We start from the raw sequence: 42072 nt of genomic DNA, 5'->3' as shown, positions 1-42072 counted from the left end.
CGCTTGGCCACCACAGCCGAACTGGTTGCGCTTACGCGCAACGCGCCATGCCTGGCGCACCACCAAAAAAGCCGATCGAATGACCGGCTTCGTTTATTCAAAAATAGGCTGATCAGTTGACGCCCAGTTTGGTTCGATTTTTTTCCAAAGTGGCCGCACCGATTCCTTTAACTTCGAGGAGCTCGTCTACGGAGGTAAATGGGCCATGTGCTTCGCGATAAGCGACGATCGCCTCGGCCTTTGTAGCACCAATACCCATGAGTTCGCGGGTCAGGGTTTCGGCGTCAGCCGAATTGATGTTGATCGGCGCTGCTTGCTGGGCCGCTGCACCCGTTACGGGATCAGCAGACGTGGTCGGGCCAGCGAAACTGCTGAGAGAAACGCTAGCGAGCAGAGCGAATATTGAAGCGGATAGCAAAGACTTGAGCATTGTTCATGTCCTTATGACTGTCGGGATTAGCGACGCGGTACACCATGCGCCGCAATGACACTTTAAGCCGCATCAATAGCAAGTCAACTCGGGCTGCTTATTCTGTGAACCGTGCACGCCGGGCGGCTCAACGCATCACGTTGAACAGACTCAATCCTGCGATCTTCACGTAGCTCTGTTGCGCAGCCTCGAGCACTACTGTTTGCATGGACAACCGGGACAATGCCTCGGCGTAATCCAGTTCGCGCAACTCGGCCTGGACGCCTTTGTTGACCAGCGCGACATCTTCGTTATCAGTCAGAGTGGTTTCGATCGTATTCAGCCGAGCCCCGATATTGCCGCGCGCCTGGTCAACGCTGACCATGCCGTGGTCGAGATTGGTCAGGGCTACTGCTACGGCGTCGCGTACGCCTCCGTTATCGGTCGAGGGATCTTCCAAGGCTGAACGAAGACTGGCGATGGTGTCTAGAATGCCCTGTTTTTGCTGTATTTCACCGGAACCAGAGAGCTTCGGCGTGACATTTACTTCCTCCCCTCCCGCCGCTGCCCCATCGAGCTGTAACGTCACACCGCGAAACACCAGCGAATCGCTCTTGCTTGGATCATCGTCCATTTTCAAGCCAGAGCCGTCCGTTAGCGGCACCGTGGCGGGCACTCCATTGCTATCCAGCTCGTAAATATCGTAGCTGCCGTCCGCGTTGAACTGGAGCTGTACGCCATTGGCAGGAAAACCATTCGCCCCGGAAAATGCCACCTCGTCACTAACGAGTGGCCCGGAAACCGCGAGTGTCGAACCTGCCGGAAACGCTGCGACGGGCTGACTCTCCAGCCGCCCAGCATTGGTCACGTTCTCGAAAATCGATTTACCGTTATCGCTGATCGGGATATTCAGCGAGCTGGCAATCTGTAGCTTTCGCTGTCCCTCATCACCTTGGTAGCTGTAACTACCATCCGCACTCCGGACAAATGGCTGCGTTTTACCCTGAAACCCTGAAAACAGATACTCACCACGCGCATTTCGGGTATTCATCAGCGACAGCAACTCATCCTCACGCTCGCCCAATTCAGCGGCGATGGATTTGCGGTCTTCAGCACTCAATGCTCCGTTACCCGCTTGCACGGCCAGTTCGCGAACACGCTGAAGCACGGTATTGACCGAGTTCAGCGTCACCTCTTCCTGAGTCAGGCTATTCTTCGCGGCCGTCAGGTTGGAGTTGTACTGACTCAGCACGTTCTGCTGTTGCTCAAGCTGCAGCAGGCGTACCGAGGCGACCGGATCGTCCGCCGGCGTCAGGATGCGATTGCCCGTGCTGATCTGCTCCTGAGTGCGGATTGCATTGGAGTAGTTGCGCTGAATACCGGCTATGCCGTTATTGAATGCTTGCGGAGTCGAGATGCGCATGGGCGGGCCTGTTACCTAAGGATATTGATCAATGTATCGAACAAGGAGCGGGCAACTTGAATGATTTGTGCCGAAGCGTTGTAGTACTGCTCGAACTTGATCAGGTTGGCGGCTTCTTCGTCGAGGTTGACGGCTGACAGCGAATCACGGTTGTCAGTTGCCTGTTTGAGGATTGCGCCTGTCGCTTCGCTGTCCATTCGCGCCTGGGCTGTCAGCGTGCCGACGCGCTCGACCAGTTCGCCATAACCATCGGTGAAGCTGAAACCCGAACCGTTCACCGCAGCATCCACGCCAACGGTCTGCTTGGTTTGCAAGTCCACCAGTTTCAACGCATTGCGATTGTCAGAGACACCGGTCTGGTTGAAATTGAAGGAGAACGTGTCGTTCGCTGCAGGCTTCCCGCTCACCGTGAACTCGAAACTGTACTGCTGTTCGTTCGGCGCTGTACCGGTGGTGAGTGTCAGGTTCAGTGTATTGGTCTGCCCTGGCGTGATGCTTGCCGGCGACAGCGTCAGGCCAGCCGGTGCGGGGGTCGGCAGTGTCAGACCGGTGCCATCGTAAGTCAGCGTCAAGCCTTCGAACGCTGCCGATAGTGCAGCGGTATCAATCGGAGACGGCGCGGACATCAGGTTTGGCTGCCCAATGGCACCACTTCCGCTATTCTGCAGCGCACTCTGCGCGCGCACCGGCGCAGCAAAAGCCAGCTGATCGGCCTGATCCAGCGTCGTCTTGATATCGGATGCGCCGCGCCGTGTAGGCTGCAGCGTAAACTTGTCCCCTGCAGCCGGCGCAGGCCTTCCGAGCACGAGCTGGAACCCTTGATCACGGCCGTTCTTGTCAGCAATGGAGAGCGTACCGGCCGGATTTTCCGTCACGGTCATCAGCTGGTTGTCGCTCAGGCGGCGGACTTTATAGCCACTACCGTCGTACTCCATCAGGTAGTCGCTGGTGGTGAGCACGCTGGTATTGGTGATGTTCAATACCGGTTGCGCATTGCTGTTTCCGGCGAACGCATTGACGCGCAGCTTGGCCAGCGCCGGATCGTTGTAGTCACCAAACAGCGCCTCTCCGACCTGCCCTTTCAGATCCAACCCCTGCCCCAGCTGGGTATTGACCTGATCACTGACGGCAAGCGCCAGTCGACCCAGCGAGTTCATGGTGGAATCCAGCACTTCCTCGCGATAACGGATCAATCCACCCAACTCACCCCCGGTTATCTGCGAGGTAATGCCCTGCCGAGAGCCACCACTGATGAACTGGACCTCGTGACGGTTTGGATCGCCCTGCCCTGGGACTACTGCGAGTTGTGCCACCGTGCTGCCCACTACCAGCGGTTGCCCGCTGCCAATGAAAATGTTGAAGCTGCTGTCGTCCTGCGGAACCACGGTGACGCCGATATAGCCGGACAATTGGCGTACGGCTTCATCGCGGGCATCGAGCAGATCATTCGGCTGCTTGCCGTTAGCCGCTGCGATGGCGATCGCATTGTTCAGGCTACCGATGCTGCCAGCCAGGCGGTTGACCTGATCGGTGACCGCGGACATCTGCTTGTTGGTGAAGTTGTTCTGTTCGGTCAGGCGGTCAGACACGGTATTGAATCGGCGCGCCAAGCCTTCGGCTTCCGCCAATACCAACTGGCGTGCCGGGATATTGGCTGGGTCTTCGGCCGCCGTTTGCAGCGCTGAAAAGAACTTCTGCAACGATGGGGTGATACCGGTCGTGCTGCCGGCCAGCAACGAATCAAGCTGGTCAATCTGGCTTTTGTAGGCTTCAACGTCACTGCTGAGCGACGTGCTGCTGCGCAGCTGGCTGGTCAGAAACTCGCTGTATGTCCGGCGAATTTCCACCAGCGTCGTACCTGAACCGACGTACCCGGCACCACTGAACTGCGGTGTGCGGGCTGCCTGGGACGCATCCTGGCGGCTGTAGCCGGGCGTGTTGACGTTGCTGATGTTGTGGCCGGTGATGGAGAGCTGGCTCTTGCTCGCGCTCAGGCCCGACAAGCCAATATTCAGTAGGTCAGCCATGGTTAGCCTCTAGTCCGTACCGCAGGGGCCGAACTCGCGTCGGCGATGGTTTGATAGGTCTGCACTTTGCGGGCGATCTGGTTGATTTTGCGCGCGTATTGCGGGTCGGTTGCGTACCCGGCCCGTTGCAGTTCATTTACGAAGCGCTCGGAGTTGCCGGTTGCGCTGGCCACCTGAACGGCTGGTTTGTAGCGATCGTTGTTTTCCAGCAGCCGGACGTAATCGTTGAAGCTGTGCTCGAAAGAGTCATAGGCACGAAACCCGGCGACCTCCTTGGTCGCCTGGCCATTGACGTACTCGGTCGTGGTGGCTGTCGCGGACGCACCTCCCCAACCCGTGGCCTTGATGCCGAACAGGTTGTGGCTGTTTGTGCCGTCCTTCTGCTTGATTATCGATCTGCCCCAACCGGTCTCGAGTGCCGCTTGTGCTACGAGGAAACGCGGCTCGACACCAAGACGCTTCGCTGCCTTTTCCGCCATCGGCAGCATGGTTGCGATGAACTCCGCGGGTGAGCTGAAACGCGTCTTGCTGGGCGCGCTCGGGGCTGTCGCCTCGACGCCGTTTATCGTCAACGGCGCGTCCTGGGGCGCTGCAAAAGCGGTAGCAGGCTTCCAGTCAAGATCGACCAGCGGCTGGGCTGTCCCCGTCTGACCAGACTGATCCGCCTGCATATTTACAGCTGCAACCTCCGCCTGGGCGCGCTCGGCCAGTCGGCCCGGCAGCGCCAGACGACGCTGGTTGAGCAGTTGAGAATCGTTGCGTGCAGGGTCAACGGGAGCGATCTTCGAATTAGGGTTGCTCGACCATTTCGCCCCTTCGGTCTGTGCCACCTGAGCAAAAGGATTCGGCTTCTCGCTGGGCTCCTGCTGCTTGCCGAGCTGACGAATCAGCACGTCGGCAAGCCCGATGCCACCGCCTTCCTTGGACAGCGTGACTGAGAGCTGCTGGTCATGCATATCCTGGTACTGCTTGCTGGCCTGGCTGTTGAACGGATTGTCCTCCGCCATGACCTCGGTGGCCGCACGCATCGACTTGAGCATCTCGTTCATGAACAGGGACTCGAACTCCTGCGCGACCTTGCGCACGTTCTCGGCGCCGTCGCGGTCCTTGCCCACCTTGAGCTGGTTCAGCCGGTTGAGGTCGGAGTAACTACCGCTATCAGGGGTACGGCGACCCAGTCCCAGACGATTTTCCATGTCCCGTTCCTCAGATAACGATCAGGTCGGCTTGCAGCGCACCGGCTTGTTTGAGCGCTTCGAGAATGGCCATCAGGTCGCTGGGCGCTGCGCCCACCTGATTCACCGCTCGAACGATTTCATCCAGTGTGGTGCCGGGGCCGAACTTGAACATCGGCTTGGCTTCCTGCTCGGCCGTCACCCGCGAATTGGGCACGACCACCGTCTGCCCGTCCGAGAAGGGCGCCGGCTGGCTGACCTGCGGATCTTCGCTGATGGTCACGGTGAGGCTGCCGTGAGTGACGGCGGCCGGCTGCACGCGCACGTTCTGGCCGATGACGATGGTGCCGGTACGCGAGTTGATGATCACCTTGGCGACCGCCTGGCCGACATCCACTTCGAGGTTTTCCAGGATCGACAGGTAGTCGACGCGCTGGCTTGGGTCCAACGGTGCGCTGATGCTCACCGAACCACCGTCGAGCGCCTGGGCTACGCCCGGGCCGAGCAGTTCGTTGATATGGTCCACGATGTTCTTCGCCGTGGTGAAATCCGGACGATTGAGGTTCATGGTCAGAGTGGTTCCCTGATTGAACGCACTCGGCACCGGACGCTCGACAATCGCCCCGCCCGGAATACGACCGGCGGAAGGAATATTGACGGTGATGCGCGAGCCGTCCGCACCGCCCGCATCGAAACCACCTACGACCAAGTTGCCCTGGGCGATCGCATAGACATTGCCGTCGATGCCTTTGAGCGGCGCCATCAACAGGCTGCCACCACGCAGGCTTTTGGCGTTACCGATCGACGAGACGGTGATGTCGATGGTCTGGCCCGGCTTGGCGAACGGTGGCAAATCCGCATGAATGGACACAGCCGCGACGTTCTTCAGCTGAACGTTGCCACCCGCCGGCACCTTGATACCAAACTGCGCCATCATATTGTTGAAGGTCTGCACCGTGAACGGAGTCTGCGTGGTCTGGTCGCCGCTGCCGTTAAGGCCAACCACCAGACCGTAACCGATCAACTGGTTGCTACGTACGCCCTGGATGGTCGCGATGTCCTTGAGCCGCTCGGCGTGGGCCGGGACGGTAGCCAGGCACAGCAGGACAACGATGATCGAGCTGAACAGTTTCATTGCCGGCACCTGTTAGAACGGCCACAACGGGCTGATGAAGAAACGGTCCAGCCAACCGGGCTGGCTGGCATCGGCGAAGGCGCCGGTGCCGGAATAGGTGATGCGGGCGTCGGCAATGCGGGTCGACGGGACGGTGTTGTCGGTAGCGATGTCGTCCGAGCGTACCAATCCAGCGATGCGCACCAGCTCGTCACCGGTATTGAGCGTCATCCATTTCTCGCCACGGATCGCCAGAATGCCGTTGGGCAGCACATCGGACACCGTGACAGTGATCGAACCGGACAGGCTATTGCTCTGCCCCGCCTGCCCGGAACCGGAAGTATCGCGCGCCGCGTCGTACTCGGCGCCCAGGCTCATGCTATTGCCAGTCAGTGGATTGGCCATCGAAACGGCGCCGCCGAACAGCGAGCCGAGACCGATGTTGGCGCTGCTGTCCTTGGATATCTTCGAATTGGAGTTCTTGCTTGCCTGGGTTCTTTCGTTGAGTGTGATGGTGATGATGTCACCGACCCGATAGGCCTTGCGGTCGTCGTAGAGATTGGTTTCGAAACCCGCCTGATAGATAGCACCGTTATTCTGCGCAGCCGGCAGCGGCGTGCGCGGCAGCACCGGCGCATAGTAAGGATCGTTGGCCTTTGGCGCAGGCGCCACGCAGCCGGTCAGGACCATGACGGGTATCAATGGAAGAACTCTCAACAAGCGACGCATATTCACCTCAATCCAGCGGCTGATAGCTGTTACAGCTGCTGGGTAACAAAGGACAGCATCTGATCGGCCGTGGAGATGACTTTGGAATTCATCTCGTAGGCGCGCTGGGTGGTGATCATGTTCACCAGTTCCTCGACGACGCTGACGTTGGAGTTTTCCAGGGTGTTCTGCAGCACGGTGCCCAGCCCGTTCAGGCCAGGAGTGCTAACTTGCGGCGCACCGCTCGCGGCCGTTTCCAGGAACAGGTTGCTGCCCATCGCCTGGAGGCCGGCCGGGTTGACGAAGTCGGCGGTCTGCAAGTTACCGATGATCTGCGGCGCCGGATTACCCAGCGTGGTCACCGATACGGTACCGTCTTCACCCACGGTGAAGGTCTGGGTCTCGGGCGGCACAATGATGGCCGGCTCCAATGCATAACCATTGGAGGTCACGATCTGGCCTTCGGCATCCAGATGAAAACTACCATCGCGCGAGTAGGACACGGTGCCGTCAGGCAGCAGGACCTGAAAGAAGCCACGCCCGTTGATGGCCATGTCGAGCGGCTGCTCGGTGGTCTGCAGGCTGCCCGCGGTGAATTGCTTCTGCGTACCGACGATGCGCACACCGGTACCCAGCTGCAAACCGGAAGGTAGTTCACTGTCTTGCGTGGATTGGCCGCCCGGCTGCCGGCGGATCTGATACAGCAGATCCTGAAACTCGGCACGGTCCTTCTTGAAGCCAGTGGTAGACACGTTGGCCAGGTTGTTGGAAATAGTGGTCAGGTTCATGTCCTGAGCGGACAAACCGGTCTTACTCACCCACAGTGCTGGAAGCATATTCTTCTCCTCGTACGCCGGTATTCGGGCGCGACGCGTTGTTTATTAGCTGATCTGCAAGACTCGGGCCGCAGCGGCTCCGTCTTCTTCGGCGGTGCGCATCATCTTCACGTGAAGCTCGAACTGCCGGGACAGCGCCAGCATCGATGTCATCTCAGCAACAGCGTTGACGTTACTTGCCTCAAGAAAGCCCGAGGTCACACGAATCCCAGCGTCAGCCTCGACAGGCTGTCCATCCCTCAATCGAATAAGCCCGTCGGCACCCTTCTCAAGCTGCTTTGGATCGGGATTGACCAATTTCAGACGGTCAACCGTCACCACCACATTTGGATCTTCACCGAGCGCGCGAATACTGATCGAGCCGTCAGCGCCGATCTCCACTTTCTCCTCTGGCGGCACGGCAATCGGCCCGGCATTGCCGAGCACTGGCAAACCATCGCCGGTCCTGAGCATGCCGAGCGTGTCGATATTAAGGCTGCCGGTACGGGCATAGGCTTCGCTGCCATCCGGCGCTTGCACGGCTATCCAGCCCTCGCCCTCGACGGCCACGTCCAGATCCCGCCCCGTCTCCTGCAAAGTGCCGGCGCTGAAGTCAGTGCCTGGACGTTCGGTCATGGCATAGACACGTGCCGGAAAGCTGTCTCCGAAGACCTGCATGGAGCGTGCCTGCTCGAAGTCACGCCGGAAGCCCGTGGTCGAGATGTTCGCCAGGTTGTTGGCATGCGCCTGTTGGGCTCGAGCGTTTTGGCTCGCCCCCGTCATTGCTACATAGAGCATCTTGTCCATGGAACCTCCGTAACACGCAAATTGACGCTAACTAAATCTCTATGCAAAGACCAAGCAAGCCACGTGCCATCGACCGGACTATTACATAAGCCATTGAACAAAAAAGCGTTTCTGGTATAAAAAAAGGCCCCGAAGGACCTTGAAAAAGCGAAGCGGCAGTTTCCTGCCGCCTCGAGCAGTGCCCAGTCAACCGTTACCGCAAGTTAATGATCGTCTGGGTGATGGCGCTCTCGGTTTCGATCGTCTTGGCGTTCGCCTGATAGTTTCGCTGCGCCACGATCAGGTTGACCAGCTGGTCGGACAGCTCGACGTTGGAGTCTTCCAGGGCGCCAGCCTGCAACGATCCCAATGTGCCACTACCCGGGGGGTTGCGCACGGGCTCGCCGGACTCGAAGGACTGGACCCATTGTGTCTTGCCAACCGGAGTCAAACCCTGAACGTTGGCGAAGTTCACCAGGATGATCTGACCCTGAACCTTCGATTGACCGTTGGTATAGCGAGCGAAAATCTCACCGGTCTCGCTGATTTCAAGCCCCGCCAACTCACCTGTGGTGTAACCGTCCTGGCTTACGCTGTTTACGGCAAATACACTGGCGTACTGAGTTGAGCCACGCATGTCGACCGTCATGTCCAAGCCCGCGGCCGGTGCCGCGTTATTCAAGGACCAAGTACCGTCGGCGTTCTGAACAGCCGGCTGCCACCCAGTTATTGAAGTGCTGCCACCGGCCGGAACTACGAGACTACCGGACCGGCTGAATTCCAAAGTCGTCGTGTCGGGAGCCGTACTGTTGACTGGATTGGCCGGGTTACGCCCGTCCACGAGCACATGCATTTGCCAGGTATTGGCAGTATCGGTCTTGACGAAATACTGCGTCATCACATGGGCGTTGCCCTGCTCGTCATAAACGTTGGTTGACGTCGACGAGTTGTAGCTCAACGGATCGGCGGGGTCGAACGGTGTGTTGGCCGGCTCCGTGTTGGTGGAGTTGAGGTTGAATCCTTGGGTGACCTTCGCCGTCGCCTTAGGCTCTTGACTTGCAGTCTGGACCTTCAGGTCACTCACTTGCCCGGTCTGAACATTGCCATTGCCATCAACCGAATAACCCTGCAGGTTGTAGCCGAAGTTATCGACCAGATTGCCCTCTTTATCCGTCCCGAAATAACCGGCACGGGTATAGCTCAGGGCGCCGTTGTTGCTGACCTGGAAAAAGCCGTCGCCATTGATCGCCAGATCCAGTGCGTTCTGGGTATAGTTGATATTGCCCTGATTGAACTGCTGGGAAACGTTGGCTAGCTGTACCCCACTGCCAACCGGGTTTTTCCCCACCCCCATATTGGCCGCATACACATCCGAAAACTCCGCCCGCGACTGTTTAAACCCAACAGTCCCCGCGTTCGCGATGTTGTTACCCGTGACGTTGAGGTCTTTACTGGCGGCACGCATACCGCTGAGGCCGATATTGAACGACATGAATTGCTCCTGTTACCGGGCGCGCCGGTAGTTACTGACCGATGACCTGGACTTGCGACAGCCCGATGCTGCCGACGCCGGCCAGATTGAGCATCAGCTCCCCGCCGTTCTGTCCAAGCGTGACGCTGTCTACGTTGGCGGGAAGCAGGGTGTACAACCCCTTGGTCTCGCCTTGGTAGGCAGCTTGTGCTTCGAATTTATAGGTACCCGGCGGCAAGGTGTTGCCGTTCGAGTCCTTGCCGTCCCACATGAACGAAACGTTGCCGGCCTCTTGCTGCCCCATGTTGATCCGGTTCACCACGGTACCGGCGCTGTCATAGACGTTGACCGCAACGTTGCTGCTCGATGTGGGAAGCACGATGCTGGCCTTGAAGGTTTCGCTGGTATCCACAACCGCTTTATCGGTCGGCACGATCACTTTGCGACCAACCAGCGAAGATGCCTGAAGCGCCTGGGAGGACTGATAGCCCGACAGGATGGTTTCCATGCTGGAGTTCAGCTTCTCCACACCTTCAACGGTGCTGAACTGCGCCAGCTGGGCGATGAACTCGCCGTTCTCCTGAGGCTCCAGCGGGTTCTGGTTGTTCAGTTGGGCGACCAGCAGTTCGAGAAACTCGTTCTTGCCGAGGTCGTTGCTTTTAACTTCGCGATCTTTGATCTGGTATTGGTCAAGTACCGAGCCGGTACCGCTGACGCCGCCTGTCGTGCTCATGGCTATATCTCGTAGTGGTTACTGGCCCAGGGTCAATACTTTCTGCAACATGGTCTTGGCCGTGTTCATCAGCTCGGCATTGGTTTGAAACGACCGGCTGGCAGAAATCATGTCGGCCATTTCCTCCACCACGTTGACGTTCGGGTAATACACATACCCCTCCTCATTCGCAGCCGGGTGGTTGGGCTCGTACCGGGCTTGCAGCTCGCTCTGGTCCTCAACGACGCCTAGCACCTGAACACCTGCGCCCGCCTGGTCCTGCTCAGCGAAGAGTGATTGATTGGGCTCTCCGTTGGCCTGTTGAAGCAGGGTGGCGAACACCGGATGGCGCGCACGGTAGGTCTGGTCGACGCTGGAAGAAACCGTTTCGGCGTTAGCAATGTTGCTCGATATGGTGTTCAGGCGAGTGCTCTGGGCGCTCATGCCGCTGCCGGCAATGTTGAATACGCTACTAAGAGACATGGTTTTTGCTCCTGTTATTCGCCGCGCAGGGCGCTCATGAGCCCACGCAATTTACTGTTGAGCAAGGTGAAACTTGCCTGAAAGTCGATGGCGTTCTCGGCATAGGCGGCTTGCTCAACCTGGGCATCAACAGTATTTTGATCGAGCGAAGCGTGCGCCGGCGTGCGGAAACGCAAGCCGGGATCGGCAATCTCCATGCCTTCGGCGGCAATATGCTTGCTGCTGGTCACGGCGACGCCGAACCCACCCTGATTCTTGCTGTGCTGCGCAGCAAGCACCGAGCTGAAATCCAGATCACGCGCCTTGTAGTTGGGGGTGTCAGCGTTGGCAATGTTGTTGGCAAGCACCTCGGCACGCTGAGCGCGAAAGCCGAGCGCCTTCTCATGGATGCCGAGTGCCTGGTCGAAACTGATGCTCATGATCTAGCCCTTTGCCGGATACAAGTCTGCTTGGCAAACTCATAGCAAAGGCCATGCCATTTCTGCAACCAACTGATTTATAAACTTTTTATAAAGAGGAGATTGGACCAGGTGTCAAAAGCGGCAAAGCGTGACCCCTATATTTGCCGCTCATTCCGCCCATAGCGACAGTTTCTTGCCGCCTTTTGCCACGGATGAACCATTACTTCGCCTTGTAGATGATGCCCGGGCTGCATTGCACCATCTGGTACAGCTCAGGAAGGCCGTTCAGCGCTTCGGATGCTCCCAGAAAGAGATACCCGCCTGGCTTCAACGTCGCGTGAATTCGCTTGAGGATGTCTTTTTTTACATCAGCGGAAAAATAAATCAGCACGTTGCGGCAGAACACCACATCGAACTTGCCAAGCACTGCATAGCTGTCGAGAAGGTTCTGCACCCGAAACTCGACACGACTACGAATTGCCGGCTTAACCACCCAACGACCCGGACTTTTCACCTCGAAATAACGTTGCAGACGCTCGCTGGACAAGCCTCGCGCGATGGCTAGGCTGTCATATTCGGCTGCCTTGGATGCCGCGAGCATGGTCCCTGACAATTCGGTAGCCACGATCTGCACGGCCGGTTTCGGCTGGCTTGGGCTCGCTCGCTCGAATTCATCGATGGCCATCGACAATGAGTACGGTTCCTGCCCCGATGAACAGGCCGCCGACCAGATGCGCAAGCGCTGTCCCGGCGCATTTTTCAGCAATTCAGGCAGAACGCGGCTTTTCATCACCTCAAAGGGATAGGCGTCACGAAACCAGAGCGTCTCGTTGGTTGTCATGGCGTCCACGACCTGCTCGCGCAGACCGCTACGCGGCTGGGACTGAATCTTGCTGACCAAATCGCCAAGCGTTTTGAGCCCTTGCTGCCCCATAAGCTTGTTCAATCTGCTGGACACCAGGTACTGCTTGTTGCTGCCCAGCAGAATACCGCACGTCTTCTCAAGGAATATTCGGAACTGATCGAAATCCGGATCACCTGACACTAATAATGCCCACCAGTCGTATGGAGAGGACGAAGCCTCACTTCTTATCCGTAGCCCGGATTCGCTCTATCACTCGATTGACCAGCTCATCTGCCTGAAACTTGGCGAGAAAATCATCCGCTCCGACCCGCCTGACCATGCTCTGGTTGAACACACCGGAAAGCGAAGTATGCAGTAGAATGTGCATATCACGCATAGCCGGATCCTGACGAACCTCCGTCGTCAGGGAGTAGCCATCCATTTCTGGCATTTCGATATCGGAAATCATCATCACGAATTCATCGGATGGTTTTTTTCCCTCTGCTACCAGTTCTCGAAGGTAGTCCAGCGCCTCACGGCCATCGTTGCGCGCAACCACCTCGATTCCCAAATTTTGTAGACAACGAATAATCTGTTTTCGCGCGACAGCCGAGTCATCAACAATCAGGACCCGGCTAGCTGATGCCTTGCTACTGGTTGCCTCGTCGGCAATGCTGACCGACAGCTGCTCTGAAACAGGTGCGACCTCGGCCAGAACTTTTTCCACGTCGATAATCTCGACCATTTGCCCATCGAGGTGGGTCACGGCGGTCAAGTAATGATCATGCCCAACACCTTTAGGGGGCGGAAGGATATCTTCCCAGTTCATGTTGACTATCCGCTCCACCGAGCGGACCAGAAAACCAAGCACCTTAGTGTTGTATTCGACAATGATGGCAAAACTATTGGGCAAATCCTGTAGCGTTGGCTTTCCGGTAGCAGCGGACAGATCGAGGATAGAAAGCGTGCTTCCCCGAATGTTCGCCACCCCTCTCACCACCGGGCTCGACCGAGGCATGACCGTGAGCCGAGGGCACTGCAGCACCTCTTTGACCTTGAACACGTTGATGCCATAAAGCTGCTTGCCGTCCAGTCTGAACAGCAGCAGCTCCAAACGGTTCTGTCCCGCCAGCTGGGTACGCTGGTTAACCGAATCCAATACACCGGCCATGCCAGTTTCCTCTTGCGTGTAAGATGGACGGGCAGACATCTGTAGCTCAGGCTATCTGGCGCTGAAGTGGCATGCATCGCCACCACCAATTTTGCACAATACCTGTCGCGCCTGTCCCAGCCAGTTTCTGAGCGGCCAGCAAACGGCACGTCCCTTGCTTTAACCCAGACATGAGCAAACAGACGACTTTTTTCCGGCATCCGTGCAAGACGCTTTTCCAAACGTTTCTGTTGGCGACTTCGTGCGGGCTGAGCCAGCTGGCTGACTCAGCAAGCTTTACGCGACCTGAACAGCTTATCGACGCGACTCGCGCTTTCCTTGAGCAGGAAGTCACTGACTATTTACAGCGTAGTCAAATCCAGGCTCGCCATGAAATCGAGCTGAACAGGCTGGACCCGCGCCTACGCCTGGCGGCCTGCGATCAAGCATTGACGACCAGACTCGAAAGTCCGGCACAACCCGTTGGTCGCATTACCGTGCGAGTTAGCTGTGAAGCTACTTCGCCCTGGTCCGTTTTCGTTCCTGCACAGGTCCATTTGTTCCGTGAAGTAATCGTAGCCAGACGGCCCCTGGCTCGAGCGAGTGTCGTAGCGCTAGCCGATGTCGCCCTTGCCGAGCGCGACGTCAGCTTGCTCAATCAGGGCTATCTGACCTCGTTCGATCAAGTGCTGGGCAATAAGATTACCCGCAGCGCCCTACCCGACCAGGTGCTAGCCCCCACCTACTTATCTGCAGCTGAAATAGTCCGAAAAGGCGACCAGGTGGTAATCAGCGCGAAAAATTCGACGATAAATGTGAGAATGCCGGGCGAAGCGCTGTCCGATGGCGCACTCGGCGTTCAGATCCGGGTCAAAAATCAGCGATCCGGACGAACGATCAAAGCCCGCGTCGTTGGTCCCGGGCAGGTAGAAGTCGTAATGTGAAGCCGGGCGCCGCTACGCCAGCCGCTTGTATGAAAAAAGACTAAAGTTTTATTTGGATTTGCCGAAAAGCAGGCAAGCGCCCTGACTTATTCGAGGTTTCGATCATGGTTATCGATTTCAATCGGCCTAACAGCGCCGTCAATTCAACCAGCAATGGGCGTAGCAGCAGCGTCCAGAACACTGAGCGACCAACGGCTCAGCAGCCCTCTACTGACGAAGTAAAGACCACCGGCAACAGCCCGGTATCGGGGGAGAGCGTTCAGCTGAGCCCCGAAGCCCGGCGCCTTCAGCAGACCACCGAGAAGTTGAACCAGCAGCCCGCCGTTGATCAAGAGCGTGTTGCTCAGATCAAGCAGGCAATCGCCGATGGCAGCTATCAGGTGGACAGCCAGCGAGTAGCATCGAAGCTACTGTCGTTCGAAAGCCAGCGCTGAGCCTGACACCAATGCGAACAGGCGTGAGTGCAACAGAGGCCACTATGCTAGATTCCGAATTGCTTCAGCAACTGACCAACGATATCGACACCGCCCGAACGCTACGCGAGCTCACCGATGCGGAATATCTGGCGCTCGCTGAGCATAATCTCGGTGGGCTGGAGCAATTGCTCACGCAAAAGCAGGCACTGCTGGCACTTTTGGGCCAACACGGCACATTACGCAGCCAGGCATTAGCGAGGGCACAGTTGAGCGCCGACCGGAACGGTTTGGCACAGTTTGCCGCAGGTTCGGAGATTGGCGACGAAATCCTTTCCCAGGCAGAACAGCTGGAGGTCATTCTTGAGGGCTGCCGCAAAGCCAATGAGCGCAATGGCAAGCTTATCCGGGCCAACCAGAGCGCCGTAGGCACCATGCTGCAAATACTGCAAGGCACCTCCCATACCCCGGACTTGTACGATCGCCGGGGAACGGCCGCCAAAAGCACTCGTCATCGCCCCCTCAGCCAGGCCTGAACCATCCGCAGCGGTACAGCATCAAAGTGCTATCATGCGGCTGTCGTCGTTACCTGCCGGAGAGCAACGCCAAGTGTCTAGCCCTTTCGCCGAGGGAGAGGGCCCTCAGCCCCCTCGGATACTCAAGACTCCAGTCGAAATCCAGGCGAATCTGCGCTCCCTGCTGGATAACCATATTCCACTACAGGTCCGTTTTGCCGAGCGCACTCAGCGATACCAGACTTACCTGGTAGAGATAAACCGCGAAAAGGGCTGGCTTGCGTTAGACGAGCTGATTCCTAGCGATGGTGAGCGACTGATGGCATCAGGAGAAGCTTTCCAAATTGAAGGCTTTTATGAGGGCGTGCGAATTGCCTGGAACAATCCGCACCCAGTACATCTTGGCGAACTGGACGATGCGCGCTGCTATTGGGCTCATCTGCCAGGCGAAATTCTCTATCACCAGCGGCGAAATGCCTATCGCGCCACACTGAGCGGCCAGCCAATCGCAGCGCAACTGAACGGAAAGACGATCAGCAAACCTCTGGTGGGCAAGGTACTGGATTTGTCGGCAACAGGCTGCAAGCTGAGCTTCCCAGGCAATCTACAAGCCGGCCTACAGCCTGGCCAAGTCTATGAGCAACTCTCAGTAGACTTGCCTTCCGGCACCATCACAACCGCAGCTGAGCTGCGGCACGCTATCCACGATGAAAAACTTGGTCTGACGTTCTGCGGGATACGCTTCCATCGAATCAGCGGTTTAACGCAGAGACAGGTTGAACGGTTCGTCTATCAGCTACAACGCGAAGCCCGACGTGATCAGGTGACCGACCGGTTTAGCTGACATAGCAATGCGCACGCGACCCGTCGGCGTTCATCGGTAGCAGCCCTCTCTACCGCCGCCCACTCGTCATCTCGCAACCAAAGCTAACGGCGACTCAGCCATTTTCATATACCCCAGCGCTGCGGAACAGAGCACGGTGGCAGCGCGCCGTGTCTGCCCCCGCAGGCGCGCCCGCATACGACCAGAAACCTGGGAAGGCCTGAACCATCCGGCATTCCGTACGTGTTGATGGCACCTGAGCAGTCGGCTGAGACAGAAATCGAGCCAATCGGTGGCAGCAACGACGACGGCAATGGCACGCCTTGTCCAACACGTGGCAGCAGCGTGAAAAAGACGCGCTGGTCCGCCGTCCGCTATGGAACCGCTGAGCGTCCGTGCAGCTGTGACAGTGATACTAGGGGACTAAGCGCCAGTTGCCGGAATAGCCGGCATCGGAGGGGCCGAAGCCGGCTTCAACCAGCACGAAGATAGGCCGTCGAAGCAGACCTAACGCAATGGCTTGCAGGAAATATCCATCTGGGCCAGTGGACAAATGCACTCATGTGGCGTCCCAGGCGAGGTTTGAACTCACAACCTTCCCCTTAGGAGGGGGATGCTCTATCCAATTGAGCTACTGGGACACGCGGGCGGCAGCATGTTAGCGGGCATTGGCTCGTTTGTCATGCCCGCCCCACTTATAAAGCAGCCACATCCAACAGCGGACCGCGACAGCACACAGCGCCCTGCATTTTGCATGACCGACAAAGCAATAATCTTGCAAAGCGCACTGGAGGCATCTGAATATAACGCATAAGCCATTGATATATATTGACTATTTCTCAATGAACTATTGGCACGAGAGGTGCTTAATTACAGGACCATAACGCGAAGGAGACGCCGATGCCACGTCCAGCCTACCTGCTCAGTACCGCCCTTTTGGCCGCTGTCGCGATTCCGCTGCTTCAGAACATGCCAACAGCGGACCCTCTGAAGACAGCACCGAACCCCTCCCAGGTGACCTCACCTGGGCTTTCTGTGCCGGCGAGCACCATCAGCAGCAACGCGCCAAGCAAGCCCGCTCAGGCACAGCGCTGGATTTTCTAAAGCAGGGTGGCTGCATGCCAGGCTTTATCGGAGATGAAAAATGTCTATTTACGGATATCTATTCCTTGCGCTCGGCATGCTGTGCGGCGCCCTGAGCATCGGCTCAACCCTTCCTGAGTTCTGGGATACGCTTGTGACAGGCGGCACAGTGGTATTCGCAGTGCTGTTTACGATTACGCTGTTGCTAGGTCGGCGAATCAAATTCGACCCAATGCTGCGCTAGCGACGAACCACTCAGACGAGATAAGCGCTGGATCACAATAAAAGGCTATTGGCCACCACAGGACCTTTACTCCTACTGCTTTCGCCGTATAATTGGCGTCATTAAGTTGTCCAGCATCTTTTTCGCGGGTCGTGGAACAGCATGCGCTGTTTGGTGTCAGACCGGTGACTAAAACAGCAATAAGCCACCATCGCCCACCTGACTAACCGGTTTACTATGCGCCCAATGAAGCAGGCAGTTTACTCCAGCCGTACGGCTGACAAATTCGTGGTTCGGCTCCCAGACGGAATGCGAGAGCGCATTGCAGAGGTTGCGCGGAACCACCATCGAAGCATGAACTCCGAAATCATTGCCCGCCTAGAGCAAAGCCTTCTTCAAGAAGGCGCGCTTGATGACGATTCTGCAATGCGCCTGGATAGCCCGGAGCTGTCGTTGCATGAGCGCGAACTGCTGCAACGCTTCCGCCAGTTGGCCCACCGCCAGCAAAACGCACTGATCGCCCTTATCGCGCAGGATGCCGAAGCTACGAAAGAAGACGGTTGAATCTGCTCAGTACGGATGACCAGGTCAAACCGTCCTGACAGCACGACAGGTGGTTTGCATTTGGCGCTACCCACCTGGCGATAGGGTGGATTTGCCAGCAACATGAATCGAGTAGGAGGCGGGGTTATCCCGCCGTCCTCTTACGCCACCGTACCTACGGTTCCGTATACGGCGGCTGCGGCTCCTGCCTGCTGACAAACAGCGTCAGCGAGCTTGGTTCCGTTGATGTGTCGCCTGCGGTACCTAAGCGCCCAGACCGGCCAGCGGAGCTTCCGGCTCCTACCTCCTGATGGTCTCGACCCCGCTGCGCGGAGTTCCTGCTCTACGATCCGGCAGAGATCACACCCGACTGTCCACTCATGGCAGGTTCAGCCCTTCGTTGCTCCAGTTTCGAGCAACTACTACAGCCTCGGCTGACTTCTGCTCGCCCATCCCGTCACCCCACTGTGCCGGTAGCACATGGCAGGCAAACAGATCTCCCAGGGTAATTCGCGCGACCTTCTGCTTATGCCTGTCGGATTTACGTCGTAGCGCTCCACGCAAGTATTGGGCTTTGGTAATCGTTGCCACCTTACCCCGCTACGCCGCCGCCATGCCTGGCGCACAACGAAAATGCCTACGCCGTATCAGCTGCGTAGGCATTTCTCGTGCCTCTTTCCCCCCCGCACATCAGCAGACGCGCTAGCCTACAAAACTTAGTAGGATCCCCGCAGCAACAGCCGAACCAATCACCCCCGCTACGTTCGGGCCCATGGCATGCATGAGCAGGAAATTCTGTGGGTTCGCCTCAAGCCCGACCCGGTTCGACACTCTCGCCGCCATTGGCACTGCCGAAACGCCGGCCGACCCGATCAGCGGGTTGATCTTGTTCGCGCTGAACATGTTCATGACCTTGGCCATCAGCACGCCCGCCGCCGTACCGCCACAGAAGGCAACCATTCCAAGCAGCAAGATCCCAAGGGTCTTCATCTGCAGAAAGGCTTCGGCGGACAGCTTGGAACCGACAGTCAGCCCCAGCGCGATGGTCACGATGTTGATCAGCGCGTTACGTGAGGTGTCGGCCAGACGATCCACGACCCCGCACTCGCGCAACAGGTTACCAAAGGCGAACATGCCTACTAGCGGCGCGGCATCCGGCAGCAGCAAACCCACCATCAACGCAAGCATGAGCGGGAAGACGATCTTTTCGGCCTGGCCAACATGACGCAGCTGCGTCATCACGATGGCGCGTTCTTCCTTGGTCGTCAGCGCTCGCATGATGGGTGGCTGAATCAACGGAACCAGCGCCATGTAAGAATAAGCCGCGACAGCAATCGGCCCCAGCAGATGCGGCGCGAGCTTTGCCGTCACGAAGATTGAAGTGGGACCGTCTGCACCGCCAATGATCGCAATCGAAGCAGCCTCACGCAGTGTGAATTCCATCCCCGGAACCCCCATTGCAGCCAGCGACAAGGCACCAAGCAAGGTGGCGAAGATACCGAATTGCGCTGCCGCACCGAGCAGCAGGGTCTTGGGGTTAGCCAGCATTGGCCCGAAGTCTGTCATGGCGCCGACGCCCATGAAGATCAGCAACGGGAACACACTGGTCGGCAGCCCGACCTCGTAGAACAGATGGAGGATGCCTGCACCTTCGGCCATGTTGGCGACGGGGATATTGGCAAGCACGCCGCCGAATCCGATCGGGATCAACAGCAAGGGTTCGAACCCCTTGCGAATTGCCAGATAGATCAGCCCCAGGCACACCACGATCATCAGCAGCTGACCGGGCTCTATATGATAGAGACCTGTGCTGTGCCACAGCTTGAGCAACTTGTCCATTCAGCGCTCCTTAAGCGATGGTCAGCAGGCTATCGCCCACCGACACCGCGTCGCCGACCTTGACGTTCACACCTGAGACGGTGCCAGCTTTGAACGCACGGATTTCAGTTTCCATCTTCATGGCTTCGAGGATGATCACCAGCTCTCCTTCCTGAACCAGTTGACCGGGCTGCACGAGGACCTTGAAGATATTGCCAGCCAACGGAGCCGGTTGAGGTTCGCCTGTACCAGACGCTGGCGCGTTAGCGACTGTCGACGGGACGGCCGAGCCACTGCCAACAGCCTTGATACCCTCGATATCGCCGCCTTCATTGACCTGAACGACGAAAGACTTGCCGTTGACTTCGACGGTGTAGACCTCGGGCATGCCCGCCTCCCGTGGCGCTTGCTGCTTGCCGGTCGGCACCGGTTCGAAAGCAGAGGCATTGCCTCGGTTTTCAAGGAATTTAAGGCCGATCTGAGGAAACAACGCATAGGTGAGAACGTCGTCAATCTCGTTCTGGGCCAGCTTGATGCCTTTTTCCTGCGCCAATCCCTTCAGCTCGGCCGTTAGCTTCTCCATTTCCGGCTGCAGCAGGTCGGCAGGGCGGCAGGTGATGACGTCTGCACCGTCGAGGACGCGCTGCTGCAGTTCGATATTGAACGGGGCAGGTGCCGCTCCGTACTCGCCCTTGAGGATGCCTGCGGTTTCCTTGGTAATGGATTTGAAGCGCTCGCCGGTGAGCACGTTGATGACGGCCTGTGTGCCGACGATTTGCGAAGTCGGCGTTACTAACGGAATGAACCCGAGATCTTCACGAACGCGAGGAATCTCGGCGAGCACTTCATCGAACTTGTCGAGTGCGCCCTGTTCCTTCAATTGACCTTCCATATTGGTCAGCATGCCGCCCGGCACCTGAGCCACAAGGATGCGCGAGTCGACGCCCTTGAGCGTGCCTTCGAACTTTGCGTACTTCTTGCGCACTTCGCGAAAGTACGCAGCGATCTCCTCCAGCAGCAGCAGATCGAGCCCGGTATCATGCTCGGTGCCCTGGAAGATCGCCACCACCGACTCGGTTGGCGAATGGCCATAGGTCATCGAGAGGGAGGAAATGGCTGTATCGACATTATCGATGCCCGCCTCGACAGCTTTGAGAATGGCAGCTGTGGACAGGCCAGCCGTGGCGTGACACTGCATATGGATCGGGATGGACAGGCTTGCCTTCAAGCGCGATACCAGCTCATAGGCCGTATACGGCGTGAGAATGCCGGCCATGTCCTTGATCGCCACAGAGTCGGCACCCATGTCCTCGATCTGCTTGGCCAGATCGACCCACATCGCCAGGGTATGCACCGGGCTGGTGGTGTAGGAAATGGTACCTTGAGCATGCTTGCCCTGCAGCTTGACCGCGCGCAAAGCGGTTTCCAGGTTGCGTGGATCGTTCATCGCATCGAACACACGGAACACGTCGACGCCGTTAGCCGCGGCTCGCTCGACGAACTTTTCAACCACATCATCGGCGTAATGGCGATAGCCCAGCAGGTTCTGGCCACGTAGCAGCATTTGCTGCCGAGTGTTGGGCATCGCTTTCTTCAGTTCGCGGATGCGCTCCCAGGGATCTTCGCCAAGATAACGAATGCACGCATCGAAGGTCGCGCCGCCCCAGGATTCAACCGACCAGAACCCCACCTGGTCGAGCTTGCCGGCAATCGGCAGCATGTCTTCAAGGCGAACGCGGGTGGCCAGAATAGACTGGTGCGCATCACGTAGCACCACGTCGGTTATGCCGAGCGGCTGTTTAACAGAATTCATGGAAGGAACTCCCTATCCAGGGTCAACCGCGACGAGCGCGGTGCTGATGAACGGCGGCCTGAATGGCTGCAAGAAGGTCGGTGTCAATTTCGGTCGCCACAGACGCAGGCCTGACGGAGACAGCCTGAGCTGTCGGCGCACTGTCGAAGCGGCCGATCACAAAGGACATCAGGCGAATGCAAACAATCAACAAAACAAGGAAGATGAAGACAGAACCTAAGCCAAATAGCATAAGTTCGACGCCTTCAAGCAGGAGTTCGCTGGGGGTCATCGGGATTCCCTTTCAGTCAGCAGCTCGGGCCGCCTGTTATTTGCACGAGTTAAAAGGCTTCGCCAAAGCGAAACCTCCGAACAGTAGCCCGAAAAACAGGTGCAAGGCAAACGCCAAGCCGCCGCAAATGAAAGCGATCAGAGCAGAAAAACGGTCGCAAGACCGAGAAAAATAAAGAAACCGCCACTATCGGTCACAGCTGTAATCATGACACTGGCACCCAGCGCCGGGTCTCGCCCCATGCGCGCCAGCGTCACCGGTATCAGCACGCCCATCAAGGCCGCGAGCAATAGGTTCAGGGTCATCGCCGCAGTCATCACCACGCCCAGCGACCAGCTGCCGTATAGCCAATAGACCACGATGCCGACAACTCCGCCCCATATCAAGCCATTCAGCATCCCGACACCGGCCTCCTTGCGCAGCAAGCGAGCGCTGTTGCCGGTACCCATCTGATCCAGGGCCATTGCCCGAACAATCATGGTGATGGTCTGATTGCCGGAATTACCGCCAATGCCAGCGACTATCGGCATCAGCGCAGCCAATGCAACCAGCTTCTCGATCGAGCCATCGAATAGGCCGATCACACGCGAGGCAACAAAGGCTGTAATGAGATTGACTGCAAGCCAGGCCCAACGGTTACGCAGCGATTTCCAGACCGAGGCGAAGATATCTTCTTCTTCGCGCAGACCCGCCATGTTGAGCACTTCGCTTTCGCTCTCCTCACGAATCAGGTCAACCATCTCGTCAATGGTCAGGCGCCCGATAAGCTTGCCGCTTTTGTCTACTACCGGTGTCGAAACCAAGTCATAGCGCTCGAATGCCTGGGCCGCCTCATACGCATCCTCATCCGGATGGAACGTCACCGGATCACTGGCCATCACCTCAGCCACATGCCGCTCCGGATCATTAACCAGCAATCGCTTGATCGGTAGAACGCCCTTGAGCACGCCGTCGTAATCGACCACGAACAACTTGTCAGTATGGCCGGGTAGCTCCTTCAGCCGCCGCAGGTATCGCAGCACGACTTCAAGGCTTACGTCCTCGCGGATCGTGACCATCTCGAAGTCCATCAGCGCGCCAACCTGATCCTCCTCATAAGACAGGGCCGAGCGGACACGCTCACGCTGTTGCGCATCGAGCGTTTCCATTAGCTCGTGAACGACGTCTCTGGGCAACTCGGCCGCCAGGTCCGCCAGTTCGTCTGCGTCCATTTCCTTGGCCGCAGCGAGGAGCTCGTGATCGTCCATGTCAGCGATCAGCGTCTCGCGGACCGCGTCGGAAACCTCGAGCAAGATGTCGCCATCGCGATCGGACTTGACCAGCTGCCAGACCGTCAGGCGATCGTCGAGCGGCAAAGCTTCGAGGATATGCGCGATGTCAGCGGGGTGCAGCGCCTCCAGCTTGCGCTGCAGTTCAACGAGATTCTGGCGATGCACCAGGTTCTCGACAAGATCCTGATGCTGCCCTTCCTGACTCTGACGATGCGCCAGATCCTCGACGATCCGGTGCCGGTGGAGCAGCTCGACGACTTGCGCCAGACGATCCTGGAGACTTTCCTGCGGCTTTTTTACTTCTACTTCAGTCATGGCGCACTCCACCCCCAGCGGTTGGAGCGCGCCAAGGGATCAATCATTCAAAACGTGATTGGCAAGCGAGGGTTTACGACTACTGGGCAAATCCATGAGGCGGATCCAGAAGCCCGAATGGGCGGACCGCGCAATAATACCACCGCAACCCTGAGGCACGACCGCGAAATACAGGTAATACAATCGCTTGCGCGTCGCTGCCGCCGCCGCCGAAGGGTCGCGCTATTATTAATGTGGACGCATTCACGTTATGGAAAGGCACCGCTGCGAGCCAAGCGGTATTTGGCTAGGCTGGCTCGACCCATCGTCAAGGAGGACGACCATGAACAAACTGATCGCAGGAAGCTGCTGTGCCCTGCTCCTCTCTACCATCCCAACGCTTGCTGCAAGCATCTATCGCTGCAGCGACGCCGCAGGCAACCTCACGTTTACTCGGCAGGGGTGCCCGATCGATCAGACCGCTCAGATTCAAGAGGCGGTGAATCCTACACCCAGCTCCGGCAAAGCCGTACCTCTGGCCAAATCTCAGGGACGACGCAAGACGTCAAAGGAAGAGTCGGCGCGAAGCCTTACCGTTATAGGCGCTCAGGATGACGGATGCGGAAATCGCATAACCGGGAGCGAAAGGCGAGAGGCGCTGATCAAAAAACAGATTCATCCCGGCATGACCCGCGCCGATATCGAGAGCACCTTCGGCAGACCTGACACAGTGGCCACTCGCAATGGCCAGATGCAGTACCGCTACCGCAACGACCAAGGCAGGACACGCACCGTCACCTTCGATGAAAACGGCTGCGTCCGGGGGAAACGCTGACTCCACAAACGAAAAAAGGGCCTGCATCGCTGCAGGCCCTTTTCTGATTTTTGGTGCACTCAGGAGGATTCGAACCTCCGACCGCTCGGTTCGTAGCCGAGTACTCTATCCAGCTGAGCTATGAGTGCAAAGGCGATTGATAAACCAGGTCACCGCTGGCTACAACACGAACCTCATTTCTGAGATCCGAAAAAATGGTGCACTCAGGAGGATTCGAACCTCCGACCGCTCGGTTCGTAGCCGAGTACTCTATCCAGCTGAGCTATGAGTGCACTGAGGCTGCGCATTATAAGTTTGTGAATCCGATGGTCAAGCCTTTTGGTTCAACGTTTTTTATCAAACCGCATCGCTAAAACCGACCCACAACCCAATCATGCAAAATGGCGGAGAGGGGGGGATTCGAACCCCCGACACCCTTTTGAGATGTACTCCCTTAGCAGGGGAGCGCCTTCGGCCACTCGGCCACCTCTCCGCAACACGGGGCGCATGATACCCATCTTCGCCCCGCTTGCAAAGCCAGAAATTACATAAATATTAATGGCTTGGTTCTTGATCTTTTTCTTTCTGGATCCGTTGATAAATCTCCTCGCGATGCACCGCTACCTCTTTGGGTGCATTCACTCCTATACGCACTTGATTTCCTTTGACACCCAGCACAGTGACAGTCACATCGTCACCCACCATCAGGGTCTCTCCGACCCGGCGAGTCAGAATCAGCATTCCTTTCTCCTTAAAACGGATTCAATTCAGTAAACAGTCTGCAAAGATAAAGACGGATAATGTTCCGTGAAACATCGAGCTAGAGCCTTTCACCAGCTATTGACCAGTAACAACGACGCTAAAGTTCCCTTACCCCCGGCGAAATCGACGGAAGGCTCGAATCAGTCGCAGCCAGCAGGTCATTCCCCCTTGCCAGCGGGAGCATCCAGCTCGAATGCGGTGTGCAATGCCCGTACCGCCAATTCCAGGTACTTCTCCTCAATCACTACCGAGACCTTGATTTCAGAAGTAGAGATCATCTGTATGTTGATGTTCTCCTTCGCCAGTGCCTCAAACATCCGACTCGCGACGCCCGCATGAGAGCGCATACCCACGCCGACAATCGATACCTTGGCGACGTCGATATCACCAATGACCTCGCGGGCACCCATCTCACGGGCGATACCCTCCAGCACTTGCAGCGCGTTATGGTAATCGTTCCGATGGACAGTGAAGGTGAAATCCGTGGTCTTATCGTGCGCGACGTTCTGCACGATCATGTCCACCTCGACATTGGCCGCACTGACCGGGCCAAGGATCTTGAAGGCCACCCCGGGGGTATCCGGCACGCCACGAATGGTCAGCTTGGCTTCATCACGATTGAAAGCGATGCCGGAAATGATGGGCTGTTCCATGGATTCCTCTTCATCAAGGGTAATGAGGGTTCCTGGACCCTCTTGAAAACTGTGCAACACGCGCAACGGAACGCTGTATTTACCTGCGAATTCCACGGCGCGAATCTGTAACACTTTCGACCCGAGACTTGCCATTTCAAGCATTTCTTCGAAGGTGATCTTGTCCAGGCGCTGCGCCTTGGTGACGACGCGAGGGTCGGTCGTGTAAACCCCATCGACATCGGTATAGATCTGGCACTCGTCTGCCTTCAACGCTGCAGCGAGAGCCACACCAGTGGTGTCTGAACCGCCACGGCCAAGCGTAGTGATATTGCCGGCTTCATCCACACCTTGGAATCCGGCCACGACAACGACTCGCCCGGCCTTGAGCTCCTTCTGAATCTGCTGCGAATCGATCTGCAGAATGCGTGCTTTGGTATGGGCACTGTCGGTCAGGATGCGGATTTGGGCACCCGTATAGGACACCGCTGGCACGCCGATCTTCATCAGCGCCATCGCGAGCAGAGCGATAGTGACCTGCTCGCCCGTCGATACCATCACATCCAACTCGCGGGCGACCGGCTGTTCGCTGATCTGTTTGGCAAGATCGATCAGCCGGTTGGTTTCACCGCTCATGGCCGAGACCACCACGACAATGTCGTCTCCATTATCACGGAATTTTTTGACCTTCGCCGCCACTCGCTCGATGCGCTCGACGGAGCCCACCGAGGTACCTCCAAACTTCTGTACGATCAAAGCCATCTCATCGCCGCCTAAGCCCGTCAAGGGCGCTTATTAAACAATAACCCAGCATCGCAAAGTGCCTACGGAGAGCAACCGGACCAGCCCCTGACCGACGTAGACCCCGGACAAACAGCCCATCGTGACCAACCGAACCTGACACGCTCCTGCTTACACGCCCTGCTCGACGAACGCCGCGGCAATGGCCAAGGCTTCGTCGAGGCGACTCGCGTCGCTGCCACCGCCTTGCGCCATATCCGGGCGGCCACCCCCTTTGCCACCAACGACCGCTGCAGCCTGTCTCATCAGATCGCCGGCCTTCAAACGGCCGGTGAGATCCTGCGTGACGCCAGCGACCAGTACGACTTTTTCATCCTGCACGCCACCGAGCAGAATGACGCCGCTGCCAAGCTTGTTCTTCAGTTGATCGACCAACGCCAGCAGCGCCCTGCCATCCAGCCCATCCACGCGCGCGGCCAGGGTTTTCACACCCTTCACCTCGACGGCGGCACTGGCCAGGTCATTGCCGGTGGCGCTGGCCGCTTTGGCCTTGAGCTGCTCGAGTTCCTTTTCCAACTGCCGATTGCGCTCGAGAACGGCGCCCAGCTTGCCCAGCACATTGTCACGGCTGCCTTTGAGCAGCGATGCTGCTTCTTTCAGCTGCTCTTCCGCAGTGTTCAGATAGGCCAGCGCATGCTCGCCGGTAACCGCCTCAATGCGTCGCACACCCGCAGCCACACCACCTTCGCTGATGATCTTGAACAGACCGATGTCTCCGGTACGTTGGACGTGAGTTCCGCCGCACAGCTCGACCGAGAAGCCGCCCCCCATGGTCAATACGCGCACCTGGTCCCCATACTTTTCGCCAAACAGAGCCATAGCGCCCTTGCTCTTGGCCGTTTCGATGTCGGTTTCCTCGATCTCCACTGCCGTATTGCCGCGAATTTCGGCATTGACCTTGTCTTCCAGGGCCTTCAACTGTTCAGGCCTAATCGCCTCAAAATGGCTGAAGTCGAAGCGCAGCCGCTGACTGTCGACCAACGACCCTTTCTGACTGACATGCTCACCGAGAATCTGGCGCAGAGCCGCGTGCAGGAGGTGAGTTGCCGAGTGGTTCAGCGCAGTGGATTGACGTACTGATGCGTCGACCGTAGCTTCGACGGTCGCACCGACCTGCAGGCTGCCACTGTCCAGAATGCCGTGGTGCAGGAACGCACCGCCGGCCTTGCTGGTGTCACGCACATCGAAGCGCAGACCGTCCGCCGAAAGGTATCCGCAATCGCCCACCTGCCCACCTGACTCGGCGTAGAACGGCGTCTGGTCGAGCACGACCATGCCCTCCTCGCCCGCCGACAGGCTCTGCACCGCCATGCCTTCCTTGAACAGCGCCAGCACCTTACCGCTGCCGGATGTACCGAGGTAACCCGTGAAACGCGTTTCGCCCTCGACCTTGACCAGGCTGTTGTAGTCCATCCCAAAGGCACTGGCCGAACGCGCCCGCTCGCGCTGCGCCTGCATCTCGCGCTCAAACCCTTCTTCGTCCAGCGTCAGCTCACGCTCACGGGCGATGTCGCCGGTCAGGTCCACCGGAAAACCGTAGGTGTCATACAGCTTGAATATCACTTCGCCCGGAATCACGCTTCCCTGAAGATCAGCCAGATCCTGTTCGAGGATCCTCAGACCCTGTTCCAGCGTCTTGGCGAACTGCTCCTCTTCGGTTTTCAGCACGCGTTCTATGTGCGCCTGCTGGGTTTTCAGCTCGGAGAAAGCGTCGCCCATCTCAGCCACCAGCGCGGCGACGATCTTGTGAAAGAAGCTGCCCTTGGCACCGAGCTTGTTGCCATGGCGGCAGGCGCGACGAACGATGCGGCGAAGCACATAACCGCGCCCCTCATTGGATGGCGTCACGCCGTCGGCAATCAGGAAGCCACAAGAGCGGATGTGGTCAGCAACCACCTTGAGCGAAGCCTGACCCTCGTTGCCGCACCCGATGGCCTGAGCGGCGGCATTCAGCAAGCTCTGGAAGAGGTCGATCTCGTAGTTCGAGTTGACGTGTTGCAGCACCGCACTGATGCGCTCCAGGCCCATACCGGTGTCGACACTCGGCGCCGGCAGCGGATGCATCACGCCATCGGCGGTCCGGTTGAACTGCATGAAGACGTTGTTCCAGATCTCGATGTAGCGATCGCCATCTTCCTCCGGCGAGCCGGGCGGACCGCCCCAGATGTGCTCGCCGTGGTCGAAGAAAATCTCGGTGCACGGACCGCACGGGCCGGTGTCGCCCATGGCCCAGAAGTTGTCCGACGCGTACGGCGCCCCCTTGTTGTCACCGATGCGAACCATGCGCTCGGCCGGCACGCCGACCTCTTTTGTCCAGATGTCATAGGCTTCGTCATCGCTGGCGTAGACGGTGACCCAGAGCTTTTCTTTCGGCAGGCTCAGCCATTTATCGGACGTCAAGAACTCCCAGGCGAAGGTGATCGCGTCGCGCTTGAAATAGTCGCCAAAACTGAAGTTGCCGAGCATCTCGAAGAAGGTGTGATGGCGGGCGGTATAGCCGACGTTCTCCAGGTCGTTGTGCTTGCCGCCGGCGCGTACGCATTTCTGGCTGGTGGTGGCGCGGGTATAGGCGCGCTTTTCCAGCCCGAGGAAGCAGTCCTTGAACTGATTCATACCGGCGTTGGTAAACAGCAGTGTCGGATCGTTCGCGGGAATCAGCGAACTGGAGGCCACGCGAGTGTGACCCTTCTCTTCGAAGAAGCGGAGGAAGGCTTCACGGATTTCTGCGCTTTTCATAGATCTCTTCCAGAGGACTGCGGCCGAACGGCTGCAAAACGACGCGGCGAGGCGGCACCGGGAGCCGGTTCACAGCTACCCAAACGGATAGCCGGCAAAGGGCCGCATTATATCGGCCCAGTGCCGCACGCATAGAGGATAAACACGATTGAATCAAGCTATTCGACAGCGATTCGAACCTATGCTTCGAGGAATGCTGCAAAGCTCTCGAGAATCGGATCGACATGCTCTGGCAGCACGTCCAAATGTGTCACCAACCGCAGCCGAGGCGCCGCAGTGATGACGATGCCGCGCTCGGCACACAATGCTTTCAGCGACGTCGCGCGGTCACCCATATCGACGTAGACCATATTGGTCTGGACTGGCTCGACGCAATAGCCCAGCGCTACCAGCCCCTCGGCGATGTCGTTGGCGCGCTGGTGATCGTCTGCCAAACGTTGAACCTGATGATCCAAAGCGTAGAGGCCTGCCGCGGCCAGCACTCCGGCCTGGCGCATGCCGCCGCCGACCATTTTGCGCAATCGCCTTGCCTTGGCAACAAAGGACTCGTCACCACAGAGCACCGAACCGACAGGCGCACCCAGGCCTTTTGACAGACACACCGACACCGAGTCGAAGTGGCGCCCTATCTCTGCAGCCGTGCAACCCAGCTTGACCACCGCGTTGAACAAGCGAGCCCCATCTAGATGAAGCGCAAGCCCATGTTCCTGCGTGAACGCTCTTGCCTCAGCCAGGTAGGCGAGCGGCAGGACCTTGCCATGCATCGTGTTTTCAAGCGCCAGCAGACGCGTACGGGCGAAATGAAAGTCATCCGGCTTGATAGCCGCCGCGACGCGCGCCAGATCCAACGAGCCATCCGGCTCCATCTCGATCGGCTGCGGCTGGATCGAGCCAAGCACCGCAGCACCGCCGGCTTCGTACTTGTAGGCGTGCGCCAACTGCCCAGCGATGTACTCATCGCCCCGCTCACAATGTGCCATCAGCGCCAGCAAATTGCTCATGGTTCCGCTGGGCACAAACAATCCAGCCTGTAAACCCAGCTGCGCCGCCAACGTCTGTTCCAGCTGGCGGACCGTCGGATCCTCGCCGTACACATCATCGCCAGTGGTTGCGCCCAGCATGGCGTCGCGCATGCCCAAGGTCGGCTGGGTGACCGTATCGCTCCTGAGATCAATAAGACTCATCACAAGTTCCTTGCTCGAATGGATTCATCATCTAGACAGGCACCGCCTACGCACCACCCCGGCCCTAGCGCAACAACCGGCTCTCAAGAACCTTCGATCCACCACCCAGCATGGTTTCAGTGATGCTGATGAAGTCGTCGGTGGTTACCCGATCCAGTCGCATCAAACCCCGCGCGACATCATCCAGCGAGTGGCGTCCTTTGCTGCGCTGGCGGATCTCCCGATCGAGTTCCTGCAGCAGTAGCACGGCTCTGGCTGTGACCGGCCCACTGGATCGCTCGGTTCGCAGGCTATCGACCTTGCGGCTCCATTCAGTCAGATGCGCTCGAACCGCCTGGTAGCGATCCTCGCTCATGCCCCCGGCGCGGCGCATCAGCTCGATCGCGTAGTACTCGGCCAGGCCCTCGCTGATCCAGTCACTGCGATCGGCGTCGGAGATTCGACTGAACACATGAACCAGCTCATGCACCAGCGAACTGGTGCCGTTCTCGCTGACCAGTGGACGGTCGGCGTGCATGAACAGCGAATTGGGGCCAGACAAACCGCCTCTCCACATCGGGTCGCCGGCCCCGACGACCAGCAGCTTCTCCGGATCCCGGGGGAATACGTTCTGCATTTCGGGCCAGACGAAGGTCAGCAGCGTAAGGATATCCATCCTGCGCATCCCTTCGCCCACCGGGGCAGAAACCGCCACGTCGGTTTCACCGAGTCGGGCCCGGCGGCTGCCAAGCTTGCCAGCGAGGATCCATCCGGTCGGGCGATCGAACAGGCGCTCGGGATTGTCGATGCGAAAGCGATTCTTGCCGATACGTGGCCAACCGGTCTCGACGCTCTTCCAGCCGCTGGGCAGTTCGAACTGCAGCCGAGAAACCAGTCTGACTCCGTCCTGCTGATCAAGACGACCGGCGGGCACCAGATCGTCTCCGCGCAGCAACGTCCAGTCATCCGTCATCCGTGCATCGAAGCGGCCACTTTTGCGCTGATGGCTGACCTTGACCTGATAACTCAAGCGTGCTTTGCCAGGCCCTGGCCGCCAGACTCCGCGCCCACTTTCTTCCTCCCAGCTGCTTTCGCTGTTGGTTTGAAAAACGCCATAGGCCTGTTCACTGCCAAGATTCAGATCAAGAGATTTAACGGCGCCACCGTCTTCGAGGACGAGCTCCACTTCCGCAATACCCTGCTCGGGAACGAACTTGACAGTGTAGTCCAGGTCGACCCGCTTGGCCGCCTGAAGTGGCGCAACGAACGAAAGCAACAGAACGGCAAGCAGCGCTAACTGACGGCGGGACATCGAGCGGCTCCGGATTGGCTTCAGGTGCTATGACGACGCGGACTGAGGCAGATTCAACCGGCCCGGAATATCAGATGATCTTCCCAGTCCTCACCAGCCACAGCGCCCTCGGCAATCATCCGGCCCGACTGGGAAATCCGCTCGGCATGCACGGCATCCGGATCGCCACACACCAGATGATGCCAAAGCGGTAGATCCTTACCTTCGGCTACGAGGCGATAGCCACAGGTAGGCGGCAACCATTTGAATTGCGCAGCGTCCACCGCTGTCAGCTGGACGCAGTCAGGGACACTGGCGCGGCGGTTGAGGTAGTCGGTGCAACGGCAGCTTTTCAGATCGAGCAGTTTGCAGGCGATACGGGTGTAGTAAACGCTTCCATCCTCTTCATCCTCAAGCTTTTGCAGGCAGCAGAGACCACAGCCGTCGCAAAGCGACTCCCACTCGGCTGAGTCCAACTCGGCCAGAGTCTTGCGCATCCAGAAGGGTTCGACTTTTGCTGGCATGAATAGCCATCTCGGAAACTTGCGAGTCTAGCCGGCAGCAGACGACAGGCCAATAGCAGAGGGCCTGCCGGTAGATCAACGGCATGCGAGGCCGCCTTTGACTACTAAGGCTAAGGCGTCCCTCGACCGTCAACTTTTGTCCAGCAAATCCCGGTGACTTTGCATTTGCTCAAGCATCCGCTCCATCTGTTCGATGCGCAGGTCCAGCATTTCCTTGGAAGGCTGCATGCCCATCATACGACCGCCGCTCATCCCGCCCTGCATGGCCTTGCCTCCAGACTTGCCCATGCCGGCACCCGCCTCACCCATCGGGCAGCCACCCATCATGCCGAACCCAGCCTGCATGCTCTGCCAGTGCTGATCGCGAAACTTTTGCCTCTCATCAGGTGTCTTTGCATTCTCCCAAGCCTGACGGGACTCCTGCATCGTCTGCCAGTGTTGCTGCCAAGCTTGCCCATCAGGGTCTGGCGCTGGCTGAGCCTGGGCTGTCATTACCAGACCAGTCAGGACAGGACCGATAATCCAAGAGCGAATGTTCATGAGCCATCTCCGTTGTGTTGATGTCATCTGAGCATAGGCCCATTCTGCTATTGTGTCTTGACGCTCGTCAGTAACGCGTACGGTTTACATCGGGTCGTTTCTGCGCAAAAGCTCTTCAGGCAGGTGCTCGATATAGTCCTCCTCGGGCGGTGGCATTTGAAGGTGATAACCCTGTTTCTCGAGGTTGTCGAGCACCGTCGCGATGTCCTCCTGCGCCAGCTTGCGTTCAGGCGTAAGGACGATATCGAAGGCAAGCTGCGGCGGACCGAAAGCGGCAAGCAAAGCTTCCGGCACCCGGGCGAGCGCTTCGCTGCGCTCGACGTACAGGTACATTCCTTTCTTTCGCGGGCTTCTATAGATGGAGCAGATGCGTTTCATGATTTCTCTTCCAGCACGTCGAGAAGGGCTTGTCCCATTCGTTCGCGGCGCCAACCGCGCAGCGACTCAGGCAATTCATAAGGACCGTCGGGATATCCGGATTTCAACAAGGCTTCCAGCACCTTCTTGCGCAGCATCAATTCCGGCGCGATGTTCATGGCTTGGGCTTCGCGCTGACCGACAGTGCGCAATTTCTTCAGCAGCGCCGACGCGTCGAGTGGCAATGGCTCCGGTAAAGGTTCCGGCCAGTCCTGCTCGGGCGTCGCAGCGGCACTGCGGATCAGCTCGAGCAATGTCTCGCCATCCTGGCGTACCGTTCGCGGGTGCATGTCGTCGATACGCGCCAGGCTTACCAGATCGGTTGGCTGGGTGCGGGCCAGTGGCCACAAGCTGTGTTCACGCAATACGCGATTACGGGGTTGGTTACGTGCACGCGCCTGCCGCTCACGCCAGGCCGTCAGGACTCGCAACACCGCCAGCTGACGCGGCTTCAAGCGCCAGGCCTGTTTCACGTCACGATAGGCTTCGTCGGGATCGGTTTCGCGCTGAAGATTGGCAACCAACTCGGCGCCGTCTTCCATGACCCAGGCACGCTTCTCGTCGGACAGCTTCGGCAGCAGGGCCTCATACAGCTCAGCCAGATGCTGTGCGTCTTCGGCTGCATAGCGCACCTGCATCTCGCTCAGGGGTCGCTGAAGCCAATCGGAGCGCGTCTCGCCTTTGGGCAGCTCGATGTTCAGCACGCTCTGCACCAACCGCGAGTAGCCCATGGAAAATCCGATGTTCAGATAGCCAGCAGCCAGTTGCGTATCGAACAACGGCACCGGGAGGCTACCGGTCAACCGCCAGAGCACCTCCAGATCTTCACTGCACGCATGCAAGACTTTCACCACCGCCGGATCCGTCAGCAGACCGGCAAAAGCAGCCCAATCGGTAATCAGCAATGGATCGATCAGATAGGCACAACGTCCGTCACCCACCTGCAGCAGCGCGGCGATCGGGTAAAACGTATCGACCCGCATGAACTCTGTGTCCACCGCTATATAAGGCAGCTGGCGCCACTCGGCACACAGGCGGGTCAGTTGCGCATCATCCAGCACCCATTGAGTTTCGATGGCCACTAGGCCCTCCTTGTTGTCCGATGTTACGACCGACGAGCGGGCGAAAAGGCACGCAGTATATATCGCGCCCCGTATTCGCTGCGCTTTGATCGGCCAAGTCAGCCTGCGTGATAACCTTTCCCCCGAATTCGAACGGAGCCCTGCCATGCCGCTTGCTCAACTGATCGACACCGCGGACCTGACCGCACGCCTTTCGCAGCCGAATCTGTGCATTTTCGATTGCCGATTCGCCCTTGAAGACCCTGACTACGGGAGGCGTAGCTACGAACAGGCGCATATCCCCGGTGCGCGCTTTCTCGATCTGGCAAAGGACCTGTCAGGCCCGGTGGTCCGCGGCCAGACCGGTCGACACCCGCTGCCACAGCCGGGGCAGCTGGTTGCGCGACTCCGCGCGGCAGGCCTGAACGATCACAGCGAAGTCGTGCTCTACGACGACGGCCCCGGCGCATTTGCCGCAAGGGCATGGTGGCTGCTGGCATGGCTGGGCAAACGCAGCGGTGTGTATTTGCTGGATGGCGGGTTCAAAGCCTGGCGTGATGCCAGCGGGCCGGTAACTGGAGAATCGACCAACAATCAGCCCGGTCAGTTCGATGGCACACCGGATGCCGCCCTGCTGATCTCCGCACAACAGCTGACGGAGCGCCTCGGGCAGCCTGGTCTGACCTTATTCGACGCGCGTGCCCTGCCTCGCTTTCTCGGCGAGCAGGAGCCTATCGATCCGGTGGCCGGGCATATTCCTGGCGCTCGCTGTGTGCCGTTTAGCGAAAACCTTGACGCAACCGGGCATTTTCTCTCCCCCGAACGGCTGCGTTCACGGTTCGACCGCCAACTGGCCGACCAGCCGGCAGACGATCTGGTGGCCTACTGCGGATCTGGCGTAACGGCGTGCCACAACCTGTTTGCCCTCTGCCTGGCCGGCTACCCGCTGGCCAAACTGTACCCAGGTTCCTGGAGCGAATGGATCACCGACCCAGACCGACCGATCGCCTGAGCCAAACGGCCGAACGCGACCGATCGGTCAACTTGGTGATCGCACTGCGGTGAGCTTTGGTCTGGCCTGGAGGCCATCCGATGACATGACCGTCGATCTGGCCTACTCCGACTTGTGAGAGGACACCCGGATCCAGCAGACCAGCGCAACTCGTGGCCTCTACAACGCCACCTGCGAAAACAGCGCTCACGGTTTCGGCGCTGCATGACCTACCGCTTCTGACGCACCCCGCCCCGACCGACCGGTCGCGGCGCCCCTCCCGCTACTCGGCTAACGCCTTTTCCACCGCAGCAGTAAGCTCAGGATCGTCCGGTTCGACTTTGCTCGAGAAGTAGTCGACCACCTTGCCGTTGCGATCGACCACGTACTTATAAAAATTCCAGCGCGGTGCCCCTCCGGCCTGCTCGGCCAGCTGCCGAAACAGCGGTATCGCATCGCTGCCACGTACGGGTTGTGTCTGCGCCATCGGGAAGGTCACCCCGTAATTCACATAGCAGACCTCCGCCGTTTCAGCCGCATCGTCAGACTCTTGAAAGAAGTCATCGGACGGCACGCCAAGAACCACCAGCCCATCACCCTTGTAGCGCTGATACAGCGCCTCCAGCCCCTTGAACTGCGGTGCGAAGCCACAAAAGCTGGCGGTGTTGACCACGACCAACGCCTTACCCTGAAACTGCTCGCACAGATCGATGGTTTGCTTTGATCGCAGCTTCGGAAGTTCATGTTGCAGCAACGCCGGGCACTGTTCAGCTGCTGCGGGACCAGCCAACAGGAGCAGCGCAAGTGAGGCGGCAACCCATTCAATTTTCATGACGACGCTCCAAAAGCGGCATTGAGGCCACGCTACTCCCGAGCCGCGCCCGGAGCAACGGTCGCCCAACCTCGATAACTGAGGCCAACGCGAAAACGCTATATACAACTCTATATAACGCTTGCCAGAATGACCGCTCCTTATGGGAGGCAGACATGAGCGATCCGAGACCATTCGAGCCGTTGCGCATAGACGGGCAGCTCTGGTTCAACCGTGGCGAGAAGGGCTATCTCGGTGGCAAGCGCATCGAGCTGCTCGAACAGATCGATGCGACGGGCTCGATCAGTCGCGCCGCCCAGGCCATCAAGCTCAGCTACAAGGCGGCCTGGGATGCGGTGGATGCCATGAACAATCTGTCCGAGCGCCCGCTGGTCATACGCTCAGCAGGCGGCACCAAGGGCGGCGGGACGCAACTGACAGAATTCGGTCGGGAAATGCTGCATGTCTGGCAGCGCATGCAACACGAGTACGAACGCTTCCTGGCGCAGGTCGCCCAGGGTATCGATGGGTTCGAGGATTTCGACAAACTGCTTCGGGCAATCGCCATGAAAACCAGCGCACGCAACCAGTTTCGGGGCCGCGTCACCCAGGTCGAACGAGGCGCGGTGAACGGCAGCGTCAGCCTGGATATCGGCGACGGGCAAACGATGACCGCGACGCTGACCAACGCCAGTATCGACGAGCTTCAGCTCGCACCGGGCAAGGTCGCCATGGCATTGGTCAAAGCCAGCTTTGTCCTGCTGTCGCCTGATCCCGACGTGAAGATCAGCGCCCGCAACCGCCTGAGCGGAACCATCGGCGCCATCACACCAGGCGCGGTCAGCTGCGAGATCAAGCTGCTCCTTCCCGGCAACCGAACGCTGGGGGCAGTCATCACCAATGAAAGCACCGAAGCGCTCGGATTGGCCGTCGGTCAGCCCTGTACGGCGCTGATCAAAGCCTCTCATGTAATCATCGCGGTAGATTGACGAACATGATGAATCGTACTCGTATGACCCTTATTGCGGCGCTGGCTGCCCTTACGCCTTTGATCGGCCAGGCCGATGAGATCCAGGTGGCGGTGGCGTCGAACTTCGCTGCGCCCATGCGCGTCATCACTGAACAGTTCGAACGCGACAGCGGCCACAAGGTACTGCTGTCCTTCGGCTCGACAGGAAAGCTCTACGCGCAGATTCGCAACGGTGCGCCTTTCTCAATACTGCTGGCAGCGGATGAACAGATTCCAGTCAGGCTGGAAGACGAAGGGTTGGGCGTTGCTGGAAGCCGCTTCACCTACGCCATCGGTACATTGGTGTTGTGGTCAGCCAGTGCAGGTCATGGCGACGATCAGGGCAAGGTGCTTACTGATCAGGCATATCGTCACCTCGCGATCGCCAACCCGAAAACCGCACCCTACGGCGCCGCAGCGATGGCCACGCTGACAAGGCTGGGGCTTGCCGACTTGGTCAAGGGCAAGCTGGTGCAGGGCGAAAACATTGCCCAAACCCATCAATTCGTCGCCAGCGGCAACGCCGAACTCGGCTTCGTCGCGCTCTCTCAGGTAATCGAAAGCGGTGAAATCCGGCAGGGGTCCGGCTGGGTGGTACCCGCTACCTATCATCCACCGATTCGCCAGGATGCCCTGCTGCTGACCAAAGGTCGCGACAACCCGGCGGCGCACGCACTGCTCGATTACCTGCGAAGCGCAAAGGCAACCGAGGTGATCGAAGCCTACGGTTATGATCGGTAGCTGATGGACATGCCCACCCTGGATGACGCCAGTCTCTCGGCGATCTGGCTGACGCTCAAACTCGCCAGCATCACCACCGTTCTGCTGTTACTCCTCGGAACCCCCATCGCTTGGTGGCTGGCACGGACCCGCTCACGCCTGAAGGGCCCCATTGGTGCCGTGGTGGCGCTCCCTCTCGTGCTTCCACCCAGTGTGCTCGGCTTCTATCTGCTGATAGCGATGGGCCCCAATGGACCCGTTGGGCAACTGACCCAAACGCTCGGTCTGGGCGTCCTGCCGTTCACCTTTGCCGGCCTGGTCGTGGGCTCGGTGTTCTACTCGATGCCCTTCGTGGTGCAACCGTTGCAGAACGCCTTCGAAGCGATTGGCGACCGCCCATTGGAAGCCGCGGCAACCTTGCGTGCGGGCCCGCTGGACGCTTTCTTCACCGTGGTATTGCCGCTGGCACGGCCAGGTTTCGTGACGGCAAGCATTCTCGGCTTCGCCCATACGGTGGGCGAATTTGGGGTCGTGCTGATGATCGGCGGGAACATCCCCGAGAAAACCCGCGTGTTGTCCGTACAGATCTACGATCACGTCGAAGCGCTGGAATACGCCCAGGCGCACTGGCTTGCCGGCGGGATGCTGCTGTTTTCCTTTCTGGTGCTACTCATTCTCTATGCAAGCCCGCTGCGGCAGGGGTGGCGCGGATGAACAACAACCCGAGCGGCATACATGCACAGCTGCGCCTGGCCCATCCAGGCTTCGCCCTCGACGTGGACGTCAGCCTACCGGGCCGTGGCGTCAGCGCCCTGTTCGGCCCCTCGGGCTCGGGCAAGACCAGCTGCTTGCGCTGCATCGCCGGGCTCGAGCGCAGCAGCACGGGAACACTGGTGGTCAATGGCGACTGCTGGCAAGACTCGAGCCGCCAGTTGTTCGTGCCACCGCATCAGCGCCCGATTGGTTATGTGTTTCAGGATGCCAATCTGTTCGCGCACCTGTCCGTCAAAGGCAATCTCGAATTCGGCATGAAGCGCGTCCCATCGCAGAACCGGCGTGTCGTCTGGGATCAGGCTGTCGACCTGCTTGGCATCGAGCATCTGCTGGATCGCATGCCAGAGCGACTTTCCGGTGGCGAGCGACAACGGGTCGGCATCGCGCGTGCACTGCTGACCAGCCCCCGCCTACTGCTGATGGACGAGCCTCTGGCTGCCCTCGACGTGAAGCGCAAACAGGAAATCCTGCCGTACCTCGAACGTCTGCACGACGAGCTGGAGATACCGCTGCTCTATGTCAGCCACGCACCAGACGAAGTAGCGCGACTGGCTGATCACCTGGTGCTGCTCGATGAGGGCCAGATCGTTGCGCAGGGGCCGCTGCACGAAACCCTGGCACGCCTCGATCTACCGACGGCGTTCGGTGAGGATGCAGGCGTCGTCATCGAATCGGAAATTGCCGGGCACGACACCGATTACCACCTCACTCGCCTGACGTTTCAGGGCGGTGACGTCCTGGTGGCGCAACGCAGCGAATCGGTCGGTCATCGGCTGCGCTTTCGCGTCCATGCGCGGGACGTCAGCTTGACGCTGGAACGTGCGCAAGGCACCAGCATCAGCAACCTGCTACCGGTGCGGGTTGCTGAAGTGGTCAGCGCCGATACGCCAGCCCATGTTCTGGTTCGCCTGGACGCCCAAGGCACACCGCTGCTGGCGCGCATTACGCGGCGTTCGGCCGATCAGCTCGGCGTTAGCGAGGGCAAGGCGCTCTGGGCGCAGATCAAGACAGTCGCATTGCTGGGTTGAGGGCTTGCCCTAGCCCAGCAGCGCCAGGCCAACCAGCACCGCACTCTCCACCAGCTCCAACAACGCACCGGCAGTGTCACCCGTGGTACCGCCCAAGCTGGACCAGCGCTGCGGCGCACCAGCACGGCAACGGCCAGCGCAATCCAACCACCGGCCCCCATCAGCACGCCACCGAGTACAATCAGCCCCAACACCACCCGCGCTTCCGCTCGCGGCATGTGCTCAGGAAACCACCGCCGGAGCACAGGTAGCGCACGAAGGCAGTGAGCACCACGACGCCCGCCAGCAACGCCAGGCTGCTCAGGTGGTCACGGTGCACGCGCGCGTACGTCCGTCCGCCCCGGACAGCTCATGATAAGCGTCCGCATCGGGTTCGTAGGAGCGTGGCGCTGACGGCCGATAGGCCCTCGAACTGAGTGAGACCGTCGGTTGACGCGCTCGCGACGCCGAGATTGAACCATCCGGCACCCTGGCTACCGGATATGCCCGCGGTACCGTCGAAGCTGGAGCGGCTGCCCGCGCCAGCGGAAAATAGGGCTTGAACCAGGGCTTGAACCCTTCGCCCTCTCCATGCCGCGTGAAGATCTGCATGACGCCGCCTACCGCTTCCGAACCGTACAGGCTGGAACGAGGGCCGCGGACCCGTTCAATACGCTCGAGTTGCTCGACCGGAATGTTTTCCAGCGCTGCACCGCCTGATGTGGCCGAACCAATTTTCACCCCATCGACCAAAACCAGCAGCTGCTGGCTGCTGGCGCCACGTACATAGACGGCCGAAGCCTTGCCATGGCCGCCGCTGGAGGCCACATTGGCGCCCGCAAGGCCGCGCAGCAGTTCGGCAATGCTCCGCGCCTGGCTGCGTACAATCTGTTCGCGAGTAATGACGCTGGTGGAAGCAATACGGCTGAGCGCCTGCTCGGTGCGCGTGGCTGTAACCACCTGGTCGTTGAGGTTAAGCGGTTGGACCGGCTGAGCATGGGAAAGCGAAGCATAGCCAAGCATGCCTGGGCCACAGTGGCTGTGAGCGGTGTCCTGTCTCGCCTACCGTTGCGGGGGCAGCGCCGGAATCTTCATCGAATGAATCGGCTTCCCTGTTTCACCCACTGGCTTTTAGCCAGGGGGCACCTGAAGCAGCGCGGAAGTTAGTCCAAGGCCCAGCACAGCGCAACCGAAAGCGATCAGGACCAACGCCGCAGCACGTTTCGATACCGCTGCCTGCGATATACCGGAACGCCGGGCGCCGAATGGCTTCGAATGCAACAATGCCACCCGTCCACACACATCAGACGAGAAGACGCCCACCCATGACCAGCATCGTGCAGATTTCCGACACCCACTTCGGCACCGAACAGCCCGCCGTCGTGCAAGCCATGGAAGACCACGTGCGCGAGCATGGCGCGGATCTGCTGATCTTTTCCGGCGACATCACGCAGCGCGCCAAGGCCGGACAGTTCGCCGACGCCCAGGCCTTCGTCCAGCGCCTGCATGGCCACGGCATCCCGCAAGCGCTGGTGATTCCGGGTAACCATGACATCCCGCTGTACAACGTCTTTGCGCGCTTCCTCATGCCCTACCGCAACTACCGTCGCCACTTCGGTAAGGATCTGGAGCCGACCTTCGAAAACGACGAAATGTTGGTCATCGGACTCAACACCACCCACCCCAGGCGGCACAAGGATGGCTTGGTGACCGACGAACAGGTGCAGGCGGTTGCCCGGCGGCTCAAACAGAGCAATCCAGACAAGGTACGGATTGTCGTGGCGCACCAGCCATTCGGCGCGATGGTGCTGAGCGATCTGAGCAACCTGCAGCACAACGCCGATGCTGCGCTGCACCGCTGGGCCGATGAAGGATTGGACCTAGTTATGGGCGGGCACATCCACCTGCCCTATGTATTGCCGTTGTCCAAGCAGTACACCGCGCTGTCTCGCGAGGTCTGGATGGTTCAGGCCGGAACCACCCTGTCATCACGAGTCCGCGGTACGTCGCCGAACTCGTTCAATCGCATGAAGCTGCACCCGGGCGCCGACAAGAAGGTCTGTGTCGAACGCTGGGACTTGCTTGATGATCAATTCGTGCTCGGCTCGCATTTCAACCTGCACTGGTAAGCGCAGCAGCTCAGCATCGGTCGTGAGCCACCGCGTCCCCAACCGACTCAACCCAGCGCGCCCGCCACCACCAGGCCGCTCAGATAGACGCCGGCAAAGCCAAGACCGAATGCGCTGAACAGGTACTTCGAATTATTCCGACGCGCTGACCAAGACGCTGTCGAATCTAATGGCGCGGCACGAACCCGGCCGGCTTGGTCGACGAAGCTGCGCAGGCCTGGATCGGCTAATAATGCGTCGCGGCTGTTAAAGCGGAGCGCCGGCTCCTTTTTACGTAGCTTTTGCCATGTAATGCCTTGGAAATCAGATGATGGCGAGTCAACGGTGCTTGGCGCAGGCACAGCTCGCACGCTTCAGGTGG

At 58.9% G+C, this 42072-nt stretch carries 43 protein-coding genes, 4 tRNA genes and 1 riboswitch; of the genes, 13 read left to right on the top strand and 34 right to left on the bottom strand.

Features of this window, described 5'->3' with window-relative positions; translation table 11 throughout:
• Positions 1 to 112 precede the first annotated feature (112 nt).
• The 14 genes from NA637_RS13000 to NA637_RS12935 all read right to left on the bottom strand — a co-directional run bounded on the left by NA637_RS13000 (position 113) and on the right by NA637_RS12935 (position 13539).
• Positions 113 to 430, bottom strand: a complete 318-nt coding sequence (locus NA637_RS13000; RefSeq protein WP_256072677.1) for a ComEA family DNA-binding protein — start codon at positions 428 to 430, stop codon at positions 113 to 115.
• A 127-nt stretch (positions 431 to 557) separates the two neighbouring features.
• On the bottom strand, positions 558 to 1832 hold the full coding sequence (flgL, locus tag NA637_RS12995) for a flagellar hook-associated protein FlgL (protein WP_256072675.1): 1275 nt from the start codon (positions 1830 to 1832) through the stop codon (positions 558 to 560).
• An 11-nt stretch (positions 1833 to 1843) separates the two neighbouring features.
• On the bottom strand, positions 1844 to 3859 hold the full coding sequence (gene flgK, locus NA637_RS12990; protein ID WP_256072674.1) for a flagellar hook-associated protein FlgK: 2016 nt from the start codon (positions 3857 to 3859) through the stop codon (positions 1844 to 1846).
• A 2-nt stretch (positions 3860 to 3861) separates the two neighbouring features.
• Positions 3862 to 5055 (bottom strand): flagellar assembly peptidoglycan hydrolase FlgJ, encoded by a 1194-nt coding sequence (gene flgJ, locus NA637_RS12985; RefSeq protein WP_256072673.1) that lies wholly within the window; start codon positions 5053 to 5055, stop codon positions 3862 to 3864.
• Between the two features lie 10 nt (positions 5056 to 5065).
• Entirely contained in the window at positions 5066 to 6169 is a 1104-nt protein-coding gene (locus NA637_RS12980; protein ID WP_256072670.1) for a flagellar basal body P-ring protein FlgI, read from the bottom strand.
• 12 nt (positions 6170 to 6181) lie between these two features.
• Entirely contained in the window at positions 6182 to 6877 is a 696-nt protein-coding gene (gene flgH / locus NA637_RS12975; protein ID WP_256072669.1) for a flagellar basal body L-ring protein FlgH, read from the bottom strand.
• Positions 6878 to 6906: 29 nt separating this feature from the next.
• Positions 6907 to 7692 (bottom strand): flagellar basal-body rod protein FlgG, encoded by a 786-nt coding sequence (gene flgG / locus NA637_RS12970; RefSeq protein ID WP_256072668.1) that lies wholly within the window; start codon positions 7690 to 7692, stop codon positions 6907 to 6909.
• 45 nt (positions 7693 to 7737) lie between these two features.
• Positions 7738 to 8478 (bottom strand): flagellar basal-body rod protein FlgF, encoded by a 741-nt coding sequence (gene flgF, locus NA637_RS12965; protein ID WP_256072666.1) that lies wholly within the window; start codon positions 8476 to 8478, stop codon positions 7738 to 7740.
• 193 nt (positions 8479 to 8671) lie between these two features.
• Complete coding sequence (flgE, locus tag NA637_RS12960) at positions 8672 to 9949, bottom strand: flagellar hook protein FlgE (RefSeq protein WP_256072665.1); 1278 nt, start codon at positions 9947 to 9949, stop codon at positions 8672 to 8674.
• 31 nt (positions 9950 to 9980) lie between these two features.
• Entirely contained in the window at positions 9981 to 10661 is a 681-nt protein-coding gene (gene flgD, locus NA637_RS12955; RefSeq protein WP_256072664.1) for a flagellar hook assembly protein FlgD, read from the bottom strand.
• 18 nt (positions 10662 to 10679) lie between these two features.
• Entirely contained in the window at positions 10680 to 11123 is a 444-nt protein-coding gene (flgC, locus tag NA637_RS12950) for a flagellar basal body rod protein FlgC (RefSeq protein WP_256072663.1), read from the bottom strand.
• A gap of 14 nt (positions 11124 to 11137) precedes the next feature.
• Positions 11138 to 11542, bottom strand: coding sequence for a flagellar basal body rod protein FlgB (gene flgB, locus NA637_RS12945; protein ID WP_256072662.1), 405 nt, complete (start codon positions 11540 to 11542; stop codon positions 11138 to 11140).
• 202 nt (positions 11543 to 11744) lie between these two features.
• The gene (locus NA637_RS12940) at positions 11745 to 12569 is read right to left on the bottom strand and encodes a CheR family methyltransferase (protein WP_256072660.1); all 825 of its coding nucleotides are present in this window, start codon (positions 12567 to 12569) and stop codon (positions 11745 to 11747) included.
• A 37-nt stretch (positions 12570 to 12606) separates the two neighbouring features.
• Positions 12607 to 13539: a chemotaxis protein CheV gene (locus NA637_RS12935; protein WP_256072658.1), complete on the bottom strand. Its 933-nt coding sequence runs from the start codon at positions 13537 to 13539 to the stop codon at positions 12607 to 12609.
• Between the two features lie 170 nt (positions 13540 to 13709).
• Between NA637_RS12935 and flgA the strand changes: the two genes are divergently transcribed.
• From flgA to NA637_RS12915, 4 genes are all read left to right on the top strand, one after another.
• Entirely contained in the window at positions 13710 to 14462 is a 753-nt protein-coding gene (gene flgA, locus NA637_RS12930; RefSeq protein ID WP_256072657.1) for a flagellar basal body P-ring formation chaperone FlgA, read from the top strand.
• Between the two features lie 104 nt (positions 14463 to 14566).
• The gene (flgM, locus tag NA637_RS12925) at positions 14567 to 14896 is read left to right on the top strand and encodes a flagellar biosynthesis anti-sigma factor FlgM (RefSeq protein ID WP_256072656.1); all 330 of its coding nucleotides are present in this window, start codon (positions 14567 to 14569) and stop codon (positions 14894 to 14896) included.
• 44 nt (positions 14897 to 14940) lie between these two features.
• The gene (locus tag NA637_RS12920; protein WP_256072679.1) at positions 14941 to 15411 is read left to right on the top strand and encodes a flagella synthesis protein FlgN; all 471 of its coding nucleotides are present in this window, start codon (positions 14941 to 14943) and stop codon (positions 15409 to 15411) included.
• Between the two features lie 73 nt (positions 15412 to 15484).
• Positions 15485 to 16234, top strand: a complete 750-nt coding sequence (locus NA637_RS12915; RefSeq protein ID WP_336605501.1) for a flagellar brake protein — start codon at positions 15485 to 15487, stop codon at positions 16232 to 16234.
• Between the two features lie 543 nt (positions 16235 to 16777).
• Here NA637_RS12915 and NA637_RS12910 read toward each other — a convergent pair.
• Positions 16778 to 16854, bottom strand: a tRNA-Arg gene (locus NA637_RS12910).
• Between the two features lie 503 nt (positions 16855 to 17357).
• Here NA637_RS12910 and NA637_RS12905 point away from each other — a divergent pair.
• Positions 17358 to 17540, top strand: a complete 183-nt coding sequence (locus tag NA637_RS12905) for a PA3371 family protein (RefSeq protein ID WP_256072651.1) — start codon at positions 17358 to 17360, stop codon at positions 17538 to 17540.
• 216 nt (positions 17541 to 17756) lie between these two features.
• Complete coding sequence (locus NA637_RS12900; RefSeq protein WP_256072650.1) at positions 17757 to 18083, top strand: Arc family DNA-binding protein; 327 nt, start codon at positions 17757 to 17759, stop codon at positions 18081 to 18083.
• Between the two features lie 681 nt (positions 18084 to 18764).
• On the opposite strand, the gene NA637_RS12895 is transcribed toward NA637_RS12900, so the two are convergent.
• The 4 genes from NA637_RS12895 to mgtE form a co-directional block, all read right to left on the bottom strand.
• A complete protein-coding gene (locus NA637_RS12895) occupies positions 18765 to 19901 on the bottom strand; it encodes a sodium ion-translocating decarboxylase subunit beta (RefSeq protein WP_256072649.1) in 1137 nt (378 codons plus the stop codon).
• 10 nt (positions 19902 to 19911) lie between these two features.
• On the bottom strand, positions 19912 to 21693 hold the full coding sequence (gene oadA, locus NA637_RS12890) for a sodium-extruding oxaloacetate decarboxylase subunit alpha (protein WP_256072647.1): 1782 nt from the start codon (positions 21691 to 21693) through the stop codon (positions 19912 to 19914).
• A gap of 22 nt (positions 21694 to 21715) precedes the next feature.
• Positions 21716 to 21964 carry an OadG family protein gene (locus tag NA637_RS12885; RefSeq protein ID WP_256072646.1) on the bottom strand — a complete coding sequence of 83 codons (249 nt, stop codon included), beginning with the start codon at positions 21962 to 21964 and terminating at the stop codon, positions 21716 to 21718.
• A 137-nt stretch (positions 21965 to 22101) separates the two neighbouring features.
• Complete coding sequence (mgtE, locus tag NA637_RS12880; RefSeq protein ID WP_256072645.1) at positions 22102 to 23550, bottom strand: magnesium transporter; 1449 nt, start codon at positions 23548 to 23550, stop codon at positions 22102 to 22104.
• A gap of 322 nt (positions 23551 to 23872) precedes the next feature.
• Between mgtE and NA637_RS12875 the strand changes: the two genes are divergently transcribed.
• Positions 23873 to 24364, top strand: coding sequence for a DUF4124 domain-containing protein (locus tag NA637_RS12875; protein WP_256072644.1), 492 nt, complete (start codon positions 23873 to 23875; stop codon positions 24362 to 24364).
• 51 nt (positions 24365 to 24415) lie between these two features.
• Here the strand turns inward: NA637_RS12875 and NA637_RS12870 are convergent.
• The 12 genes from NA637_RS12870 to rnd form a co-directional block, all read right to left on the bottom strand.
• Positions 24416 to 24492: transfer RNA gene (locus NA637_RS12870), tRNA-Arg, on the bottom strand.
• Positions 24493 to 24559: 67 nt separating this feature from the next.
• Positions 24560 to 24636 (bottom strand) — tRNA-Arg (locus NA637_RS12865).
• 109 nt (positions 24637 to 24745) lie between these two features.
• A tRNA-Ser gene (locus tag NA637_RS12860) sits at positions 24746 to 24836 on the bottom strand.
• Positions 24837 to 24898: 62 nt separating this feature from the next.
• Positions 24899 to 25084 carry a carbon storage regulator CsrA gene (gene csrA, locus NA637_RS12855; protein ID WP_003283978.1) on the bottom strand — a complete coding sequence of 62 codons (186 nt, stop codon included), beginning with the start codon at positions 25082 to 25084 and terminating at the stop codon, positions 24899 to 24901.
• 179 nt (positions 25085 to 25263) lie between these two features.
• Positions 25264 to 26499 carry an aspartate kinase gene (locus tag NA637_RS12850; protein ID WP_256072643.1) on the bottom strand — a complete coding sequence of 412 codons (1236 nt, stop codon included), beginning with the start codon at positions 26497 to 26499 and terminating at the stop codon, positions 25264 to 25266.
• Between the two features lie 150 nt (positions 26500 to 26649).
• Positions 26650 to 29274: an alanine--tRNA ligase gene (gene alaS, locus NA637_RS12845; RefSeq protein WP_256072642.1), complete on the bottom strand. Its 2625-nt coding sequence runs from the start codon at positions 29272 to 29274 to the stop codon at positions 26650 to 26652.
• Positions 29275 to 29453: 179 nt separating this feature from the next.
• Entirely contained in the window at positions 29454 to 30458 is a 1005-nt protein-coding gene (ltaE, locus tag NA637_RS12840; RefSeq protein WP_256072641.1) for a low-specificity L-threonine aldolase, read from the bottom strand.
• A 64-nt stretch (positions 30459 to 30522) separates the two neighbouring features.
• A complete protein-coding gene (locus tag NA637_RS12835) occupies positions 30523 to 31749 on the bottom strand; it encodes a hypothetical protein (RefSeq protein ID WP_256072640.1) in 1227 nt (408 codons plus the stop codon).
• Positions 31750 to 31802: 53 nt separating this feature from the next.
• Positions 31803 to 32252 carry a YcgN family cysteine cluster protein gene (locus NA637_RS12830; protein ID WP_256072639.1) on the bottom strand — a complete coding sequence of 150 codons (450 nt, stop codon included), beginning with the start codon at positions 32250 to 32252 and terminating at the stop codon, positions 31803 to 31805.
• A 129-nt stretch (positions 32253 to 32381) separates the two neighbouring features.
• The gene (locus NA637_RS12825) at positions 32382 to 32792 is read right to left on the bottom strand and encodes a hypothetical protein (protein ID WP_256072638.1); all 411 of its coding nucleotides are present in this window, start codon (positions 32790 to 32792) and stop codon (positions 32382 to 32384) included.
• Positions 32793 to 32876: 84 nt separating this feature from the next.
• The gene (locus NA637_RS12820) at positions 32877 to 33170 is read right to left on the bottom strand and encodes a YcgL domain-containing protein (protein WP_256072637.1); all 294 of its coding nucleotides are present in this window, start codon (positions 33168 to 33170) and stop codon (positions 32877 to 32879) included.
• A complete protein-coding gene (rnd, locus tag NA637_RS12815) occupies positions 33167 to 34291 on the bottom strand; it encodes a ribonuclease D (protein WP_256072636.1) in 1125 nt (374 codons plus the stop codon). Before rnd ends, NA637_RS12820 begins: the two co-directional genes overlap by 4 nt.
• Positions 34292 to 34436: 145 nt before the next feature.
• On the opposite strand from rnd, the gene NA637_RS12810 reads away from it, so the two are divergent.
• Positions 34437 to 35282: a sulfurtransferase gene (locus tag NA637_RS12810; RefSeq protein WP_256072635.1), complete on the top strand. Its 846-nt coding sequence runs from the start codon at positions 34437 to 34439 to the stop codon at positions 35280 to 35282.
• 262 nt (positions 35283 to 35544) lie between these two features.
• On the opposite strand, the gene NA637_RS12800 is transcribed toward NA637_RS12810, so the two are convergent.
• Positions 35545 to 36093, bottom strand: coding sequence for a glutathione peroxidase (locus NA637_RS12800; RefSeq protein ID WP_256072633.1), 549 nt, complete (start codon positions 36091 to 36093; stop codon positions 35545 to 35547).
• Between the two features lie 155 nt (positions 36094 to 36248).
• Here NA637_RS12800 and NA637_RS12795 point away from each other — a divergent pair, with 155 nt between their 5' ends.
• The 4 genes from NA637_RS12795 to modC are packed head-to-tail and all read left to right on the top strand — an operon-like array spanning position 36249 to position 39603.
• A complete protein-coding gene (locus NA637_RS12795; RefSeq protein WP_256072632.1) occupies positions 36249 to 37061 on the top strand; it encodes a TOBE domain-containing protein in 813 nt (270 codons plus the stop codon).
• Positions 37062 to 37069: 8 nt separating this feature from the next.
• Positions 37070 to 37822: a molybdate ABC transporter substrate-binding protein gene (gene modA, locus NA637_RS12790; RefSeq protein WP_256072678.1), complete on the top strand. Its 753-nt coding sequence runs from the start codon at positions 37070 to 37072 to the stop codon at positions 37820 to 37822.
• Between the two features lie 9 nt (positions 37823 to 37831).
• Positions 37832 to 38515, top strand: coding sequence for a molybdate ABC transporter permease subunit (gene modB, locus NA637_RS12785; RefSeq protein WP_423836727.1), 684 nt, complete (start codon positions 37832 to 37834; stop codon positions 38513 to 38515).
• Entirely contained in the window at positions 38512 to 39603 is a 1092-nt protein-coding gene (gene modC, locus NA637_RS12780) for a molybdenum ABC transporter ATP-binding protein (protein WP_256072629.1), read from the top strand. The genes modB and modC overlap by 4 nt, the downstream gene beginning before the upstream one ends.
• A gap of 300 nt (positions 39604 to 39903) precedes the next feature.
• Here modC and NA637_RS12770 read toward each other — a convergent pair whose 3' ends face one another.
• Positions 39904 to 40605, bottom strand: coding sequence for a TonB-dependent receptor plug domain-containing protein (locus NA637_RS12770; RefSeq protein ID WP_256072628.1), 702 nt, complete (start codon positions 40603 to 40605; stop codon positions 39904 to 39906).
• A 4-nt stretch (positions 40606 to 40609) separates the two neighbouring features.
• Positions 40610 to 40747, bottom strand: a riboswitch (cobalamin riboswitch).
• A gap of 160 nt (positions 40748 to 40907) precedes the next feature.
• Between NA637_RS12770 and NA637_RS12765 the strand changes: the two genes are divergently transcribed.
• Positions 40908 to 41711 carry a metallophosphoesterase family protein gene (locus NA637_RS12765; protein ID WP_256072627.1) on the top strand — a complete coding sequence of 268 codons (804 nt, stop codon included), beginning with the start codon at positions 40908 to 40910 and terminating at the stop codon, positions 41709 to 41711.
• Between the two features lie 47 nt (positions 41712 to 41758).
• Here NA637_RS12765 and NA637_RS12760 read toward each other — a convergent pair whose 3' ends face one another.
• Complete coding sequence (locus tag NA637_RS12760; protein ID WP_256072626.1) at positions 41759 to 42052, bottom strand: hypothetical protein; 294 nt, start codon at positions 42050 to 42052, stop codon at positions 41759 to 41761.
• Positions 42053 to 42072: the final 20 nt, after the last annotated feature.

It is taken from the genome of Stutzerimonas stutzeri, assembly GCF_024448935.1.
Lineage (GTDB): Bacteria > Pseudomonadota > Gammaproteobacteria > Pseudomonadales > Pseudomonadaceae > Stutzerimonas > Stutzerimonas stutzeri_AO.
This window is presented reverse-complemented; position numbering and strand designations above follow the sequence as displayed.

What these genes read in the sequence shown, in the direction of transcription:
- NA637_RS13000 (WP_256072677.1), bottom strand. Translation starts at nt 430, where the DNA reads ATGCTCAAGTCTTTGCTATCCGCTTCAATATTCGCTCTGCTCGCTAGC.
- flgL (WP_256072675.1), bottom strand. Translation starts at nt 1,832, where the DNA reads ATGCGCATCTCGACTCCGCAAGCATTCAATAACGGCATAGCCGGTATT.
- flgK (WP_256072674.1), bottom strand. Translation starts at nt 3,859, where the DNA reads ATGGCTGACCTACTGAATATTGGCTTGTCGGGCCTGAGCGCGAGCAAG.
- flgJ (WP_256072673.1), bottom strand. Translation starts at nt 5,055, where the DNA reads ATGGAAAATCGTCTGGGACTGGGTCGCCGTACCCCTGATAGCGGTAGT.
- NA637_RS12980 (WP_256072670.1), bottom strand. Translation starts at nt 6,169, where the DNA reads ATGAAACTGTTCAGCTCGATCATCGTTGTCCTGCTGTGCCTGGCTACC.
- flgH (WP_256072669.1), bottom strand. Translation starts at nt 6,877, where the DNA reads ATGCGTCGCTTGTTGAGAGTTCTTCCATTGATACCCGTCATGGTCCTG.
- flgG (WP_256072668.1), bottom strand. Translation starts at nt 7,692, where the DNA reads ATGCTTCCAGCACTGTGGGTGAGTAAGACCGGTTTGTCCGCTCAGGAC.
- flgF (WP_256072666.1), bottom strand. Translation starts at nt 8,478, where the DNA reads ATGGACAAGATGCTCTATGTAGCAATGACGGGGGCGAGCCAAAACGCT.
- flgE (WP_256072665.1), bottom strand. Translation starts at nt 9,949, where the DNA reads ATGTCGTTCAATATCGGCCTCAGCGGTATGCGTGCCGCCAGTAAAGAC.
- flgD (WP_256072664.1), bottom strand. Translation starts at nt 10,661, where the DNA reads ATGAGCACGACAGGCGGCGTCAGCGGTACCGGCTCGGTACTTGACCAA.
- flgC (WP_256072663.1), bottom strand. Translation starts at nt 11,123, where the DNA reads ATGTCTCTTAGTAGCGTATTCAACATTGCCGGCAGCGGCATGAGCGCC.
- flgB (WP_256072662.1), bottom strand. Translation starts at nt 11,542, where the DNA reads ATGAGCATCAGTTTCGACCAGGCACTCGGCATCCATGAGAAGGCGCTC.
- NA637_RS12935 (WP_256072658.1), bottom strand. Translation starts at nt 13,539, where the DNA reads ATGGCCGGTGTATTGGATTCGGTTAACCAGCGTACCCAGCTGGCGGGA.
- flgA (WP_256072657.1), top strand. Translation starts at nt 13,710, where the DNA reads ATGAGCAAACAGACGACTTTTTTCCGGCATCCGTGCAAGACGCTTTTC.
- flgM (WP_256072656.1), top strand. Translation starts at nt 14,567, where the DNA reads ATGGTTATCGATTTCAATCGGCCTAACAGCGCCGTCAATTCAACCAGC.
- NA637_RS12920 (WP_256072679.1), top strand. Translation starts at nt 14,941, where the DNA reads ATGCTAGATTCCGAATTGCTTCAGCAACTGACCAACGATATCGACACC.
- NA637_RS12905 (WP_256072651.1), top strand. Translation starts at nt 17,358, where the DNA reads ATGTCTATTTACGGATATCTATTCCTTGCGCTCGGCATGCTGTGCGGC.
- NA637_RS12900 (WP_256072650.1), top strand. Translation starts at nt 17,757, where the DNA reads ATGCGCCCAATGAAGCAGGCAGTTTACTCCAGCCGTACGGCTGACAAA.
- NA637_RS12895 (WP_256072649.1), bottom strand. Translation starts at nt 19,901, where the DNA reads ATGGACAAGTTGCTCAAGCTGTGGCACAGCACAGGTCTCTATCATATA.
- oadA (WP_256072647.1), bottom strand. Translation starts at nt 21,693, where the DNA reads ATGAATTCTGTTAAACAGCCGCTCGGCATAACCGACGTGGTGCTACGT.
- NA637_RS12885 (WP_256072646.1), bottom strand. Translation starts at nt 21,964, where the DNA reads ATGACCCCCAGCGAACTCCTGCTTGAAGGCGTCGAACTTATGCTATTT.
- mgtE (WP_256072645.1), bottom strand. Translation starts at nt 23,550, where the DNA reads ATGACTGAAGTAGAAGTAAAAAAGCCGCAGGAAAGTCTCCAGGATCGT.
- NA637_RS12875 (WP_256072644.1), top strand. Translation starts at nt 23,873, where the DNA reads ATGAACAAACTGATCGCAGGAAGCTGCTGTGCCCTGCTCCTCTCTACC.
- csrA (WP_003283978.1), bottom strand. Translation starts at nt 25,084, where the DNA reads ATGCTGATTCTGACTCGCCGGGTCGGAGAGACCCTGATGGTGGGTGAC.
- NA637_RS12850 (WP_256072643.1), bottom strand. Translation starts at nt 26,499, where the DNA reads ATGGCTTTGATCGTACAGAAGTTTGGAGGTACCTCGGTGGGCTCCGTC.
- alaS (WP_256072642.1), bottom strand. Translation starts at nt 29,274, where the DNA reads ATGAAAAGCGCAGAAATCCGTGAAGCCTTCCTCCGCTTCTTCGAAGAG.
- ltaE (WP_256072641.1), bottom strand. Translation starts at nt 30,458, where the DNA reads ATGAGTCTTATTGATCTCAGGAGCGATACGGTCACCCAGCCGACCTTG.
- NA637_RS12835 (WP_256072640.1), bottom strand. Translation starts at nt 31,749, where the DNA reads ATGTCCCGCCGTCAGTTAGCGCTGCTTGCCGTTCTGTTGCTTTCGTTC.
- NA637_RS12830 (WP_256072639.1), bottom strand. Translation starts at nt 32,252, where the DNA reads ATGCCAGCAAAAGTCGAACCCTTCTGGATGCGCAAGACTCTGGCCGAG.
- NA637_RS12825 (WP_256072638.1), bottom strand. Translation starts at nt 32,792, where the DNA reads ATGAACATTCGCTCTTGGATTATCGGTCCTGTCCTGACTGGTCTGGTA.
- NA637_RS12820 (WP_256072637.1), bottom strand. Translation starts at nt 33,170, where the DNA reads ATGAAACGCATCTGCTCCATCTATAGAAGCCCGCGAAAGAAAGGAATG.
- NA637_RS12810 (WP_256072635.1), top strand. Translation starts at nt 34,437, where the DNA reads ATGCCGCTTGCTCAACTGATCGACACCGCGGACCTGACCGCACGCCTT.
- NA637_RS12800 (WP_256072633.1), bottom strand. Translation starts at nt 36,093, where the DNA reads ATGAAAATTGAATGGGTTGCCGCCTCACTTGCGCTGCTCCTGTTGGCT.
- NA637_RS12795 (WP_256072632.1), top strand. Translation starts at nt 36,249, where the DNA reads ATGAGCGATCCGAGACCATTCGAGCCGTTGCGCATAGACGGGCAGCTC.
- modA (WP_256072678.1), top strand. Translation starts at nt 37,070, where the DNA reads ATGAATCGTACTCGTATGACCCTTATTGCGGCGCTGGCTGCCCTTACG.
- modB (WP_423836727.1), top strand. Translation starts at nt 37,832, where the DNA reads ATGCCCACCCTGGATGACGCCAGTCTCTCGGCGATCTGGCTGACGCTC.
- modC (WP_256072629.1), top strand. Translation starts at nt 38,512, where the DNA reads ATGAACAACAACCCGAGCGGCATACATGCACAGCTGCGCCTGGCCCAT.
- NA637_RS12770 (WP_256072628.1), bottom strand. Translation starts at nt 40,605, where the DNA reads ATGCTTGGCTATGCTTCGCTTTCCCATGCTCAGCCGGTCCAACCGCTT.
- NA637_RS12765 (WP_256072627.1), top strand. Translation starts at nt 40,908, where the DNA reads ATGACCAGCATCGTGCAGATTTCCGACACCCACTTCGGCACCGAACAG.